This is a genomic window from Propionispora vibrioides, from assembly GCF_900110485.1.
Lineage (GTDB): Bacteria > Bacillota > Negativicutes > Propionisporales > Propionisporaceae > Propionispora > Propionispora vibrioides.
This window is the reverse complement of record NZ_FODY01000003.1, coordinates 114,557-172,227: the sequence shown is the minus strand read 5'-3', so window position 1 is coordinate 172,227 and position 57,671 is coordinate 114,557. Positions and strand designations below refer to the sequence as shown.

Here is a 57,671-nt window from a genome sequence, read left to right as displayed (position 1 = left end):
TGGCGGTAGCCATCGGTACGGCCCACGGAGAATATAAGGTCGAGCCTAACCTGCGGTTTGACCGGTTGCAGGAAATTCATGACCAGGTCGCCGTGCCGCTGGTGCTGCATGGCGGTTCCGGCCTGTTAGCCGGCGACTTTAGAAGAGCCATTACTCATGGTGTTTCCAAAGTAAATATTGCCACAGCCTCATTTCAAAGCATCGTAAAACGGATGTATGCGATATTCTCGGATAACCAGGGAGTTACCTACTTCCAGCTTCATGACGCCATACGGCAGGCAACGTACGAAAATGTCAAAGAACATATCTGCATTTTCGGCAGTAACAACCAGTGTAAATAAAGGAGGAACCCGGACATGAATCACATCCAGTTTGATGCCACAAAACCTATGGACATAATCCCCGTAGGCAGAGCAACCATTGACCTTAACCCCAACGAGCTACACCGACCGCTGTACGAAGTAGCCACCTTTTCCATGTACCTGGGCGGATCACCGGCCAATATCGCCGTAGGCATGGCCCGGTTAGGAAAAAAAGTCGGTTTCCTGGGCAAAGTATCGAATGACCAATTTGGCCAATTCATCAAAGGTTATTTCCAAAAAGAAGGCGTCGACACCTCGCAGCTTTCGGCAGCCCAAAATGGCGAGTCTCTCGGATTGACCTTCACGGAAATACTCAGTCCGACCGAAAGCCGCATCCTGATGTACCGCAACCAAGTGGCCGACCTGCAGCTATCGACGGAGGACGTGTCCGAAGAATACATTAAAAACTCAAAAATCCTGTTAATCTCAGGTACAGCCTTGGCAACCAGCCCGTCCCGGGAAGCCTGCTTCCTAGCCATGAAATATGCCAAAAAACACGGAACTATCGTTATCTTTGATATTGACTACCGCAGTTATACCTGGAAATCCAAAGAAGAAATCTCTGTCTACTACTCGCTGGCCGGTAAAATGAGCGATATTATTATCGGCTCCCGCGAAGAATTTGACCTGATGGAAATTCTGGAGGCAGAAAATACCGTCAAAGGCCATCAACTGGCGGAACAATATTTAGGCTATGGCAATAAAATTGCGATCATCAAATACGGGAAAAAAGGCTCGATTGCCTATTGCAACGACCGGCGGGCGTATAAAGTCGATTCCTTCTCCATTAAGCTGTTAAAATCATTCGGCGGCGGCGATGCCTACGCGTCTGCCTTTATCTACGGACTTTTGGAGAATTGGGATGTCCCCAAGGCGTTGGAATTTGCCACGGCTTCCGCATCGATGGTGGTAGCCAGCCATAGTTGTTCGGCGGCGATGCCTAAAGCGGCGGATATTCAAAAATTTATTGCCGAACGGACTGAGAAGGTCATTACAGAAATTAGATGGAGAGATGATGTAGAGTGATTGGTTATTTGAACGGTGTTAAGCATGGGTATAATACGATAACGGAAGCGGCCAATAGACAGCATAACATGCTGATGGATATTGGCTTATGTTCCTGGAAGGCAGAGGATACGGAGGTGTTTTTAGACAGTGAGCAGGAGACGGCATTTTTGCTGTTATCCGGCAAACTGGCTATTAGCTGGGAAGGCAAAGAACAAATTATAGAAAGACATTCTTTGTTCGACGAAAGCCCCTGGTGCCTTCATATTCCCCGGAATACGGAAGTGGAAATCCTGGCAATCAGCGATTGCGAGATGATTGTGCAGAAAACCAAGAATGAAACCGCCTTTGACAGCAAGCTGTATAGACCGGAAGACTGCCGCTGTGATCAATTTGGCAAGGGTGTATGGAACGAAACGGCGCTTAGGATTGTCCGGACGGTGTTTGATTATTCCAACGCGCCTTACTCTAATTTAGTCGTCGGTGAGGTTATTAACTATCCGGGGCGATGGTCCAGCTATATACCGCATCACCATCCGCAGCCGGAAGTATACTTTTACCGCTTCGATAAACCGCAGGGCTTTGGTTTCTCAATGATCGGCGAAGATGTGTTCAAGATTAAGCATAACAGTTTTTCCCTAATAACGGGTGGACTGGTCCATCCGCAGGTAACCGCACCGGGCTATGCCATGTATTATTGTTGGATGATCCGTCATTTGCCCGGTAATCCCTGGACCGACCGGATTAACGATGAAGCGCATACCTGGTTACTGAAGCCGGATGCTGCCATTTGGTCTCCTGAGTAAGCAAGCTGAAGTTTTAACTAAAGACGATCGAATAGTTTACAAAATGGTTGCTTTCTTAACAGTTGGAAAACTACTGACGAATGAGTTCTGTATACGGCCGGTGCCTGACGCCGGACTAATATGATAGGGGGAGAAAGTAAATGAAATTGTGTTTTAACCAGGCGACAACGATGAAAAAGTCATCCTTGGTGACCGATTTGGAGCTGTGTGAAAAAAACGGGTACGATTATATTGAAATCCGGACGATGGATAAATTGAAGGATTATTTACAAACCCATAGCCTGGATGATCTGGCCGGCTATTTTGCCAAAAGCCATATCAAACCGTTTGCCTTTAATGCCCTGGTGTTTTTTAATAACCGGGATGAGGCCGGGTATAAGGAAATAAAAGAAGAATTGCAGTACCTGTGTGAAGCGGGGCAGAAAATTGGCTGCAAGAACATCGTGGTTGTGCCGCTGGTAGGTCCGGAAAAGTTTACGAAAACGCAAATAAAGGAAAGTTCCGTAACCGTATTACGGGAATTGGCCGCTATTGCAAAACCCTATGGCATCCGTTTGGCCGTTGAATTTGTCGGACATCCGCAGTGTACCATTAATACATTCGGCCAGGCTTATGACATCGTAAAGACGGTAGACCGGGATAATGTGGGCTTGGTGCTGGATTGCTTCCATTTCCATGCCATGGGTTCAAGAATAGAAGATCTGCGGCAAGCCGAGGGGTCTAAAATTTTTATCCTGCACATTGACGATACCGAGGACTTTCCCATTGGCAGCCTGACGGACGAGGACAGGTTATGGCCAGGCCAGGGAGCCATTGACCTGGATGCTATTTTACAAACCTTAAAAGATATCGGTTATTCTGATATGGTATCGGTTGAATTATTCCGTCCGGAATATTATGAGCTTGCTATTGAGGATGCCATCAAAATCGGCAAGAACACCACCCAAGCCGTGGTTGGGCGGTATTTTACCTTAGGATAATCTTGTAGCCAGCAACCCGTGCTATAGAAAGAACTGATGAATTGGGGAGGAAACAATATGTTCAATCGGGAGAAGGTTAAGCTGGGCATTGCGCCAATTGCCTGGACCAATGACGATATGCCGGAGCTTGGGAAGGAAAATACCTTTGAGCAGTGTATCAGTGAGATGGCTTTAGCCGGTTTTACCGGGACGGAAGTGGGCGGTAAATATCCCAAGGATGTCGAGGCTTTGCACAAAGCGCTTTCTCTGCGCGGCTTGCAGATTGCCAGCGCCTGGTTTAGTTCTTATTTGACCACCCAGCCTTATGAAGAAACCGAAAAGGCTTTTATTGCCCACCGAGATTTTCTGCACGCTATGGGAGCCGGTGTAGTTGTCGTATCGGAACAGGGCTATAGCATTCAGGGAAAAGATATACCCATATTTGAGGGAAAACATTACTTGAGCGATGCGGCCTGGTCGTCGTTCGCCGAAGGGCTGAACCGCTTAGGTGCCTTAGCCAAAGCGAAGGGCATGAAGCTGGTGTATCACCATCACATGGGAACGGTGGTGCAGACTACGGAAGAAATAGACCGGTTGATGAAGTTGACCGATGACAATTTAGTGTATCTTTTGTTTGATACCGGCCATTTAGTCTATTCCGGTGAAAACCCGATCGCTATTTTGGAAAAATACGTAAAGCGCATCAAACACGTGCATCTTAAGGATATACGGCCTGAAATAAGAAATAAGGTCAAACAGGAAAAGCTTAGCTTTCTCCAGGGCGTTCGGGCCGGAGCTTTTACCGTACCGGGCGATGGCTGCATTGATTTTGTGCCGCTATGCAAGCTGTTGGCGCAAAATGATTACGAAGGCTGGCTGCTGGTTGAGGCCGAACAGGACCCTGCGCTGGCCAATCCCTTTGAGTACGCCGTGAAAGCCCGGAAATATCTAAAGGAAAAGATAGGAATCTGATAAAGAAAGCGCTTATTAGAGACAGTCAACAGCATACGGATTATTTTAACCGGTAAAAATGTAGCCGCGTCCTTCTTTTATAAAGGACCGGAGCGAGGAGGAACTTTATGAAAATTGCTTTTGATGTTGACGTGCTGGCTAAGCAGATGAGCATCCGTGACATGGTTCATCAGGTTGCCGATTGGGGTTATAAGTATATTGAGCAATCACCGCATCCGCGGATTAATCCGTTCTATAAGCATCCGTTATTCTCCAGAGAGTGTGAGGCGGAATACCGCAAAGCACTGGCTGAAACCGGGGTTGAGATATCTTCCTTTATTGTGGTTTACCGCTGGTCCGGGCCTACGGAAGAGCAGCGCAAAATGGCGGTGGCTAACTGGAAAAAAATAGTAGAAATTGCCGTAAATATGGGCGTTCAGGTTATCAATACCGAACTGTCCGGTGATCCCAGTCAGCAGGAAATTTGCAACGGCATGTGGTTCCGCTCGGTGGATGAGCTGCTGCCGCTCTTTGAAAAAGAAGGAATCCGGGTGGAAATACAGTCTCACCCTTATGATTTTTGCGAACTTAATAATGAAACCTGCGATCTTGTGAAATCCTACCGGTCTGATCATTTGAAGTATGTATATTCAGCCCCGCACGGTTTCTTTTATGATCAAGGCAAAGGTGACGTGCGGTCCATGCTGACTTATGCCGGGGATGATTTGTCGCATGTCCTGTTTGCCGATACCATGAACCAGACGATGGATTGCCGTTATATTGTAAATCCGCCGGGGATACACGCTACTATTCATCAGCATTTGGGGTTAGGTGAAGGGGAAGTTGATTTTGACGGCATCTTTAGCACCCTGCGGGAAATGAAATTTGCCAATAAAACCTTTAAAGTCGGCGGCGAATCCATTGCCTGCGTATCCTTGTTCGGCTATCCGGAAAAAATGGCCAAACAGGCACCGGAAGCCCGGGAACGGATTGAAAGAGAACTGCTTGGCAAGTAATAGGGTATCACTGTGCTGACCTCTTAGGCTATTTGTGACTTTCTTTTTGTCTTCTTTGCTAACGGAATGGTTGGTGTGGAGCCCGGTGCAAGTATGTACCGGAGACCAAAGAACGTATGCGGGAAAAATAGGAAGCTGATTTGCCTAAATGGGAAAAACCTAATCGGGCTGTACAGGCACAGCGAATTCTAAATAGGCTGGTAAACGTGGACTGGGCAGGCGGCGTGGTCATGCTGCCTGCCGGTCTATAGGCTGACAGGCCTGCCGGTAAAATCAGGAGGAAAACCGATGAGCTATGAATCAACTTGTTTTCATTGCACCAAGGACCAGCGGCTGCAGGATTTAATGATTGAAATTGCCGAGCTGCCCCAGTCAACCTTATATCTGTTTAAAGAACAAACCTATCGCGGTAGGTGCCTGTTATCCTTTAAGGGGCATAAAGGCGGGTTAACCGAGCTGGAACCTAAGGAATTCACACAATATATGCAAGATCTTGCCCAAGCTGCTAAGGCTGTGCAGAAAGTGTTTAATCCCCAGAAGATTAACTACGGAGCCTATTCCGATACCCTGGCGCATCTTCACTTTCACATCGTGCCGAAATATGAGAATGGCTACTCCTGGGGCAGTACCTTTGAAATGATGCCGGAAAATAAAATGTGGCTTAGCGAGACGCAGTATTCGCAACTGGTTGAGTCGATTAGAGCAAATCTATAAGGCATCAGTATGAGAGGAATTATATGGAAGGTATACTGATTTTTATAAGTTTGCTTTTGCTTATGTTCTTTGCTTACCGCGGGTATTCCATTGTTGTCATAGCTCCCGTCTTTGCCATTCTGGCCGCCTTGGGAAGCAATTACGGAGCGATGCCGGTATACAGTGAAATTTATATGACCAAGGCGGCAGAATATATCAAAACCTATTACCCGGTCTTTTTATTAGGTGCCGTGTTTGCCAAAATCATGGAGGAAGGCGGTATGGCGGCCGCTGTGGCCGGCAAAATTGTTTCCTCCCTGGGAAAAGAACGTGCTGTTTTGGCTGTGCTGATCGGTTGCGGGGTGTTAACATACGGTGGGTTAAGCGTCTTTGTTGTTGCTTTTGTTATGTACCCCTTTGCCGCCGTTTTGTTTAAGGAAGCTGACATTCCCAAACGGCTGATGCCGGCAACCTTATGGATGGGCATCTTTACCTATGCCATGATTGCCCTGCCGGGGACGCCACAAATTCAAAATGTCATTCCCACCGCCTTTTTCGGCACCACTACCTGGGCCGGAATAGGAACCGGCCTGTTGGGCTCCGTTTGCTACTTTGTTCTTGGCTGGAGCTGGATTAGCTATCGTCATAAAAAACTGGCGGCTAAAGGCGAGGGCTACGGTACGCAGCATAAAAATGAACCGGCCGCGGTAACGGAGAACCTGCCCCATTGGCTGGTTTCCCTTGTTCCCTTGCTCTTGGTGGTGGTCATCAATCTAATGATGAGCAATCCTTTTTACTGGAACTGGGCTTATCACTGGAATCCTGACAGCTTGGAGCCGCTTAAAATATTAAAGCTTTCCCTGTTAAGTCCGGCGGTTGACCGGGTACAGTCTATTTGGTCGATTAACGTTGCGTTGGTGGTCGGCATCCTGTCGGCCATGCTGATTGGCCGCCCCAAAATCCGGCTGCGCGGCGGGATGATCCGGCCGGTCAATGCAGGAGCCATGTCTTCGGTCATGGCGATCATCAATGTAGCGTCAGGCTACGCTTATGGCAGTGTGATTGCAAGCCTGGCCGGTTTTCAGGTTATAAAAAACGCCTTGCTTACGGTGCAATTAGGGTCAGGACCGTTACTGTCAGCCGTTATAACGACCAATATTATGACAGGCATTACCGGATCAGCTTCCGGCGGGTTAACCATTGCGCTGGGGATGCTGGGCAAGGAATGGCTGGCCTGGGCCAATTCGATCGGAATGTCGCCGGATATATTGCACCGGATTGTCTGCCTGGCTTCGGAGGGGATTGATACCGTACCCCATGCCGGTGCGTTGGTTACGTTGTTTGCTGTATGCGGGTTAACGCATAAGGAGTCATATTATGATGTAGGCGTGCTCACTTTGTTAAAACCGGTGATCGGGTTACTCTGTCTGGCCTTTTACAGTGTGACAGGGCTGGCTTAAGGTTTGAAGGAGGAGCGGCTGGACAATTAGCCGTTTAGGTGTTCGCGGTATACTGTTGGGACGACTGTAAGCAGGTGGAGCGGTCATGCCGAGGCTTTTCCTGAAAAAGACAGATCGCCGCAGTTGTATAGTATATACATGATTATGGAGGGAATAACATGGCAGTAAAACGATTGAAGTATGGAGTGAACGGAGAATGGAAGGAATCGGCGACAAAAAAATATATGCCGATAACCGATTCAAATACCGGGAAAGTGATTGCTGAAGCACCGTGCTGCACGGCTGAAGAAGTGAATGAAGCCGTGGCAGCCGCCAGGGCGGCTTATGCCGGCTGGTCAACGACGCCGGTCAGCGTGCGGGTGCAGATTATGTTTCGTTATAAGGCCATTTTGGATGCTCATCTGGAAGAACTGACTCTGTTGGTGGCTACCGAACTGGGAAAAAATTTGAATGAAGCCCGCGGCGATGTGCTTAAAGCTATTGAAGTAGTGGAGCTGGCCTGCTCTACACCTACGCTGATGCAGGGTGATTCACTGATGAACGTATCCCATGGCCATGATACGGTTATGTACCGGGAGCCGGTCGGGGTATTTGCCGGCATTGTTCCCTATAATTTCCCGGCCATGATTCCCTTTGGCTGGATGATCCCGCTTTGCATCACCACAGGGAATACCTTTGTGCTTAAAGCAGCCAGCATGGTGCCGCAAACGGCGATACGGATGCTGGAATTGTTAATTGAGGCCGGGCTGCCCAAAGGGGTAGTAAATCTGGTTACCTGCAGCAGAAATGAAGCGGAACTGCTTTTGAAGCATCCCGATGTGGTAGGGATTTGCTATGTAGGCTCTACTTCGGTAGGTTTGCATATCTATTCCACAGCAGCAGCGCACGGTAAGCGGGTACAAGCCCTTTGCGAAGCGAAAAACCATGGGTTGGTACTGAAGGACGCCCAGCTCAAATCGGCTGCGGCCCGGATTATTAATTCCGGCTTTGGCTGCGCCGGTCAGCGTTGTATGGCTCTGCCGGTAATTTGCGTGGAAGAACAGGTGGCAGATGCTTTTATTGAGCACTTACTGGAAGCGGCCCGTCAAATTAAGGTGGGTCCGGCTTATGATCCGGCAACTGCTTTAGGACCGGTTGTGTCCGCGGAACATAAGGCCAGGGTAATGGAGTGGATTGACAAGGGTGTTGCCGAAGGCGCCAAGCTGTTGCTGGACGGACGCAATATTACAGTGGAAGGCCATGAAGAAGGCTTTTATATTGGACCTACGATTTTTGACCATGTAACCGATGAAATGAGTATCGGTACCAGTGAAATCTTCGGGCCTGTAGTATGCATCAAACGGGTGAAAAATTTTGAACACGGCCTGGCGGTTATGAATGCCAATCCGTTTGCCAACGGATCCTGCATATTCACGCAAAGTGGCTATTACGCCCGGGAATTTGCCGCGAGAACCCATGGTGGCATGGTGGGAATCAATGTGGGCATACCTGTTCCTATTTCGGTATTTCCGTTCTCGGGACATAAGAAATCCTTTTTTGGCGATTTGCATTGCATGGGCAAAGACGGCGTAGCTTTCTTTACCGAAGCAAAATGCGTAACTACCCGTTGGTTTACCGAAGCCGATAGCAGTACCAAGGTCGATACCTGGGAAGGTACGATAACTCGATAATTTTTAAATATTATTAAAGGAAAGAGATATTCGCTGTAAAACAGTCGAATATCTCTTTTTTCTTCCTGTACCTAGGGTTTCATATTCATAGCTTCCTGGATGGTGGGCCGGACCTTGGGGTCCTGTGCAACGGCTTTCAGGGTATCTTTCATGGCCGGATCAGCCATCATGTCCACCACAACCGGCCGCATGTCCGGATTGCTCATTACCTGAACCAGGTTTTGACGCATGGCAGGATCTTTGAACATGTCGACCATCATAGGCTGCATGTCACTGGAGCTCATCACTTTGGTCATCGAGAGCCGGGCATCGGTGGAGTTCATAAGCTGCCGCATCATAGTCGGGTTGTTGGCCATCATGGAGATCATGCCTTGATCGACCTGAGGTTGTGCTGTTTGAGCTTGCGGAGTTGTTTGCGGCGTAGTCGATTGCTCCATCGGTTTTTGCTGCGGCGCTTGGGAGCAGCCGGCAAAGACTAACAGGGCTATGAGCAGGAAAATGAAGCAGGGAACCGGATAGCGTTTCATTAAATTACCTCCTGGATATAAAATACCTGAGGAACCACTGATTTATTTGCACTGCACGTTCTGACAGAGTTTTTTTTCCTGCCTGGGTTGGCAAAATCTTGAGATAGTCCAACTTTTCTTCGGATTTTACTGCCAGGTGGTAAAATTTCTTGTCAGACCGGCAGGCTCATAAATCGGTGATTCCTTAAAGCTTTTTAGAAACTAGGCTTAGCCAAGAGCCCGTACGCCGGCGATACTCCAGCTGCTATCGCCACTTCTATCGAGCGATACAGAATACCGGTCGCCAGTGTCATGTTTGGTTACCTGTACTACGGCAGTACCGCGTGACCGGGAAAGAAGGGAAAAGGTATCACGGCTGCTGTCAAAACCATATTCAGAAGCATGTGCTTTGACAAACTCAATAGGATTTATGCGGGTATAGGCATAATGGCTTCCATAGTTGTCGCTGCGGTAATAAACGCGCCCATCTTTATAGAGGCCCTGGTTTTCATCCGAACCGGGCCAGCTGTGTCTGTGACGGTGCCAGCCGCCGCCGTATTCGCTCCAGACGCTTTTGTCGTGATCCCGGGTTGAATAATGGGTTCTGTCATTGTCGCGGGTGGAATAGGTGGCTGAGTTGGAATCATAATCACTGGCCCGGTAGACGGCTTTATCCCCGCGGTATTGATAATCACTGGCCCGATACTTGGTGCTGTCGGAACTTCTGCTGTTATGATCCGCTGTGGAGTAGAAGGTCTTATCATGGTCTCTGGTGGAGTAGGTGCTTTTATCCGTGCTGCTGGAACTGGCCGAAGCTGCTGGAATTGGTTTTGGACTGGCAAAAGCATGGGCGGCAGGCAATCCCGGCAGAGCGGCACCTGTCAATACGGCCGCGCCGGCTACTGCGGCTGCATATTTCCCGTATTTGCGACCCAGGATGCGTTTCTTGGAGTTTCTTTCCATGAAATTCTCCCCTTTCAGAATTTTATTAGGGAACCGCTGATTATCAGCCTGTCGGCATGACTAGCAATTATTTCGTCTGGCCACTTCGAGACTTTGCTGGAAGCCGCCAGACTGAAAAAAGCCGTCAAAACCGCAGTGCAAATAAATCAGTGTTTCCTTAGTGTTTCAGGTGAAGAAATTCTTAATGCCAGGAAAATAAATCTGTAACGAAATACTGATTGCCTACATAGTAGGATGCGCAAAAATAAAAAAACGATTCCTGTATTCTGAAGATAAAAGAGCTTCAGACAGAAATCGTTTTTTTTAGTTGGTTGGAAAACGGCGTGCGATTGATTAAAATTTGCCTTTTTGGTTATTGTTGGCAAACCAGTCGATCAAACGCCGGCCGATGCTGACGCTGGGGGGGATGGCCGGTAGTTGGTCGGCCGAAAACCAGGCGGCCTCGATGATTTCATTGTTATCGATGCGGATGCTATCCGATACCGCCTTAGCAGTAAAGCCGATCATCAGTGAATCGGGGAAGGGCCAGGGTTGACTGCCAAAATAAGTGATGTCGGTGACCTTGACGCCGACTTCTTCCATCAGTTCCCGTTGGACGCAGTCCTCCAGTGTTTCGCCAGGCTCAACAAAGCCGGCGATAACGCTGTAAAGTTCGGGGCGCATACGATTGCGGGCCAGTAAAAGCTTGTCGCCTCGCGTTACAGCTACGATAATCGCCGGGGAAAGCCGGGGATAAATCATGTTGCCACAGTTGGCGCATTTCATGGCCAGTTCATGGTTGTCCAAACTCAGCGGGCTGCCGCAGCGGCCGCAAAACTGGGTGGATTTCAGCCAGTTGGTGATGTGATAGGCCCGGAAAGCCTGCCAGAACCATTCATTGTGGATTTGGCCATACAGCCGGCGCAAAACAAAGAACGAAAAGCCGTCGGGAGCCTGGTCTTTCGTGACGGTTGCCGCATAATAGGCCCGTCCGTCCAGCTGGCCCAGGGAGGGAGTGGCGGCTTTTTGCAGCGACAGGTCCGCCAGGTCGCTGGCAAGCGGGACGCATAAGCCGCTGCCGGTGTGTTTCATCAGAATCTCATCTTTACAAAAGGCAAAGCAATACGGATCGGCCGGTACGCAGTTGGCGTAGGTCGCGTTTATTTCCTGACTCATAGTGGATACCGCCTATCTGTTTGGAATATAGTAGGATGTGTCAACGCGCTCTAGGGAACCGCTGATTAAATGAACCTGTCGGCCTGGCGAGAGATTTTTTCGTCTGGCAAGGAAGTAAAACCGCAGGAATAGCGAACCCTATTTCAAGGTTTTGCTGACGCAGCCAGGCGGAAAAAGATCCGTCAGGACGCGCAGCATGAATTAATCAGCGGTTCCCTAGGGTACTTATTCATCATACCACAAAAAGCAGAGAAAGGGATAATCAAGGATGGTTATTTATCGTCAGGTTTGGTAGAATAGAACAGGTGATTGGAACTGAACAAAGAGGAGCCATAGAATATGTTGGATATGTCGAAAGCACAGATGGCGCAGCTTGTTGTACACCGGGTCGGCAACAAACAGCGGGAGGAAGGCATTGTCATTGCTCCCGGCCTGTACGATATGACCGATGGTCAGGTTGAACAACTGCTGTTGAAATATTTCTTTTCTTCCTTTAAGGAAAAAGTATTATATAAATTTTTCCACGAGGCCGATATTCATTTGCATGAGCTGTATATGTATGTAAGCCGGATATTTATTAATCCCGCGGTGTTTTATGAACAGTCTGTTCATATTTTGAAGCATTTGTATGAAAAGTCAGGTCATCCCCAGATTAAGGGCGGTGAATTTTATGTGGCTTATTTTTCCGATTGTCTGGTGGAAGGAAAGACGGTTGATGCGGTGGGCCTGTTTAAGACGGAAAATAAGGAGAACTATCTCAAAGTCAGCCAACGGTCTCAGGGCATGTCGTTGCTGGCTGACCGGGGCATTAATGTTAAAAAGCTGGACAAAGGGGCGCTCATTTTTAATATCGAATCGGTTGACGGTTACCGTGTGGCCATTGTCGATACGGTGAACCGCGAGAATAGTGAGGCTGCCTATTGGAAGGATGAGTTTCTGCGTCTGACCGATGTGCAAAATGATTATTTCCATACGCAGAATCATTTGAATCTATGCCGGGATTTTGCTGAATCGGTCTATGGCTCTCTGTACCAGGCTGATAAGAAGGACCAGGTAATGTTTGTCAATGAGGCGGTGGCGTATTTTGACCAAAACCAGTCCTTTGACTTGGACGACTTTACTCAGGCGGTGGTAAAAGAGCCGGAACTGATCGAACGGTTTAAGGAGCACAAGGTAATGTATGAGCTAAATCAGGGGCTGGCGACAGTTGCCTCCTTTGCCATATCCGATCAGGCGGTTAAGACCACCAAACGAAAGCTCAAGAATCTGATCAAGCTGGATACCGATATTGAGATCAAGATCAAGCCGGCCGCTGCCGAACAGGATGCGGGCGGTTACATCGAAAGGGGCTATGACGAAGCAAAAGGTATGCACTTTTATAAGGTCTATTTCAACGAGGAAGAATAATGATTATTTTTTTTAAACGGTTATTCTTACTATTGCTTTCTGGTTTTAAGTATGGTATATTATAAACAAGCACCATCCTTATAAAGACTTAGGTTAAACTGGTATTGCAAGCATGAGTTTTCCGCTTTGTGTACGGAGTTACGAGTCAATTGGGTAGTGTTTTTTGTTTTACGATTTTGGTTTCCGGAAAGTATGAATGAGTCAGGTAAGTAAGTTTGTGTTCGGATGTAAGACTGATGCCACATAGGTTTGTTTTCGGTTGTAAGAAAGTAACGAGTTTGTAAGTAAGTAAAGGAGCATTTTGTATTGTTTCAGGTCGGAACTTTATAAGGATGGTCGCTTTGATAAAAGAGAAGGGTAAAACCTTCTCTTTTTATTTTGTCAGGATGTTCGTATGTACTAGTGTAGTGGCACATTCACATTTCGCTGAATTACTTGTCTAATTTCCATCTGCGTCGTTGTCGTCAATCGGCGTAGGAACCACTATGCCTCACTCCTCCGCCTTGCAGATGAAAATTTATCCTGCGTCCTTTAGCTAAACTGTGAACATGTCACTACACTGGATAAAAAAGTTTGTCTAAAGACAGTGGAAGGTTATTGACAGAATGGCTAAAAAATGCAATAATTTATCCCAAAGCCGTTTCAATTACATAGAGCCTGTTAAAGGTGATGATTGGGAACAAAGGTAGTAGGAAAGCCGCCCCAGAGAGCCGGAGAAGCTGCGAACCGGCGCGGACATATTGCCGATTAAATCCCCCATGAACTCTTCTGACGAAAATTACGGTGTTGCCGTAAGGATTAGACAGAGGCGCCGCCCGGGCGTTAGCCGGGAGTCGGTTGATGGACCGATCGTTAGAGTGTAAAAATTAGGGTGGTACCGCGCCAAAATGCGCCCCTGTTCAATGCTATATTGAACAGGGGCGTTTTGTATGTCTGACAGACTAAAACAGGGGGAGAAGGTTTTATGACAAACAAAGCAAAACCAATGAAAACCATGGACGGAAATACGGCGGCGGCCTACATCTCGTATGCGTTTACTGATGTAGCGGCCATTTATCCCATTACTCCATCCTCCAATATGGCGGAGCATGTGGATGAATGGGCAGCCAACGGCAAAAAGAATCTCTTCGGCCAGACGGTTAAGGTGCTGGAAATGCAGTCCGAGGGTGGAGCCGCCGGTGCCGTGCACGGCTCTTTGCAGGCAGGGGCGCTGACGGCGACCTATACGGCGTCACAGGGGCTGCTGTTAATGATCCCCAATATGTATAAAATTGCCGGTGAGTTGTTGCCGGGCGTCTTTCATGTCAGCTCCCGCGTGGTGGGAGCCAATGCGATCAGTATTTTTGGGGATCACTCCGATGTTATGGCCACCCGGCAGACAGGTTTTGCTTTGTTAGCCGAAAGCAGTGTGCAGCAGGTTATGGATTTGGCGGCGGTAGCGCATCTGGCGGCCATCAAGGGGAAGGTACCATTCCTTAATTTCTTTGACGGTTTTCGGACTTCCCATGAGGTACAGAAAATAGAAGTGCTGGATTATGAGGACCTGGCGAAGTTGCTCGACCGGGAGGCATTGCAGGATTTTAGGCGGTGTGCCCTGCATCCTGATCATCCGGTATTAAAAGGAACGGTGCAGAATTCGGACATTCATTTTCAGCAGCGCGAGGTATCCAATCACTTCTATCAGGAATTGCCGGCCATAGTGGAAGAATATATGGAAGAAATCAATAAGCTGACCGGCCGGGAGTATCATCTTTTCAACTATTATGGCGTCGCCGATGCCGACCGGATGATTATTGCCATGGGGTCGATGTGCGAGGTCATTGAAGAAATGGTGGATTACCTGAATGACAGGGGCGAGAAGGTTGGGTTGCTGACAGTTCACCTATACCGGCCATTTTCCCTGGAGCATTTCTTTAAATACATCCCTGCCACGGTACAGCGGATTGCCGTGCTGGATCGGACGAAAGAAATGGGCGCCTTGGCTGAACCGCTCTATTTGGATGTTAAGTCGGCCTTTTACGGCAGGGAGCAACAGCCGCTCATTGTGGGCGGACGCTGTGGTGTGGGCGGCAAGGATGTGCTTCCTTCTCATATCCAGGCCGTCTTTGAGAATCTGAAACAGGATCAGCCGAAGGACCGTTTCACTGTGGGCATTGTGGACGATGTGACCAATACCTCTCTGCCGGAAGGAGCGGATATCGACACCAGTACACCTGGCACCAAGGCCTGCAAGTTTTGGGGGCTTGGCTCCGACGGTACGGTGGGTGCCAACAAAAGCGCCATTTCCATCATCGGTGACCGCACTGACATGTACGCTCAGGCCTATTTTGCCTATGATTCGAAAAAATCCGGCGGGGTTACCATATCGCATCTGCGGTTTGGCAAAAAGCCGATAAAATCTTCCTATCTCATTCATAAAGCTGACTTTATCGCCTGCCACAATCAGTCTTACGTCGATAAGTATAGTTTGCTGGAGGGTTTGAAGCAGGGGGGAAGCTTCCTCTTGAATTGCACCTGGACGGCGGAAGAACTGGAGATGCAGTTGCCGGCGGCCATGAAACGCTATTTGTTTGAGAAAAACATCCGCTTTTATGTGATTGATGCCGTTGGTATTGCCAGGGCACTGGGCCTGGGCGGGCGGATCAACATGATCATGCAGGCTGCTTTCTTTAAGCTTGCCGCGATTATTCCGGTGGAGGAGGCGGTCCGTTACCTGAAGGAAGCGGTTATTGACTCCTACGGGCACAAAGGCGACAAGGTAGTACAGATGAACCATGCCGCCATTGACCAGGGGGTTCAGGCCCTGCGCCAGGTCGCTGTCCCCACTCACTGGCAGTGGGCCGAAGACCGGCAAGAGGAAGCTGGTTCGCTGCCCGCCTTTATTAAGGATATCCTGATTCCTATGAACCGGCAGGAGGGCGACAAATTGCCGGTCAGTGCCTTCCAAGGGCTGGAGGACGGTGCTTTCCCCATGGGTTCGGCGGCCTATGAGAAACGGGGCATTGCTATTGATGTGCCGGTCTGGCTGCCGGAGGCGTGCATTCAGTGTAATCAATGCGCTTACGTGTGCCCCCATGCTGCCATCCGTCCCGTATTGCTGACCGAAGCGGAACAACAGGCGGCGCCCGCAGCTTTTGCTGCACTGCCGATGACGGGCCGCAAGGACCTGTACTTCTCCATGGTGGTTTCCCAGTACGATTGCACCGGCTGTGGCAATTGCGCCCAGGTATGTCCGGCTAAACAGAAAGCGCTGACTATGCAGCCGCTGGATACCCAAAGCGACAAACAGGCGCTTTGGGACTATGCCGGAAGCCTTTCGGTAAAACCTAACCCGCTTAACACGCTTACCGTGAAGGGCAGTCAGTTCGAGCAACCGCTGCTGGAATTCTCCGGTGCTTGCGCCGGCTGCGGGGAAACGCCGTACGCCAAGCTAGTAACCCAGTTGTTCGGCGACCGGATGATGGTGGCCAATGCTACCGGCTGTTCTTCCGTCTGGGCGGGCAGCGCACCCTCTGTTCCCTATACGGTCAACCACCGGGGACACGGGCCGGCCTGGGGAAATTCCCTGTTTGAAGATAATGCCGAATTTGGTCTGGGCATGTTGACAGGCGTGAAGCAAATGCGCGACCAACTGGCGCAGCTTGTCCGGACGGCCGGTAAACTGGAGCTGGGCGAGGAATGGCGGGCAGCCTGTGCCACCTGGCTGGAGCACCGGGAAAAAGGCGAAGGATCAAGAGAAAGGGCCGACCGCCTGCTGGCCTGCCTGCAGGCGGTGCGGGGAACCGAGCCGCTGCTTGATCAAATTGAGCAAAACCGTGATTATCTGATAAAACGTTCCCAGTGGCTGTTCGGCGGTGACGGCTGGGCTTATGATATCGGTTTTGGCGGACTGGACCATGTGCTGGCTTCCGGCGAAGATATTAATGTGTTGGTTTTTGACACCGAGGTCTATTCCAATACGGGCGGCCAGTCGTCCAAGGCGACGCCGGCCGCCGCCATTGCCAAGTTTGCCGCCGGCGGCAAACAGACCAAAAAGAAGGACTTGGGCATGATCGCCATGAGCTATGGTTACGTTTATGTGGCGCAAATTGCCATGGGGGCCGATAAGAATCAGACTTTAAAGGCCATTGCCGAGGCTGAGGCCTACCCCGGTCCATCGCTGATCATTGCCTATGCTCCCTGCATCAGCCATGGGCTGAAAGCCGGCATGGGCTGCAGCCAGCTCGAAGCCAAGCGGGCTGTGGACAGCGGCTACTGGGCGCTGTACCGTTTCGATCCGCGGCGCAAAACAGTGGGAGAAAATCCGTTCCGGTTGGACTCCAAGACGCCGAGCCTGAATTTTAGGGAGTTCCTGCTGGGTGAAGTCCGTTATTCGGCCTTGCAAAAACAATTCCCGTCAGCGGCAGAGCTGCTGTTTGCCAAGACCGAGGCGGATGCCATGGAACGGCTGGACACCTACCGGCGTTTGGCCGGGCTGCAGGAAGAGCTACCGACGGTCAGTTTAGCAACTTGTCAGTCCTAATCCAGTAAATACTGACGGTCTATTTTCCACAATCCTTCGTTGTCGTCAGTCGGCATACGTTCGGTATGTCTCCTTCCTCCGCCTTGGTTTGCGAAAAATAGCCTCGTCATTATCCGCCTGTTTTAAAGCTGAAAAGCTGCTCGCAATTTCGGCTCAGCCATAAATTTCCTCTGTAGGCTTATTGCATAGGAAGGCCCATAATCCGGACATAATATTACCAGATTTTGTCCGGAGCATAGGGGGCGAACATGTGAAAACAGGGTTGGAAATCGTACGGCTACACAGGGAGTACGAAGAAAAGATACATGAAATTACCAATGCCTTGTCCAAGCTTGATGAATATACGTATACCAAGACCATTCTGCAGGAGCAGCATGACCGGCTCCGTGATGAATTGAAGCGGCTAGAGGATACCCGCTTTCAGCCCATGGACCCCATTGTTATTCATACGTCGCTGCTCGGCGGCAAATCCCCGGGATAATCTGCCGGGGAAAACAGAGTCGTAAGAGGGACAGCTCCCTGGAGCTGCCTGACACAATAAAGAGTCTCCCGTCTAAAAAAGGCGGGAGACTCTTTATTGTGTTATTTTTCATACGGAAACAAAGTTTAATAAATATTCTTAATATTAAAAAAACAAATAACTTCCCAATAAAAGCGGGATGTATTATAATGAAAATGTATAATTTTACCAATTCATATCTCTGCCGATCAAGAGAGTGTTCAGGCAAGGTGCTTGTTTATAGGATAAAATCATTGTTTCCCCCGGACAATCGGATATTCGGCTGGCTGATGGTGAGTTGTGCTTGCCAAGTAATTTGACAAGGAGGGAGCAGGTTCATGTAAGATCAGGCAATAGCAACTTTCAGTCAGAAAGTGGGCTGAGCCATCTTTAGAGGAGGATAGAGTTTATGTTTAAAAAGAGACATTTACCCTTGCAGTTAGTGGCTGTCTGTGTAGCAATCTTTTTCTGTATTAGCTTTATCGCAGGCTACTCGCCAACAACTGCACGATCCGACAATGAGACTGCTTATGAAATATCCAGCATTGCTAAGACGAACGCAGATCCGACAGGCGTGAACCCCAAATATATTTTCTTATTTATCGGCGACGGCATGAGTTTCCCCCAGGCTACGGCATTGGGCCATTATAATGGAACGATTGATCATAATTTTGTTGGAACCTTAGCCAAGCCTACGCGGGAAAATATTCCACAGGCAGAAATGCCTTCCTTTGTTAGTTTTCCTGTGGTTGGTGCCGCCACAACCTATGATGCTTCCAAGTTTATTACCGATTCGGCCTCAGCAGCGACAGCCATTGCCTGCAGTGTAAAGACCTTAGATGGCGCCCTTGGCGTTGATCCTTATAATAATCGTGTAGCGTCGATTGCCGAACAGTTAAAGTCACAAGCAGGCTATAAGATTGGCATTGTGACAAGTGTTTCGCTTGATCATGCAACACCGGCCGGTTTTTATGCGCATCTGCCTAACCGGAACAGTTTCTATGAAATTGGACTGGATTTGATAACAAGCAACTTTGATTTTTTTGGCGGCGGCAGCTTTAAACAGCCTACTGGCAAAACAAACAATCAAACCCATTTGATCGATTTGGCAAAACAAGCCGGCTATCATGTAGCCAATACCTATGAGGATATTAAGGCGCTGAATTCCCGGTCAGGCAAAACAATTGCCATTAATCCTGTTTTGGATAATCCCGGTGATGTGGCTATCAATTATAATATTGACCGTAATTACGGCGATTTGGCGCTTGCCGATTATGTACAAAAAGCCATTGATGTTCTAGGTGAAAAGAATAATTTCTTTATTATGGCCGAAGGCGGCAAAATTGACTGGTCATGCCATGCCAACGACGCTTATACGACCATTCAGGAAGTGAAAGACCTGGAGCGGGCCGTTAATGTGGCTGTAGAGTTTGCCCGGCAGCACCCTAAAGAAACGCTGATCTTGGTGACTGGTGATCATGAAACGGGCGGTTTCACCATGGGCTATAACGGGACGCAATATGATACGTATCTCTATTTACTGCAAAATCAGAAGCTCTCGTTTAAAAAGTTCGCCGATGAATATGTAGAACAATACCGCAACAACCAAGTCCCCTTTGAAACAGCCATGGACGATGTAAAAAGCCTGTTTGGCTTAGTGCTGCCTACCGATCCTGAGGCCGCCGGCCTGAAGGATCAATCGTTGGTTTTGACTGCTAGGGAAGTTACGCAGTTGCGTGACGCGTATGCCGTAAGCATGATTCCTTATGAACAGCGCCATCGCGATAAGGAATACAAAACCACTTACAGCATGTATGAACATGAGCCCTTCCAGATTGTTATCACCCGTATCTTGAATAGCCGGTCAGGACTTGGCTGGACCTCAACGGCTCATACTGGGCTTCCGGTTGCCGTATACGCCTTGGGGACAGGGCAGGATATCTTCAATGGATTCTATGATAACACCGATATCAGCAAAAGGATTAAAGCTCTTGTAGGCTTGCAATAATTAAAAAGTGCGCCTGCCGCCTTTCGGCTTGAAAGAAGGCAGGCGCAGCTTTATATACTGCTATTGCGAGGTTAATAATTATGATAAAACAATATTACAACAAATGTGTTGCTTCCAAATCATTTATACCGACAGCCGTGGTTTTGCTGGCTGTGCTTGTGTTGATTGTGCTGCCCGACCGGTTTGTAAATCCCGTGTATAGTCAGTTTGAAACCTCGAAAGCCCGCGTGATATCCGTAAACAACAACGGCATCCAGCGAGCCGGAATTGTTGCCTATGGCGAACAACGATGTGTAGTTGAACTGCTGGATGGCCGTTATAAAGGAACGGTTGCCGAGGCCATGAATATGCTTTCCGGGTCGTTAGGGACCGACAAGCAGTATCGGGCGGGGGATATTGCGCTGGTTACGGTGGGCGGTGTACAGGGCCAGGGGGTCTATAAAATATCCATGGTAGACCATTACCGGCTTAATTATCAGCTGTTTCTGGCCGGGGCGTTTATGCTGCTGCTGATTGTGCTGGCCGGCTGGATTGGTGTGCGGGCTATTTTGGCTTTTCTGTTTACCGTGCTTTGCATTTGGAAAATGTTGATCCCCTTCTTGCTGGCAGGATACCAGCCCATTTTGTGCGGTCTTTTGATTACGGCCATACTGACAACGGTCATTATCATATTGGTATATGGTTTTGACCGGCGGTTTATTGCTGCCACGCTGGGGTCGCTGTTAGGAACCGGACTGACGGCTCTGTTGGCTATTATTTTTGTTAGCATGTCGAAAATTCATGGTGCGGTCATGGACTATTCCGAAAGTCTTTTATATACCGGCTTTCAGCTTAATCTGACGGAAATATTTATTGCCAGCATTTTCATTGCTTCATCAGGAGCGGTCATGGACATTGCGGTGGATATCACCTCGGCAGTGTATGAAGTGATTGAGGCCAATCCGGCCATTAGTAAGGCGGCAGCTATGAAAGCGGGGCTAAATGTCGGACGCACTGTGCTGGGAACGATGAGTACTACGTTGCTGCTGGCCTATTCCGGCGGCTACATTGGCTTGTTAATGGTGTTTGTGGCGCAAGGAACACCGGTGCTGAATATATTGAACTTAAATTATATTGCAGCCGAAATATTAAATACGATGATTGGCAGTTTCGGCTTAATTACCGTGGCGCCTTTCACGGCTGTTACCAGCGCTACGCTGCTTGCCGGGAGTAAGAACAGGGCCGCAGAAGCATTTTTACAAGGCTGAAACTGGAAAAAACGGATAAAGCTGATGTTTTTTAGCTTTCGGCAAAAAGCTGGCGGCTCTGTTCATCGTAAGCAAACAGCTCGGCATATCTGCTCCAGGCAATCAGGATGTCCAGCAATAGGGGGATTTCGGCGGCAGGCAGGGAACGGGCCAATACGTCCTCGAAAAATTCAATGTTCATCCGTTTATTGGATTTGGATTGCAGGATAGCCAAAATCTTACCGGCTAGCGGGACATACTGTACAAGCTGGGCCCGGAACAGCTCCTTCCGTTCGAGGACCGAAGCCTGGGCAAACCGGATACCCTCGGGGGTCAGTTCAATATCACCGTCCACGACTTTGGCGAAGCCCAGTAACGTAGCTCCGTCGATGATCGGGAAAAAGTCCTCGCTGTCCATCATAAACCGGTCTGCTAATTTGTACAGATCGGTTTTTTCATTCAGGTCCTCCAGGAGTTCAAGAAACCCGGTTAGTGCGCCGGCGGAGACACGGGGCAGCAGGGTGATTTCTTTGTTTTCAATGGTGACGGTGTTGCGCGGGGCGGTGTCGCTGCGTTTCATCATTAAAGAGTATAAAGTATCGACCAGGCTGATAAAGGCTGGAGCATTCTTATCGCGCCAGTGAGGCAGCGTGATGGGCATATCGGTGTGAATGCCGGCCGGGCTGCCGGACACAACCAGAATGCGGTCAGCCATATAAACGGCTTCCTCAATGCCATGCGTTACCATAATGATTGATTTTGTCGGGATCTTATTTTCCCGCCACAGCTCCAGAATGTCGCGACGCAGGTTTTCCGCCGTCAGGACGTCCAGGGCGGAAAAAGGCTCATCCATCAGCAGCACATCGGGGTCACTGACCAGGGCGCGCCCCAGTCCTACCCGCTGCTGCATACCGCCGGACAGTTCCTTGGGGTAAGCATTCTCAAAGCCATCCAGGCCAACCATATCAATGACTGCCAGAGCTTTTTCTTTCTTTACGTTGGCCGGCAAGTCCTTGGAATCCAGGCCGACCAGCACGTTTTCTAAGATGGTCAGCCAGGGAAACAGGGCGAAGGACTGGAACACCATGGCGGCGCCGGGATTTACGCCCTGGTATTCCAGTCCGAGATAAGTGATTTTGCCGGAACTTGCCGGAGTGAGTCCGGCGATAATGCGCAGCAGGGTGGATTTGCCAGAGCCTGACGGTCCCAAGATAGCGAGAAACTCCCCGGCATAAATGGACAGATTGATATTGGATAATACCGGGACGCCGGCATTGCTGCTGCCGCCATCCCATTTCTTTTGAACCTGATTTAATTCAATTAATACCTTTTTATTCATGGCAAATCCCCCCTTAATTTAAGTGATATTTGGTTTCGGAAAGCTGGAACAGGCGTCTCCACAGCAGACGGTTCATGAGAATGACAAAGACGCACATAACCACAATACCGCCGATGATGGCCGGCCAGTCGCCGCTGGCGGTGGCTTGGCTGATATAGCTGCCGATACCGGTGGCGACCAACTGGTTTTCTTTCCAGGTAAGCAGTTCGGAGATAATGCTGGCGTTCCAGGCCCCGCCGGTAGCAGTAATGCAGCCGGTGATCAGGCTGGGGAAAATAGCCGGAAGAATAAGCTTTTTCCAGCGCTGACGGCTGGACAGTTTAAAGAGAACGGCCGCTTCCTTCAGGTCGTTGGGAATGGTGGTGGCACCGGCAATGACATTAAACAGGATATACCACTGGGTGCCGAGAGCCATGAGGGCAATAGACCCATATTCGAAATTTACCTCATGGCGCAGGTAAAATACGGCAATGAAGGGATAGAGCATATTGGCAGGAAAGGAGGCGGCGATTTGCACAAGAGGCTGAAACAGTTTGGTCAGGCGGGGATTGGTCCCAATCCAGACACCGACAGGCACGGTCCAGAGCAATCCGAAAAGCGTGGCGATAATAATCCGGCCTAGTGTGTAAAGACCGAAAACAAAGAGATTCCCTAATTCTTCGGTGCCGAGTGAGGCCAGCATTTGGTAACCGGCATAGGCTTCCTGCACTACATAATAAACGGCTCCCAAGGCCAGGGCGTAGGCGAAAGCTGAGCGCAGCACGGAAAATAGTTTGAATCGCCCGGCTTGCCGGACCGTGTGTCCGCCAAAGGCGACAAAGCGGCTCCCATAGCTATATATCACACTGCAAAGCGGGGTCAACAGGTACTTGCGCAGCCAGGCTATGAAAATGGCGCGTTGCAGCAGATCGTAAACGAAAGAGGAAGGTACCTCTTTAGCGGCGGTGCGTTCCATTTTGAATTTTTGGGACCATACGACGATGGGCCGCCAGAAAAGCTGGTCCACAGCCACAATCATCAGTACCATGGTTACCATAGCATATACCAAAGCTGTCATATCGCCGTTGGTTATGGCGGCGGCCATGAAGGAGCCGATGCCGGGAAGCTGGATGCTGGAATTGAGCACCGTGATGGTTTCGCTGGCGGCCAGAAAGAACCAGCCGCCGCCAAAGGACATCATGCTGTTCCAGACCAGACCGATCATCGAAAAGGGAACCTCCAGGCGAATGAAGCGCTGCCAGGGGTTGAGACGGAGCATGGTAGCTGCTTCCTTAAGGTCCTTGGGTAAGGTGGTAAGGGAATGGTAGAAACTGAAGGTCATATTCCAGCACTGGCCGGTAAAGATGGCAAAGATGGAGGCCAGCTCCACGCCTAAGAGACTGCCGGGAAACATACCGATGAACATGGTAATGGTAACGGACAGAAAACCGAGCACCGGGATGGATTGCAAGATATCCAATAAGGGAATCAAAACTTTTTCAGCCAGCCGGTTTTTTGCGGCCAGGCTGCCATAGAGCAAGGTGAACAGCAGCGAGGCGCCATAGGCTAAAAACATACGCAGCAGAGAACGGCCGGCATAGTACGGCAGATCGGCCGGATTAGACGAAAGATCAAGCTGTGTTTCCGGCGAAAAGGGAACGGCCATGCCGGAACTTAAGCGTACAAGCGAATAGAGCAGGGAAAAGACAAAAATAATAACTGCGAGATCCAGTAAGCCGAAGCGGCGGGTGGGTATGTGGGAAGAAAAAACGGCCATAGTCATCACATCCTAATGTAGTTTTTCGTGCTTTGCCGTGTACCGGTTTTGACGGCAAATAAAATAGTATATGCGCCGGATTAGGGCCATCGTCCATACATACCACCTCCTATACAATAAAAAATGACCTTCCCGTACGGGAAGGTCATGCTGACAGCAAAGAAAGGCGCAGCAAAAGCGGCGCTTGACCTCCCCACTCGTTTGAGCTTTGGCACTGTATAACGTAGAGCAAAATGCGCTGCGCTCAGCCACCTTAAGTAAAACCTTATGCCGGTAATACCTGTTCTACCCATTGGCGTCTTTCGACATTTCCGGGCAGTGGCCTGTGTTCATACAGGAGCCTCACCTAACGAGGAAGTTGTGATTCTTATAATTACATAGAAACTGTAACACCGTACCTGGCCGCTGTCAATTGTTTCTTTTTAAAATGCTGCTATTTTTAACAGGAATTTAAAATTTGACAATAATGAAAAATTCATGCTATTATAATAAGGAGATTATTCACCAGGCTGTTTTACAGCGACATGTAAAAAAGAGTACTAGTGTGAGTTGCCTGTATCTTCTATTTCAGTATATGTTGGTAATAGTCCCAAGGGTAATTGCGGCTGATGACGCTGGCGCAGCGTTATGAATTACCTATTTAAGTTCATGGAGGAAAGGGATTATGGAGCAGAAAACGATTACGCATCTGCTTAGCCGCTTAACTTTTCTTGGGTATCACCGGTTTGAAATCAAGAACATCATTAAAGATGCGATTGGTGTCGAACATGTCGATGGTTTAAATCGTACCCAAGTAGGAAAAGTGATCCGGCATTTGAAGATGTATGAGTTACTTGGTTCTGACTATGTGCAGACCTATAGCAAGTAACTAACCCCAACAACCAACCGGGAGTGGTGACGCTCCCGGTTTTTTATATGTTCTTGAGGACACGCCTGAAAACTGTGCGTCAGGACTGCTGCCAGTCTTTAATTTCTTAACGCTAGGTCGAGAGATCATTAAGCCAGTAGTTTCCTGGACTAATCGGGCCAGACATGGTAAAATCAGATGTTATAAAAACAATAAAGAAAGATGGGTTACATACATGATCAGTACAAACAGGTTAACATTACAATTTGGCAAACGTATCTTATTTAAGGATGTGAATATAAAGTTTACGCCAGGCAATTGCTATGGTTTGATCGGGGCTAACGGCACCGGCAAATCAACCTTTTTAAAGGTGCTGTCCGGCGAGATTGATCCGACCAATGGTGAAGTCAGCATCACTCCCGGTGAACGGCTGGCGGTGCTAAAGCAGAACCATTATGAATTTGACGAATATGAAGTGTTGAAAACAGTCATTATGGGCCATGCCCGGCTGTATGAAATTATGGAAGCCAAAGACGCCTTGTACGCCAAAGCCGACTTTTCCGAGGCGGACGGCATGAAGCTGTCGGAACTGGAATGTGAATTCTCCGAACTCAACGGCTGGGATGCCGACTCGGAAGCCGCCCGCCTGCTTAACGGACTGGGCATTCCCGAAGCGCTCCACTATCAGAAGATGGGCGATTTGAGCGGCAAGGAAAAAGTGCGGGTACTGTTGGCGCAGGCATTGTTCGGCAATCCTGACATCCTGCTGCTGGACGAACCGACCAACCATCTGGACATCCAGTCGGTAACCTGGCTGGAAGACTTTCTCTACGATTTTCCCAATACCGTCATCGTCGTATCTCATGACCGGCATTTTCTGAATAAGGTATGTACTCATATCGCTGATATTGATTTTGAAAACATTCAATTATATGTAGGCAACTATGATTTCTGGCTGGAATCCAGCCAACTGGCGCTGCAACTGGCGAAAGACGCCAATAAGAAAAGGGAAGAAAAGGCGAAGGAACTGCAAAGCTTTATTCAGCGGTTCAGCGCCAACGCTTCCAAATCACGGCAGGCCACTTCCCGGAAAAAACAACTGGAAAAACTGACGCTGGAAGATATCAAGCCTTCGTCCCGCAAGTATCCCTATATTGCCTTTAAGCCGGAACGGGAAGCGGGAGCGCAGCTTTTACAGGTGGAAGGTTTGTCGAAAACGATTGACGCGGAAACCGTGCTGAACGATGTCAGCTTTCTGGTAACCAAGGGCGATAAAATCGCCTTTGTCGGACCGGACGGTTTAGCTAAAACGACGTTGTTTAAAATTCTGATGGGTGAATTGGAAGCCGATGCCGGGGAATTCAAATGGGGGGTTACCACCTCACAGGCCTATTTCCCTAAGGATAATTCCAGCTATTTTGACGGCGTCGAGCTGTCGCTGGTCGACTGGCTGCGCCAATTTTCCCAGGATCAGGAAGAATCCTTCATCCGGGGCTTTTTAGGCCGGATGCTGTTTTCCGGTGAGGAAAGCCTGAAAGCCGCCAATGTTCTTTCCGGTGGCGAAAAGGTGCGCTGCATGCTGGCAAAAATGATGCTCAGCGGGGCCAATGTGCTGCTCTTAGATGAGCCGACCAACCACTTGGACTTAGAATCCATCACATCATTAAATAACGGCCTGATCAGTTTTGATGGAACCATGCTGTTTGTGTCCCATGACCACCAGTTTATTCAGACCATTGCCAACCGGATTATTGAAATCACGCCGAACGGTATCATTGACCGGCGGATGACCTATGAAGAATACCTGGAAGACGGGGAAGTAAAGAAGCAACGGGCTCAATTATACGGCGAGTAATAGAATAAAGCTCAGAAGCCTTACAGACGGTGTAGCTGTAAGGCTTTTTGGACATGCTGTCTAGGGAACCGCTGATTTAATGATCCTGCCAGCCTGGCGAGAGATTTCTTCGGCTGGCAAGGAAGCGCGCAGGAATAGCGGTTCCTATTTCAAGGTTTTGCTGATGCAGCCGGCGGAAAAAGACCGCCAGACTGCGTGGTGTGAATAAATCAGTGGTTTCCTACGAGCAGCAGCGGATAAAAGGGAGAGAAGCTATATGAGCAAAATACTGGTATTGGCGGAGAAACCTTCGGTGGGCAGGGACATTGCCAAGGTGCTTGCCTGCCATAAACAGGGAAAAGGTTATTGGGAGGGTGAGCGGCATGTGATTACCTGGGCTCTGGGGCATCTGGTGACACTGGCCGATCCCGAAGAATATGATGAGAAATACAAGTCCTGGCGTCTGGAGGATTTGCCGATGCTGCCGGCGACAGCCAAACTGGTGGTTATCCGGCAAAGCAGCCGCCAATTTCGTATTGTCAAAGAACAATTACTGCGCAAGGATGTTGGCGAAGTGGTAATTGCCACCGATGCCGGACGGGAAGGAGAACTGGTGGCCCGTTGGATTCTGGAAAAGACCGGCAGCCGCAAGCCGGTAAAACGCCTGTGGATTTCTTCGGTAACTGACAAAGCTATCCGGAACGGTTTTGGCAGTTTGAAACCAGGCAAGGCCTATGAGAGCCTGTACGCCGCGGCAGCCGCCCGGGCTGAGGCTGACTGGCTTGTCGGAATAAACGCTACCAGAGCGCTGACCTGCAAATATAATGCCCAACTGTCCTGCGGACGGGTCCAAACGCCGACGCTGGCGATGATCGCTACCAGAGAGGTGGAGATTGCCCGCTTTAAGTCCCGGCCTTATTACGGGCTGGCGGCCGTGGCCGGTGGCGTCCGGCTGATCTGGCGCGACGGCAAAACCAACGAGCCCCGAACCTTTCAAAAAGAAGTCAGAGACAACCTGTTGGCCGGCCTTGCAAATAAAACCATGAAAATCATTGAGGTGGTTAAGCAAGCTAAAAAGGCCTATGCACCGGGCTTGTACGATTTGACGGAATTGCAGCAGGACGCCAATAAGGCCTTTGGCTATTCCGCCAAAGAAACGCTGTCTATTGCCCAAAGGCTGTATGAAAGTCATAAGGTGCTGACCTATCCCCGGACCGATTCGCGTTATATTTCCTCCGATATTGTGGAGACGCTCAAGGAACGACTGGAAGCCTGCGGTGTCGGTCCTTATACCAAGGCGACTTTTGCTGTGCTGAAACGGCCTATCCGGGCGAACAGCCACTTTGTTGATGACGGCAAGGTGTCTGATCACCATGCGATTATTCCCACCGAGCAATTTGTCTCACTCCAGGATTTTAGTGAGCAGGAGCGTAAAATTTACGATCTGGTGATCAAACGTTTTTTGGCTGTGCTCTATCCGCCGTTTGAATATGAACAGATTGCGGTAAAGGCATCACTTAACGGTGAGACCTTTACTGCAAGGGGGAAGGTGATCCAGGCTGCCGGTTGGAAGGAGCTATATGGCGGTCAATTGGAAGGCGAAGAAGATGCGGACGACGAGCAGGAACAAGTGCTGCCTCAGCTTGCGGCAGGTGCTGTCTTACCGGTTGGCCGACTGATCCCGACCGAAGGGGAAACCAAACCGCCAGCTCGCTTTACCGAAGCAACCCTGCTTTCGGCGATGGAAAATCCGGTAGCTTATATGAATCAGGAAAGCGACAGTCTGAAAAAGACGATCGGTGAAACCGGCGGGCTGGGGACGGTGGCGACCCGGGCTGACATTATCGAAAAGCTGTTTAATAGTTTTCTGATGGAAAAAAGAGGAAAGGATATTTTCCTGACATCCAAGGGAAAACAATTGCTGGAACTGGTACCGGACGATTTGAAGTCACCGGCTCTGACGGCCCAATGGGAACAAAAGCTGGGCGCCATCGCCAAGGGGGCGTTGAGCAAAACAGACTTTGTACAGGAAATGAAACGGTATGCCGGGCTGATTGTCGGCCGGATTAAAGACAGTCAGGAAAGCTTTACCCATGATAATATGACCCGTTCCAAATGTCCGGAATGCGGCAAATATCTGCTGGCGGTCAACGGAAAAAGAGGGAAAATGCTGGTTTGCCAGGACCGGGACTGCGGTTATCGCAAGGGCCTTTCCCAAACGACCAATGCCCGCTGCCCCAACTGTCATAAAAAGCTGGAGCTACGTGGCGAAAAGGAAAACCGGTTGTTTGTTTGTACCTGTGGTTACCGGGAAAAATTAACCGCTTTTCAGGAACGGAAGAATAAAGAGCAGGATAAAAGTTCAAAACGGGAGGTAGCGGTCTATCTGAAAGAGCAGAAGAAAACCACTCAGGAGCCGCTTAATACGGCCCTGGCTGATGCCCTGGCCAAACTCCGGCTGAACGATTAGGTAACTACTGCCTGTCGGCAGGCTGAGGGAAACTGCTCAGCAACAAGGTTCCTTAACGGAAAACCCTGCAGCGAGAAGCATATCACATCGTTTCTGCTGCAGGGTTTTTGCATTGGCAATTGCGGACGGGGCGAAGCGGTTGTCAGTTATGGCAGAACGTGATATGATTTAATTGATTGATAAATATTGTAAATATCCAGCTTGTTGTTTGATAGGATAATCCGTTATATTTTTGCAGTATCAGACATGTTGTGATGCTAATCACAGTCAAAGTAGGGAAGATCGATTATCATAATCATATACCGAAGGTTGTAAAAGCAGATTAGTTCAATCTAACTATATTGCACCTTTGTCCAGTATGGCGATGCAAATACTGTATACAGTATGAATTAATCAGTATTCTTTCAAAAAACATGTTCAATTCCTGCTGGCAAAGTATTGAATTATAAAATGAAACATGGTACCATCTACTTAGTCATTTTTACGCTCTCTTTATTTTTTTATGGTATAAGTGAAATTTTGAACAATTGACCGGAGGGATGGTAACTAAGTAAGTGAAAAAGTGAACATTTGTCTAGACGCTGCTGTATGAATGGGCCTGTCGACAGAGCGAGAGAATTTTTCGCATGGCAAAAGATTCGTCAGGATGCATAGTGTGAACCAACCGGTGGTTTTCGAGGGCCAACCTGTGGGGTCGCTGACTAGCTTTGCAGATATGTGTCATACTAACCCAAGATAGTGTTGTTTAAGCTAAAATGATTGAATTTTTGCTCAATAACGAAAGGGAGGATGGTTATGTTACAGGATTATACTTTAATTGGCGTACTCATCCTGATTGCGCTGGTCGTTCCCATTGGCGGCCTGGTTGCTTCGGCCATGGTACAGACCCGTAAACCTGGCCTGGAAAAGTCGCTGCCCTATGAATGCGGCATCGATCCCATCGGCAAATCGTGGATTCAGTTTAAAGCAAGCTATTATTTATATGCCTTGGTGTTTGTCGTTTTTGATGTGGAAACGATGTTTTTATATCCCTGGGCCGTCCAGTTCCAGCAGCTTGGTTTGTTTGCCTTTGTAGAAATGATTATCTTTGTGGCCATTTTAACGCTTGGATTATGGTATGCCTGGAAAAAGGGGGCTTTGGAGTGGAAATAAAAGATGCGGTGGCAAAACCTGATTCTTTATTGGAACGAAATATTATCGTCACTTCGATTGAACAGGTGCTGAATTGGGCCCGCAGCAACTCGCTGTGGCCGCTTACCTCCGGTTTGGCCTGCTGTGCCATCGAGATGATGTCGGCGGCAGCGGCCAGATTTGACCTGGCCCGATTTGGCTACGAGGTGTTTCGTCCGTCGCCCCGGCAGGCTGATCTCTTGATTGTGGCCGGTACGCTGACCTGGAAGATGGCGGGGCCGTTAAAGCGGCTGTATGAGCAAATGCCGGAACCAAAGTACGTTATTGCCATGGGCAACTGTGCCAATGCCGGCGGGCCGTTTGTCGATTCGTCCTATACCGTTGTGCCCGGCGTGGATAAGATTATCCCGGTGGACGTATATATTCCCGGCTGTCCGCCGCGGCCGGAGGCTCTTATTCAGGGCCTGCTGGAACTGAAAAAGAAGATTCGTCATCCTGAAGTGGCAAGGCGGGATCAACATGACTAAACAAATGATGACCAAGGATGAACTGACAGAGCTGGCCGCCCGCTTTGCCCCGGCGACTGAGGTGAACGGTGAGGGAGTAAGCGGCGCCTTGGTGATTGCTAAGGACAGGCTGCTGGAGCTGCTGCGCTGGTTGAAAGAGGACGCGGACTATCAGTTCACCCTGCTGAGCAATGAGACGGCTGTGGACTACCCCGAGTATTTTGAACTGGTCTGTCATCTTTATTCCTGTCACCGCCGCCAGATGCTTACCGTTAAGGCGCGCTGCAGCAAGGAGGAAGCGGCTTTTCCATCCCTGATGCCGCTTTGGCCGGGCGCCAATTTCCAGGAACGGGAGATTTACGATTTGCTGGGGCTTACCTTTACCGGCCATCCCCAGCTCAAGCGTATTTTATTGCCGGCGGAATTTACCGGGCATCCGCTGCGTAAAGATTTTAAAGCAGCCGGCCAAGAAGTGTGAGGTGAAGGATATGCCAAGAACAGAAGTATACACACTCAATATGGGACCGGTCCATCCCAGTACCCACGGTGTTTTGCAGGTGATCTTGGATCTGGACGGCGAACAGGTGGTGCGGGCTACCCCGGAAATGGGCTATTTGCACCGCGGTATTGAAAAGCTGGCCGAGGGCCGGACCTATCCCCAGTTTTTGCCTTACACCGACCGGCTGGATTATGTATCGGCCATGGGTAACAATCTGGGGTATTGCCAGACGGTGGAGAAGCTGCTGGGCGTGGAAGTACCGGAACGGGCCGAATATATCCGGGTAATTATGGCTGAACTTAACCGTATTGCCAGTCACTTGATCTTCTTCGGCACCATTGCCATTGATTTTGGTTCGGCTACCGGTATGATTTATGGGTTCCGGGACCGCGAAAAGATACTGGACTTATTTAATATGGTCTGCGGCGCCCGCATGACATTTCATTATATCCGCATCGGCGGGGTGGCGGAAGACTTGCCGGTCGAATTTGTGCCGGCGGCACGGGCTTTTCTGGATGAATTTCCCTCGTTGCTGGAAGAATATCACGGCCTGATCAGCGGTAATGAAATTTTTATGCACCGTCTGAAAGGCTACGCCAAAATCAGCGCGCCCCGGGCCTTGGAGCTGGGCATGACCGGACCGTCGCTCCGGGCCTCCGGTGTGGATTACGATATTCGCAAGGTTGATCCTTACGGGATCTACGACCGTTTTGACTTTGCCGTTCCCCTGGGCACGCAGGGCGACAACTGGGACCGTTACATGGTCCGGATGCAGGAAATGGAACAAAGCGCCCGGATTATCCGGCAGGCGCTGGACGGTTTACCGGAAGGGCCGGTGAAGGCCAAAATGGCTCGGGTAATCAAGCCACCGGCGGGGGATGTGTACCACCGGATTGAAAATCCCCGGGGTGAGTTGGGCTATTATATTGTCAGTGACGGCAGCACCAAGCCGTACCGTGTACATATCCGCCGCCCGTCCTTCATCAACCTGCACGCCCTGGATGAACTATGCCGCGGACTCTTAATCGGCGATGTGGTGGCCATTTTGTCTACGCTGGACCCGCTGATGGGTGAGGTAGACTGTTGAATACAGGTTCGTAGTAGGGGAGGAGACTTTTATGACTGAGTTACTGGGACTTGCCAGACTCTCGGCAATGATCCGGGAGGTGTTGACGCTGTTCCTGCCTTATCCTGATGTTGTGGATTTTATTATTGGTCTGGTGGGTATTGCCGGTATTTTCGGTGTTATTTTTACTGCCGCCCTGGTGTTGGTTTATGCCGAACGTAAGATCAGCGCCTTCATGCAGGTCCGCCTTGGCCCGAACCGGGTAGGGCCGGCCGGTATGCTGCAGAGCTTTGCCGATATGCTTAAGCTGTTAAGCAAGGAGGACATTATTCCCTGCGGTGTTGACCGCTGGATGTGGATGCTGGCACCGGTGGTGCTGTTTTTGCCGGCGGCAACCGTGTATGCTGTATTTCCTTTTGATGACGGAGCTGTGCTGGCCGATTTGAATATTGGTATTTTATTTGTTATGGCTATTTCCGCTCAGTCGACTTTGCCCTTTCTCATGGCCGGCTGGTCTTCCAACAGTAAATACGCCGTGATTGGCGGCATGCGGACGGTGGCTCAGATGTTAAGCTACGAAATTCCGCTGGTCTTTTCCGTACTGGGTATTGTCATGCTGGTTGGGTCCATGCGGTTAAGTGATATTGTGGCCGCCCAGCAGAATATATGGTTTATTGTGCTGCAACCGGTGGCCTTTGTCATTTATGTCATTGCCGCCACGGCCGAGACCAACCGGGCGCCCTTTGACCTTGTGGAAGGGGAGTCGGAGATTATTGCCGGCCCGTTTACCGAGTATTCAGGCATGCGTTGGGCTTTTTTCTTTCTGGCGGAATACGCCAACCTGTTGGCCGCCTCGGCCATTGCCGCCACCTTGTTTCTTGGCGGCTGGCACGGGCCGTTCCTGCCGGGCTGGCTATGGTTTTTTATCAAAGTAGGTCTGATGATTTTCTTATTCATGTGGTTTCGCTGGACCTTTCCCCGTTTCCGGATTGACCAGATGATGAGTTTTGGCTGGAAAATACTTTTGCCGCTGGCCTTGGCCAATATGGTTGTAACAGGAATCGGAATTTTTGTTTACAGGTTGTGGAGTTAGTGCTTCACTAACTTACACTCTTTAAAATTGGCGGAGCACTAGGAGGGATATGCCATGCAGGGCAAAGGCTTGCTCAAGGGGATGGGGATTACCCTGAAACGTTTTGTCGGTAAAAAAGTCACCGTTCAATATCCGGAGGAAAAACTGCCCCTGTCGCCGCGCTTTCGCGGTGGCGTGCTGGATTTGTCGGTAGAAAAGTGCATTGCCTGCGGGCTGTGCGCCATGAGCTGCCCGAATCGGGCCATTGATCTGGGCACTGCCGTGGGGGAGGATAAAAAGAAACACCTGACGAAATACCACTATTTGTCAGGACGGTGTTTATATTGCGATTTGTGCATTGAAGCCTGTCCCACGAAAGCGATTGTTTGGGATAAGAATTATGAGAATTCCACGTACTGGCGGGATGACCTGGAGCATGACTGTATGGCGGCCGCTGCCGCTAAACGGGGGACCGCCGGCGAGCCGGACGCTACGGCGCCGGACGGGGAAAAGGGGGAGGACTGATCATGCAGGACTTGACCTATACGGCGGCCTTTTATCTATTATCACTGCTTACGCTGGGAGCCGGGCTGGGTGTTGTCGTCAAGCGCAATCTGGTGCACAGCGCGCTGCTATTGGCTCTTTCTTTTATCGGTGTGGCGGGGTTATATATCCTGCTGCAGGCAGAATATCTGGCTGCCGTGCAGATTTTGGTCTATAGCGGCGCCGTGGCAATCATGGTGGTTATCGGTATTATGCTGACCGTGCGCGGCGACATGCAGGACAGCAACCCGCCGGGCCGGCTGCGCTGGAGCGCCGCCGTGGTCAGCGTACTGTTTACCGGTATGCTGCTGGTGCTGGTGACGGCTACGCCCTGGAAGCACAGTGCCGCTGCCGCTGCCCTAAACGCGGTGCCCCTCTTGGCCACACTGATGCTGGGCGACTACATGCTGGCCTTTGAGGCGGCGGCCGTCTTGCTCCTGGCCGCCATGCTGGGGGCCATTATCCTGGCTAAAGGAGCGGATGAGCGATGATTGGACTGGAACATTTTCTGGCTGTCGGCGCGCTGCTGTTCGGCATCGGTCTGTACGGCTTATTGAGCAAGCGAAATGTAATTGCCTTATTGATGAGTATTGAACTGATGCTGAACGCCGTCAATATCAACCTGATTGCCTTTGCGCGGTTTGTGGCTCCCGATCGTCCCGACGGACAGGTGTTTGCTATTTTCAATATAGCCCTGGCGGCAGCGGAAGTAGCTGTCGGGCTGGCGCTGGTATTTCGCATTTACCGGGACCGTGCCGGTATTGACGCAACTAAATTAAACGGGATGAAGTGGTAGAGAGGGGTGTTGGATGATGAGTAGCTATGCGTTGGCCCATGCCTGGCTGATACCGCTGTTGCCGGCCATTGCTTTCCTGCTTGGCGGGACCTTGCTGCGCCGTATCCCCTATGCTGCCGCTTGGACTGCCATTATTGCCAGTACCGGCAGTCTGCTGCTGGCGCTGGGGGTGGCCGGCGGGATGGCCGATGGCCGGATTACTATGGCGCAGCCGCTTATCTATAAGGCTTCGTGGTTTTCGGTGCCTGGCTTGTCGGCCGATATGGGGGTATATCTGGACCCGCTGACGGCCATGATGCTCTGTGTGGTGACATTGGTGTCGCTGCTGGTGCAGATCTATTCACTAGGCTATATGGCCGGTGATCCCGGCTTTGCCCGGTTTTATTCTTTCCTGTCTTTATTTGCCGCCTCCATGCTGGGGCTGGTGATTGCCGCTAATTTTATCCAGATGTATGTCTTCTGGGAACTGGTGGGCTTATGCTCTTACCTCTTGATTGGCTATTATTTTCATAAGGTTTCCGCCCGGGAGGCGGCCAAGAAGGCCTTTATGACCACGCGAATCGGCGATTTCGGTCTGTTGCTCGGCATATTGCTACTGCAGCTTATCTTCGGGACGCTGGACTTTGCCAAACTGGGGCTGGCCATTCCCGCTTATGTGGCGCAGGAAGGGAGCGCACTGTTAACGGTGGTGGCCCTCCTGATCTTTATCGGGCCTGTCGGCAAATCCGGTCAGTTTCCGCTCCATGTCTGGCTGCCTGATGCCATGGAAGGGCCGACGCCTGTGTCCGCTCTCATTCATGCGGCCACTATGGTGGTGGCCGGGGTGTATCTGATTGCCCGTGCCTATGTGCTGTTTCACACCTTGCCGGCGGCGCTGACAGTGATTGCCTGGGTCGGTGCGTTTACCGCCCTGTTTGCCGCCGTCATTGCCGTGACACAGCGGGAAATGAAGCGAATACTGGCTTATTCGACCATCAGTCAGCTCGGCTATATGATGCTGGCCCTTGGGGTAGGCAGTCTGACGGCCTCCATGTTTCATCTGATGACCCATGCTTTTTTCAAAGCACTGATGTTTCTGGCGGCCGGTTCGGTGCTGCATGCGCTGCACGATACGGCGGATATTTTCAAAATGGGAGGCCTGCGGCGTCAGATGCCGTTCACCTTTGCCGCAATGGCTGTCGGGGTGATCGCTATTGCCGGTATTCCGCCTTTTGCCGGCTTTTATTCCAAGGATGAAATTTTGGCGGCCGCCTATGCTGTCAGTACACCGCTTTACTTGATTGCGGTGGTGACCGCTTTCCTGACCGCCTTCTACATGGCCCGGCTGTTATTTGTCGCCTTTTTCGGCGAACCAAAACCGGAAAATCATGCACATGAGTCGGGGCCGGCCATGTTGCTGCCCTTGCTGGTGCTTGGTACTTTGTCTGTCATAGGTGGTTATCTGGGACATGCGGCCGGCTTTGGCCACTGGATTTATTTCGGCGAAGCCCATACGGCGCCGGTCAATTGGCTGGTAGCCGGCACATCGATGCTGGTGGCTGTGGTTGCCATCGCGCTGGCCTGGAGCATCTACGGGGCTGGTGTGATCAAACCCTATCAGGTGCGGGACCGGCTGGAACTGTTATATCAGTTGAGTTATCATAAATTTTATATCGACGAAGCCTATGCCTGGCTGAACCGGCACATTGTTAACGGTTTTGGCCGGTTGCTGGCCTGGGTCGACATTCATCTGGTCGACGGACTGGTCAATCTGCTTGCCTCGACCGTCCGGGCGAGTGGCGCCGTGCTGCGGCGTACCGAAACCGGTCAATTGCAGCACTACGCCCTGGTCTTTTTTGGCGCTGCCCTGGTTATCCTGTTATGGATTACTTACGCGGGCCACTCGCTGGCTATGGCCTGGATTGGAGGGGGAGTACGATGAATGAGTTTCCCATACTGACAACGATTTTACTGCTGCCCATCCTTGGCGCTTTGCTGCTGTCCTGCCTGCCGCCGTTGGCGGAAAAAGCCATTAAAGTGGTTGCTGCGGTGATTATGGGGGCTGTGGCCGTATTGGCTGTCTATGCCTATGGGGCGTATGATTTTGCTGTTGGCGGCATGCAATTTACCCAAAACATTCCCTGGATTGCCGATCTCGGTGTCAACTATGCCGTAGGTGTGGATGGTATGTCGCTGCCGTTTTTGCTGCTGACCGCCCTGATCGGGTTTTCCGCCGTTTTTGCCTCCTGGAATCTGGAACAGCGGCCTAAGGAATTTTTTGTTCTGCTGCTGATTTTGCTGGCCGGTGTAACCGGTACGTTCATTGTCCGGGATTTATTCATCTTTCTCCTGTTTTATGAACTGGTGGTCATTCCGATCTACATTATGGTCATTATCTGGGGCTCCACCAAGCGGGTCAGCAAAGAATACGCCGGGATGAAGCTGACGATTTACCTGTTGATTGGCTCGGCGTTCATGCTGGTCGGAGTGGTGGCTCTCTATCTAAACGCCTTTCCGGCCGGGGCGCGCACCTTTAGCATGGAGCTATTAGCCCAGGCCCACCAACTGGGGCATTTGTCGGAGGAGTTTCAGATTTTTACCTTTTTCCTGTTGCTCCTGGGTTTTGGTTCGCTGCTCTCCATGTGGCCCTTCCACAGTTGGTCGCCTGACGGCTATGCCGGGGCGCCAACGGCAGTGTCGATGATTCACGCCGGCGTGTTGAAAAAGATCGGCGGCTATGGCTTAATCCGCATCGGCCTCCTGGTACTGCCGCTGGGCTTGAAGTTCTGGGCGCCGCTGATTGCCGGTCTGGCGGTGGTCAATGTTCTCTATGCCGCCTTTATCGCTCTGGCGCAGAAGGATTTGAAATATGTTGTCGGCTATTCTTCGGTATCCCATATGGGCTATGTCTTAATCGGCATTGCGGCGTTAAACGGCACCGGTATTAGCGGCGCCATCGCCAACATGTTTGCCCATGGTATCATGAGTGCCCTGTTTTTTGCCATGATCGGCTATGTCTATGAGAAGACCCATATTCGGGAAATGGATGGTCTGGGCGGTTTGGCCCATCAGATGCCTCGGGTGGCTACCGGCTTTATGCTGGCTGGCATGGCCTCGTTGGGCTTGCCCGGTCTGATTGGCTTTGTGCCGGAGTTTACCATTTTTGTCGGAAGTTTCGGCCGATATCCGGTATGTGCCGTACTGGCTATTGCAGGTATTGTCTTTACCGCGCTTTATGTGCTCAGGCTGTTGGCCAATGTACTGTTTGGTCCGCGGCGGCCCGAATTTGACCGGTACCGGGACGCCCGCGGCGCGGAATTGGTGCCGCTCTTCGTCCTGGGGGCCGTGTTGGTAGCCTTTGGCCTCTTCCCGAACCTGTTGATGCAAAAAATAAGCAGTGAAGTTTCGACGATGCTGCCACTCTTGGCAAGCCTTCAAGATGCGCCTGCACTATGGGGAGTGATCTGGCGATGAATTTTTCTCTAATCGTACCTGAGCTATTAACGGCTTGTCTGGCGATGTTTCTGGTGGTGCTTGATTTGTTGCTGCCGGGGAAGGAAACCCGTCGCAGTCTTGGCTATTTGGCTGTATTTGGATTGCTTGGCATTCTGGCGGTTTTGCTGGGTCAGCAGGAAGCAAGCGGCGCCTTTTACGTCAATTTGTATACCGTCGACGGTTATGCCGTATTTCTAAAGGCGCTATTCTTACTTGCCGTGGCTTTGACGCTGCTCTTTTCCTTTGACCTGATCGAGCGTCTGCCTCGCTATAGCGGTGAATTTTACGCCCTGATCGTGTTCAGCGTATTGGGAATGATGCTGATGGCTTCGGCCAATGACCTGATTACCCTGATTGTCGGGATGGGAGTCATGAATATCAGCTTTTACATTCTGGTGGGTTACCATTTCCGGGATATGCGCTCCAGTGAAGCGGGCGCCAAGTATCTGATCTTAAGCGCCGCTTCGACGGCGGTGCTCTTATACGGCGCCAGTCTGGTCTATGGCTATACCGGCAGTGTCCAGTTTGTCAAAATCTTTCAGGCTGTAGACCCGTCACCGGCCATGCTGGGCGGTATGGCCATGCTGGTTATCGGTCTGGGCTTTAAAATCGCCGCCGTGCCTTTTCATATGTGGTCGCCGGATATTTACGAAGGGGCGCCGCTGCCGGTGACGGCACTCTTGGCCATGTGCTCCAAAGTGGCTGCCTTTGCCGTCTTGCTGCGTCTGCTCATCCAGGCATTACCGGCGCTGGCTGACGGCTGGGTGGCGATTGCTGCTCTGTTGGCCGTACTGAGTATGATTGCCGGCAATGTGATCGCCATGAACCAACACAATATCAAACGGCTGCTGGCCTATTCCTCCATTGCCCAGGCCGGCTATCTGCTGTGTGGCCTGGTGGCAGCCGATCAGGCCGGCGTCAAGGGAATACTCTTTTATAGCCTGCTCTACGTGTTTGCCAATGTGGGCGCCTTTGCCGTCATTACGGTAGTTAAGCTCCATTCGGGTTCGGAGGATATGGCGGCTTTTGCCGGGCTAAGTCAGAAATCGCCGTTTCTGGCGGTGGTAATGACCGTTTCGTTGCTGTCGATGGCCGGCATTCCGCCGATGGCGGGGTTTGCCGGAAAGCTATACCTGTTTCTGGCTGTCGTCGAACGGGGCTATCTGTGGCTGGCCTTGCTGGGCTTTGTTATGTCGATGATCTCGGTATATTACTATCTACTGGTTGCCAAGGTTATGTACTGGGGAGAGCCCGCTGACGGGAGACGTCTGGAGGTTGGTTCTTCACTTAAATGGGCGGCGGCCCTCAGTCTGATTGCAACCCTGCTGCTCGGTGTGTACCCCGGCCCATTAGCCGACGCGGCAGCTTGGGCGGCGGCCAGTTTGTTTTAGATTTGTTAACCTGTTAGAAGCGAACCTTTCCTCCTTAGTAGGTGGGAAGGCTCGCTTTTTTATGTTGTGTCGCTCAAAGCGCGAAAAACGGTATTTTCGGGCAAAGCAGGGAAGGCAGTGAATACGTGGAAATAGTAAAAATGGGCCTTCGGGGTTCTTCCATTACAAAACGTAGGAGAGATTGCAATGAATGTCAATTTATGCACTAAGAAAATGGAAACTATTATTGGCAGTATACAGACCCAGAATGAAATAGAAAAACTGCAGTCCTACGGGGCGATTGTTTCCATTATGGAGTTGTTTGACGATTTGGCCGAGGTATTGGCCGTATCGGAGGATATTTACCACCAGTACAAAACAAGCCTGCTCTGGCATTGCCAGGTGCTCTGCGGTCTGGAGGAAGCGGCAGGACTGGATGAAGCAAGCCATGTCGAGGCTGCCTGTGAAGAGATTAGAAAGTTGAAATCGGTCCATTGTTTTAATTGCAATTAAATTAGTGGACCGTCTACTCTGAAATCACAATTACTTCACGGATCTTTCCGTAATGCTTTGTTGTCTTCAGCTTACATATATCCGATATGCGCGCCTCCTCCGCCTTGCCTTACGAAAAAATCCCCGCGAATTCATTTGCGTTTCCAAAGTAGGCGGTCCACTAAGAGTAGAATAATAAAGGCTGTTTTTTTCATGAATTATCTGAGAATAACCGGTCAAGGATATTGACAGACTTAAAGATAGGGCTTATGATAACAGTAGAAAGATGAACAAACGACACAATACCCGCGCATATGTTCAAAGAGGAGACTGATATATGGACAGTAGTATGGAAAAGTCTTTGCTAACCAGAATTGCCTGGATGTATTATGTGCAGGATATGACGCAGGGAGAAATTGCGGCAAAGCTGAACTTCTCCCGAACCAAGATCACTCGTTGCCTGGCCAAGGCAAAGAATACGGGCATTGTTGAAATCCATATTGCCTCGGAGTATCGTGCCTGTCTGGACACTGAACAAGCCTTGAAAGACCGGTTCCCCTTTTTGGAAACGGTGGTTGTCCCGGCCGGCAATAGTGATGCCGTCACCAAGGAAGGCGCTGGTAAAGCCTGTGCCGGTTACCTGGAAAATATCCTGACAGATGGTGATGTTGTAGGTATTGCCTGGGGGTCTTCCCTGTATGAAGTGGGGAAATTCCTGGGGCTGAAAAAGCCGCTTAATATTACCGTTGTACAACTCATGGGTGGACTCAACAGCAGTGAAATCATCAATCCGGAGGAGATTGTCAAGCAAATAGCCCGCCGGCTGCATGCCAGCGGGGTATGGCTGAACACACCGGCCATGATGGATACGCCGGAAATCAAAAAAGCTCTGCTAAGTGATGAAGGTGTCAAACGGGTTTTGACCAAGGCCACCAGTTGCACCAAAGCGTTGTTTGGTGTTGGCGATGTTAGTGATGACGGTTCGCTGGTTATCAGTAATGCGCTGACCGTAACCGAGATGGCAAAATTGCGGGATATGGGTGCGGCCGGCAATCTGCTGGGCTGGTTTTATGATGTCAACGGCAATCCGATCCATTCCTTTGTCAGTGACAGGGTGATATCCGTACCGTTTGAGGATATTAAACGGATTCCCCACAAAATCTGTCTGGCTACAGGCTGTAATAAGGCTGTGGCAATTTTGGGAGCCATTCGCGGCGGCTGCATGAATACGCTGGTCACCGATGAAGTGACGGCCCAGGAAGTATTGCGGCTGGCTCGGCAGTAATATGTTTTTTGTCTGAATGGTGTAGGTAATTTTTTTTGAATAAAAATGAACAAATGTGCAATTGATGATGCATATGTGCTCTGGCGAATGTGCTATGCCGAAAGGGGTGGCCTGCCAAGAGCATATATGCATGACTTGGAACCAAAACATTTATAGGAGGGAACAGGAATGAAAGTAGAGAAAGAGACTTTGTTAAAATGGTACAAAAAAATGCTGCATACGCGTTTTTTTGAATCCCAGGTAGACGCGTTTTTTGCCAAAGGCATGATTCATGGTACGACGCACTTGTCTATCGGCCAGGAGGCCTTTGCCATCGGTTCCACCGGGGCGTTGCGCGAGGATGATTTGATTACCAGCACCCACCGTGGTCATGGTGAGTGTATCGGGAAAGATGCTGATGTGAATTTAATGATGGCTGAGCTGATGGGTAAATCCAACGGTTACTGCAAGGGTAAAGGCGGCTCCATGCATATTGCCGACCTGGAAAAAGGCAATCTGGGGGCTAATGGTGTCGTTGGCGGCGGTTTTGCTATTGCAGCCGGCGCGGCGATGACTCAGCAAATGAAAAAGACCGGCAAGGTAGTGCTTTGTTACTTCGGTGATGGCGCCAGCAACGAGGGTTCCTTTCATGAAGCACTGAACCTGGCTTCCATCTGGAAGCTGCCGGTTGTCTTTATGTGCACTAATAATAAATATGGCATGTCTATGTCCACTGAACGAAGCATGAATGTGGAAACCGTAGCCAGCCGGGCCGCTGCCTATGGTATGCCGGGTGTCACCGTACCGGGCAATGATGTATTGAAAGTATATGAAGCCACTTTGGAAGCGGTGGAACGGGCCAGAAGAGGCGAAGGACCGTCGATTGTGGAAGGTCTTACCTATCGTTGGCTGGGCCATTCCAAGAGTGATGCCAACCGGTATCGCACGAAAGAAGAGATTGAAGAATGGAAAACCAAGTGCCCCATCAAGGCTTTTGAAAAATACTTAATGGAAAACAAAGTGGCTACCAGAGAAGAACTGGATGTTATAACCGCCGCGGCAAAAGAAGACATTGCTCAGGCTGTAGCATTTGCTCAGGCCGGTTCCTATCCCGGTATTGAAACGTTAGAAGAAGACGTATACGCGTAAAGGAGTGTATAGATAATGGCAGTAATCACATATAAAGAGGCTGTAAGACAGGCCATGCAGGAAGAAATGCGCCGTGACGAGACGGTCTTTCTGATGGGCGAGGACGTGGGCATTTATGGCGGCGCCTTCGGTGTGTCGCTGGGTATGCTGGATGAATTTGGCGAGGAGCGTGTGCGGGATACGCCGATTTCGGAAGCGGCTATTTCCGGTGCGGCTGCCGGCGCTGCCGTCACAGGCATGCGGCCGATTGCCGAAATCATGTTCAGTGATTTTATTACGATTGCGATGGATTCCTTGGTTAACCAGGCGGCCAAAATGAGATATATGTTTGGCGGCAAGGCCAAAGTTCCCATGGTGCTTCGTCTGCCGGGCGGTTCGGGAACCGGTGCGGCAGCACAGCATTCGCAGAGCCTGGAAAACTGGCTGGTTCATGTGCCGGGCTTAAAGGTGGTCATGGCCACGACTCCTTATGATGTAAAAGGCTTGCTCAAAACCGCTGTCCGCGACGACAATCCGGTCGTATTCATTGAAACCAAAACCTGTTATAACCGCAAAGGCGAGGTGCCGGAAGGCGAATATACCATTCCCTTCGGTGTAGCCGACGTAAAACGGCAGGGCAAGGATGTAACCATTCTGGCCACCGGCATTATGGTGCACCGTTCGCTGGAAGCGGCCGAGCTGCTGGCTAAAGAAGGCATTGACGTAGAGGTCATTGATCCGCGCACCCTGGTGCCGTTCGATAAAGAAACATTGGTTAAATCGGTGATTAAAACAGGCAAACTGATCATTGTTCATGAAGCTTGCAAACGCGGCGGTTTCGGCGGGGAAGTAGCCGCTGAAATTATGGACAGCGAAGCTTTTGATTATCTGGATGCACCGATCAAACGGGTAGCCGGTAAAAACGTGCCTATTCCGTACTGCATGGAGCTGGAAAAAAGCGCGGTACCGCAGGTCGACGATATTGTAAAAGCCGTCCGGGAAATTGTATAAACAGGAGGAGTTAGCATGGCAGCAGAGTTGTTGATGCCCAAACTGGGCATGACCATGGAAGAGGGAACCATTGTGAAATGGTCTAAACAGGTGGGAGACAAAGTCGCTGAAGGCGAAGTCCTGCTGGAAATCATGACGGACAAAGTCAATATGGAAGTGGAAGCGCCGGCTACCGGCGAAGTGTTGGCCATATTGGCGGCTGAGGGCGATATTGTCGCGGTAAATACGCCGATTGCCTATATCGGGCAGCCCGGTGAAAAAGTCGGTACGGCAGCGGCACCGGCAGCTCCGGCGCCAGCTCAAACTTCGGTGGCAGCGGCAGCACCGGCTGCGCCGGTAACTACGGCTGCGGTTGGTGTGGAAGGCAAGATAAAAGCCAGCCCGGCAGCCAAACGGGTTGCCCGGGAAGAACATATTGATCTGCGCCAGGTGCCGCCGACCGGACCGGGCGGCAGAATCATTGAAAAAGATGTAAAAAACTTTAAAGCCAGCCCGCTGGCGCAGAAGATCGCCCAGGACAAGGGCGTTGATCTGGCAGCCGTTACCGGCACAGGCATTGGCGGCAAGATTATGAAAGCCGATGTGGAAGCCGCTGTCACTACGCCGGCTGCTGCGCAAAAACCGGCAGCAAAAGCCAATCGTAAACCGCTGGCTGGTCTGCGCAAGGCGATTGCCAAAAATATGGCTGAGGCCTGGGAAGCTCCGCATGTCACTCTAAACACTGAAGCCGATATGAGCGGCATGGTAGCTCTTAGAAAGCAGATTATTCCCGGCATTGAAAAACGGACCGGTCTCAAGCCGTCCTATAACGATCTTATTATCAAAGTAGTAGCCAAGGCACTGCGGGAAAACCCGACGATCAACTCCCGTTTCTACCCCGATGGCGTGGAAGCTTGCGAAGAGGTTAATGTAGGTATGGCTGTTGCTATCCCGAACGGATTGGTTGTTCCGGTCATCAAGAATGCCGATACATTAACTGTCGAACAAATTGCCCAGGCGACCAAAGGTTTGGCCGCACGGGCCAGAGACGGAAAACTGGCGCCTGATGAAATGTCCGGCGGCACTTTTACCGTGTCCAATTTAGGGATGTTTGGTATTGATACCTTTACCCCGATCATCAATAAACCGGAAATTGCCATTCTGGGTGTAGGCCGCATGCTGGATAAACCGGCTGTGAAAGATGGTGAGATTGTTATTCAGCCACGGATTTCCCTGTCGCTGTCCTTTGACCACCGGGTGGTAGACGGCGCGGAAGCCGCTAAATTCCTGGGACGCATCAGAGAACTGCTGGAAGATTATCTCCAACTTATCTAACAATGGAGGAATGGCAATGGCAACAGAATTGTTAATGCCCAAGCTGGGCATGACCATGGAAGAAGGGACCATTGTAAAATGGTTCAAGCAGGTCGGCGAACAGGTAAAGGAAGGCGAAATCCTGCTGGAAATCATGACCGACAAGGTCAATATGGAAGTGGAAGCTCCGGCTACCGGCCAGGTGCTGGCTCTATTGGCGCCGGAGGGGGCTGTGATTGAAGTGAATAAACCGATTGCCTATATCGGCCAGGCCGGCGAACAGGTTGGCGCGGCGCCGCAGACAGCACCACAAGCCGCTCCGGCGGCCCCGGCAGCGCCTGCCGCTGCCGGCAAGACCGACTATCAGGTGGTTGTTTTGGGCGGCGGACCGGGCGGCTATGTGGCTGCTATCCGGGCGGCACAGTGCGGTCTGAAGACGGCCTTGATCGAGAAGGATTCCCTTGGCGGGACCTGCCTCAACCGGGGCTGCATTCCGACTAAAGCTCTGCTGCGGAGTGCCGAAGTCTATGAAACAATCAAAAAGGCTGGCGAGTTTGGCATTGCCGCCTCCAACGTTACCAGTGATATGAAAGCCGTATTTGCCCGCAAGGACCGCATCGTAAAAGGATTGGTCGGCGGCATCAAGGGCTTGCTGCAAGCCAATAAGGTGGATGTATTTAACGGGGAAGGCAAAGCCCTTACTCCTAACCAACTGGAGATCACCCAAAAAGACGGTGTGAAAAAGATTTCGACCGAAAAACTGATTATCGCTACCGGTTCGACTCCCTTTCTGCCGCCTATTCCCGGTGCGGACAATCCGGGGGTCATCACCAGCAATGAAGCGCTGGAACTGGGCAAGGTACCGCAGTCGCTGGTCATTATCGGCGGCGGTGTTATTGGCTTGGAATTTGCCTATATGATGCAGACCTTCGGCGCCAAGGTAACTATTATCGAAATGCTGCCCCGTATTCTGCCGATGGCTGACAAAGAAGTGGTGGACGTATTGGTGGCTTCCCTGAAAAAACAGGGTGTAACTATCTTCACCAACGCTAAGGTCAACAAGATCAGCAAAACGGCCAGTGCACTGGCCGTGGAATATGAGTTTGAAGGTGCGCTTCATACAGCAGAGGGTGAGAATGTACTGGTGTCTACCGGCCGGGCGGCTAACTTTACCGGTATCGAAGGCTTGGGCATTCATGAGAAAAAAGGCATTCCGGTCAATGAAAAAATGGAAACCAAGCTTCCCGGCGTGTATGCTATCGGCGATATTGCCAGCAAGATCCAATTGGCTCATGTGGCTTCGGCCCAGGGCATTGTGGCCGCCGAAAACGCCGCCGGCATGAACTCCCACTACTCGGATAAAATCATTCCTTCCTGCATCTACACCAGTCCGGAAGTAGCCTGGGTCGGGATCAGCGAAGCCGAAGCCAAGGAAAAATATCAGGCTATTAAAGTAGGTAAATTCCCCTTTAAGGCCAGCGGTAAAGCGATGGCTTACGGCGATACCGAAGGCTTTGTCAAAGTAGTATGCGATGCCAAGTATGGCGAAATCCTGGGTGTCCATATTGTCGGACCCCATGCTACCGATCTGGTATCGGAAGGCGTACTGGCGCAGTCGCTGGAAGCTACGCTGGAAGAACTGGGCCACGCCATTCACCCCCATCCGACGCTTTCCGAAGCCTTGATGGAAGCGGCTCATGTAGCGATGGGACAGGGGATTCACTGGAAATAAGCGGCCTGAATAGGAGGGTAAACCATGCTTGTACTGAACTGGGGTCTGACTCCTTATCAGCATGCCTGGCAGTTCCAGGAGAGCTATACCAAAGCGCGGCGGCAGGGCAAAGCCGATGAGGATGTGCTGGTGCTGCTGGAGCATCCACCGGTCATTACAGTCGGGCGGAGCGGTGTGGACGGACACATTCTGGTGGATAGTCTGACGCTCAAGGAAAAACAGTGTGAAGTATATCATGTGGACCGGGGCGGCGATGTTACCTATCACGGACCGGGTCAGTTGGTAGGCTATCCACTGCTTGATCTGAAGCGTTACGGTAAGGATGTCCATGCCTATGTTCACAACCTGGAGGAAGTGATCATTCGCACGCTGGCCGATTTCGGCATCATCGCCGGACGGGATGAGAAATATACCGGTGTGTGGGTTGGTGAGGACAAAATTTGCGCCATCGGGATCGGGGCGCGCAACTGGCTCAGTTTTCATGGGTTTGCCTTGAATATAGACGCCGATTTATCGTACTTTTCTTTTATTACTCCCTGCGGTATTCAAGGCAGGGGCGTAACCAGTATGGAAAAACTGCTGGGAACAGCCCCGGCTATGCAGGAAGTGCGCAGCCGTCTGATCGCTCATTTCCAAGCGGTTTTTCAGATTGCTGCCGTGACAGAAACCGATGGACGCTGGCTGGGCGATACCCGGCCACCGTCCTGGCTTAAGGGAAGGGTTGCCAGTAACCAGAATGCCAGCGAGGTTCACGGTATGCTGGATGAGCTATCGTTAAACACCGTTTGTTCCGGCGCTCACTGCCCCAATATGGGGGAGTGTTATGCCAGCCGTACGGCTACCTTTATGATTCTGGGCAGCCAGTGTACGCGGCAGTGCCGTTTCTGTGCCGTGCAGAAAGGGCCGGTACAGCCGGTGGATGCGGGAGAACCGGAACGGGTAGCCCACATGGTGAAGCGCCTGGGACTGCAGTATACGGTCATTACTTCGGTAACCCGTGATGATCTGCCGGACGGCGGCGCCGGGCATTTTGCCCGTACGATTGAGGCTATCCGGCGAATTGCGCCCGGTACGCTGATTGAAGTATTAATTCCCGACCTGCAAGGTAACGAAGCGTCGCTGGATACGGTCATCGCGGCCCGGCCGGAAGTCATTAACCATAATGTGGAGACCGTGCCTGCCCTCTATAGCGAGGTTCGCCCGCAGGCTAACTATCAACGGTCTCTGGCCGTATTGGACTATGTGAAACGCCAAGCCCCTCACATTAAGACCAAATCGGGCATTATGGTTGGGCTGGGGGAAACCCCGGCTCAAGTGGCTGCTGTTCTGGCCGATCTTCGATCTATTGGCTGTGACTTCCTGACCGTAGGGCAATATCTGGCACCGTCAGCTCAGCATATTGCCATCAAAGAATACGTCGCACCCGAGCAGTTTGTGCACTACCGGGAGCTGGCGGAAAGCTTCGGCTTCCTCCACGCCGCCAGCGGCCCCCTGGTGCGCTCCTCCTACCGGGCGGCGGACGGTTTCTTCCAGAAGGAAAGACTTTCGTCATAAAATAGTAAAATAAGGATAAGCCCCTGTTTGCAACATTTCGCCTTAAAATTGCAGACAGGGGCTTATTTGTTATTTTTATAGACTTTAGTCAGTTTTAGTAAGCGAAATAAGCCACATAATATCATAGGTAAAATCTTGTTTGTCATTTTCTGCAGAAAAATGTAAAAAAAGGATAATAAAATGAAGTTAAATACAATGAAGGAATATAATGGAACATGTAGAAATTTTGTAATGGGGATATTTTCAAATGAATTTCAAAGAATTCCATGATATGGAAGCGAAGAACGGTAGACTGTATCTGGACATTTGGTCTGCCCGGAGCTGGTAGTGTAACCGCCCATTTTTTGGAGGGGGCGGTTATTTTTTATATAAAATAATATTTTAATGAAAGCCATTATGGACAGTATGGGGGATGTATGTTTTTGGATTTTGTAGGAAAAAGGTTGTCCAAGGCCATAGAAGCTTACAGTAATCGTGATTATGAACAAGCAGAGCGGATATTAAAACAAGACTTGTGATACGCCACTATAAATACAATTTGATGAAACTGGAAAAATCCATTGTTCCGACAAATTCATAGTTGCACTCCTTTCAATATTAATTTGGTTGACTCGGTCTAACCGTGGGTGCAAAAACAAGGGCAGGCATTTTGTTCTTTATTTAAATAACAAAATGCCTGCCCCTGCTTTTTTACTTGTTTACTCCTAATTGTAAATGAATGTTACAGAAGCATCATTTTTATTAATTCTTACAGGTACATATGCATCTACTTCAACCCCACAACCAAGAACTTTATAAATACCTCCATAATTCCGCTTTTCTCTTATCAATAAGTGTGGAGTAGTCCTATACAAAAATGCAAGAGAAAGCGTATCGCCAAACACTTCGTGAAGAACGTTTTGCAATACGCTTTCTCTTTTAACGGTCATATTTCATTAAACTTTCCAGAACCTTTTTTTCCAATTCTATTGTTTTTTTAGTGGCTTCGATACTGGCTTTACTCATTGAAGGGCCACCAAGCGCTCTTTGATTGTTGTCAATGGACTTGCGATATAGCTCCTGCAAAGAGGACATAGAAGAAACTGAAGAGGAAAGATAGGACTGGGCTTCTTCATAGTTGAGATAGTCTCCAGATTTATTTTCTGACATAGCAAAGTGAATAGGGATTTTAGCCTGGAAGCGCTCTTCCTCGCTCAGCGATTTCATGGTTTCCACCCAAGCTTTTTTTACACTCCCTGGAGCGTTATCCGGTGGGTAGTAAATCGTTTTGCCAGTATCAGGCCAAGTACAAATACCGCAATACTTTTCTTTATCTTCCGGGCTGATCACATAATCATCATCTGTTCCTGAAACGGCAGGCGTTGTTGTCTGGACCGAGGCCGCTTGCAAATAACTGTCGAAACTGGTTGCGTAGCTGGTTTTACTTTTTCCATTACTTACGGTAGAATTTTTGTTCAGCAAATTCAGCTGATTATTACTAATGGTTTGGAGCATAAAGTTCCCCCCCTGAAAATTTATAATTCAATTATTTATCGGCAATTTGAACTATTTTCTTAAATATTTGTTTATATATGGAAGTTAAAACAAGAAAAGCAAGCGATAAGGGAACACAGGCAGAAGGACCGTGGCATTGTCTTATTTCGTTCTTTCACTAACTCCATTCTTGATCATTTCCGATTTTCTATAATCTTAAAGACAAACACCTCACCATCTATGAAAAGCGCAGCATGTGTAACCTGCCAGGCCTAACTCGGAGCGCTTAGTCCTACCTTTTCGAGTATATTTTAAATTAAAACTTTTATTATATCACTTAATTGTTTAAATTTAATTTGAAAATAACTTGAATTTATCTTAAATTAATTATATTATAATGTTAAATATGGAAAATATTTACAAAATGAGTGGTTAGTAATGCGAAAGTTATTTCTATTAATAGTAATGCTTTTTATGGTGGTTGCCGTAGCACCTGCGGCAACTGCAGCGCCTGCAGCGCCCCTATCTAAAACAATTATTGAAGCAGTTGGAATGGATTCTGGCGGAAATTGGATAGAACGCCAAGGCACTAGCCCAGCTATCCTGAACCAAAACAATCCTATTGTAGGCAATACTATTTACCTGCAGGTACATTATGTGGGTATTCTAGGCTCAGAAGTGATTTACCAAAGCGGGAAAGCGATCCCAAAACAGTATTATAAAATAACCAATACAAAATATATTAATGGACCTGGTGGTATCATGGCAGGCGAAATAGTAATTTACGCTATTCAGAAAAATGGATTACCAGGGCCTAAAACCGGCAATATTGGTCAAATCTATGTAGATGCAAAAGGAATTAATAGTGGTAGTGCCTATGACTTTGTGAATAATCTCTATTTAAAATAACACATTGTAAGGGAGTTATTAGCCGGTTTCTTAAGGCAATAGCTCCCTTTTTTAGGAGAGGAACAACTGATGAAACGTTTTTTTATTTTAGCTACTCTGCTTTTTAGCATGTTTATCCAAATACCTGCTACCTATGCGGTCCCTGTACCGGCCGTATCAAAAGCCACCATTGTAAAAGTAGGTCCGGACCAAGCGTACGAATGGATTGATATTGTCAACCACTCGCCTGTCGGCAAAAATACTATCACTGGCAATAGTTTATATCTGTATGTTAAATATACAGGCTATCCCCAGCTGGGTTCAGAGGTTTTTTATCAAAACAGGAATGTTCTTCCTCGCAAGCAGATTAAAATATATAAGAATGTCCCGCTTGCGAACAGCAACGGTGTAGTGACCGGCAGTATGACTACCTATCAGATCCCCTTTTCCCTCCTTTCCGGTCCCATCGGGCAAATCTCATTTGAAACCAAAGGAAAAAACGGCGGCATGGCCGGTGATTATGTAGTCAACCTTTACAAAAATAGAGGGCAATAGCCTGATAAAAATGGCATTGTGCAAAGAAGGCGTATCGCAAAACTGTTAATGAAAAACATTTTACGATACGCTTTTTCTTTTAACTACCATATTTCATTAAACTGTCCAGAACTCTTTGCTCCAGCTCTATTTGCCTTTTCTGGGCTTCTATACTTGTCTTTACGCTAAGTACGTTGCGATAAAGTTCCTGCAACGAATCCATGGAAGAAACAAACTGAGAAAGGTAGGACTGCACTTCTTCAAGCTTGAGTAAATCCCCCGATTTATGGTCTGATATAGCAAACATAATCATCATCTGTCCCAAAAACGGCAGGCGTTGTTGTCTGGGCTGAGGCCGCTTGCAAATAACTGTCGAAACTGGTTGCGTAGCTGGTTTTACTTTTTCCATTACTTACGGTCGAATTTTTATTCAGCAAATTCAACTGATTATTACTAATGGTTTGGAGCATAAAAATCCCCCCTTTGAAAATTTATAACTCAATTATTTATCAGCAGTTTGAACTATTTTCCTAAATATTTGTTCATATATGGAAGTTAAAACAAGAAAAGTATGGAAATTTAAGTAAAAGTATGTAAAAATAGTAATATGATTTCGGATGAAAATTAACTACTTATCAGGGAGTTTACGACAATGAAAATACATACCAAAAAACCTGTTTGTCTAATAATCATTTTATTGATCGCTTTTGGTACTGCTGCCGTGTCCAGAGCTGCAGAGATCAGTCCTCCGTTTTTCCGGAAGCCGTTAATATCAAACCTTACCCCGGATAAACAGACACAGGATCAACAGGAAAAAGAAAATACGGACAAGCAGGATATAGAAGAATCATCTGCCACCAGCAAGGATACTGTACATGCCGGTGCGGATACTTTCGATTTTAGTAGTGTGACGGTAGCAAAGACTTTTGCCAATGATATTTCGGTCATCAATGATAAAATCAATGTGAGTGTCATTAATTATCCTGTTCATGATTTACTGAATACCGCCTTTAAGTTGTTGGGACAAAAAATTTTAATTAGCAGTCGGATTAGGGAGCAGGTGTCTATACAGTTAACTCAGGTTACGCCCGAAGAATTGTTGGATTATATTGCAACAGTGGTAAACGTGAATTGGAGCAAAAAAAATGATGTTTTTTTCGTCTCCACAGAAGATAAACTGACTAGCGCATCCTTTTTTTCGGTAAAAAACATGAATTTAACCGACTTAAAAAACACACTTAATACGTTTGGCCTTAATAATAGGGTCGTATTCAATCCTTATCCCAGGGGAATTATTGTGAATGCCGATCCGGCGACAATAAAAAAGATTGGTGATGTTATCGCGGCGCTGGATCAACCGATACCTAGCATTAGAGTGGAATTTCAAGTTTTGGAAATTAATAAGGATGAAGAAGAAAAGTTGGGAATCGCCTGGCAAGATGTTATTGGAACCTATCAATATTCCCGGCAATATGGTTCTGCTAACGCCACGGACGTACTAGGCAAGGCTACGGGCATTAGCAAAGGCATCACAACGGGGATCGTAGGTACAGCGCAGAAAATGAAAAGCATTGGCAAAATATTAGCCAAGCCTTATGTCATTACGACCAATAACCTGGAAGCCTATTTATCAACCGGTGATGAGATTCCGATTTTTAGTAAGGACTATAATGGCAATCCTACTGTCGAATATAAAAAAGTAGGTATTGAGTTATACGCTACGCCGTCAGTTCTGGATGGCGACATCCTTAACATTAAGGCAAAGACCATTGTTAATGTCGTGAGCGGACAAGAAACGCAACAGGGGCTTACAGTTCCCAAAATCAGTTCGCGAGAAGCACAAACAACCATGAATATTAAAAGCGGCGAAACCATCGTCATTGGTGGATTGCTAAAGGAAGAGGATATTCACAATGAGACAGTTGTCCCTATCCTCAATAAATTACCACTGGTGGGCAGGTTATTTAAAACGAGTACCCGGAGCAAAGGAATGACAGAAATCGTTGTCTTTATTACCCCGACATTACTATCTAAGGAGGAAACTCCGGCCATTGAGGCGGAAAAACCATGGTAACACAGTAACTATCTAAGCATGGTTATACACCAGTTCACCGGTAAGCAGGCAGCACTTAATACAAAATTAATACAAAATGGGACGTCAGATTGTGCGAAAACAACAGTATAGTAGGAAAAGCTCACCTCAGGATACGAGGACTTTTGTTGTATAATAGCAGAAATTAGCCAAAGTAAATCAACGTATTCAAGAGCTCACTGAACTCAAGGCGCGAGTGGATAAAACGGGCGAGGTTTCTTTGACGGACCAGGAATCTCGTCTTATGAGCGTTAACAATATGGGGTTTGAAGTAGCCTATAATATGCAAACGGCTGTTGATGCAAAAAATCACCTGATTGTTGCCGTTGATGTGATCAATAATCCGGCAGATCAAGGGCAACTTTATCCTATGGCTGAGCAAGCTAAACAAGAACTTGAAACGACGGAAATTATCGTGTTGGCCGATAAAGGATACTATACCGGAGAATGCCTGAAGAACTGTGAAGAGAATGAAATCATAGCTATCGTATCCAAACAAAATCCGCCCTCAACAACAGAGGGACAAATAGGGACGGCCCTTTTTTGACATATATATTATTACCAAATAAGATTTTAATGTAACAGGCAGGATAAATTAAACTGCAGAAGAAAGTTGATGTAGAATACTAAAGTATATTGCATGGTGCAATAACAAAAAAGTTGTCAAATAAGGAACGTCCCCTGGCGTCCCTATGAAACCGTTCCCAAAGTTTAAGTCCCGGAGGATTGTAGTAATGGCAAAAGTGATGGATTCGCGAATAGAAGAGATCAGACTTGGTTTTAAACCTGATATAGTGAGAGTTTTGTTAGTTGGGGAATCCGCGCCAGTAGCCGGCACATTTTTTTATACCGGTGATTCACTTTGCAAGTACACCCAAACTGCTTTTGCCAATGTATTTCCGGCGATGCGGGCGAAAAGATGGCAAGAATTTCTCAGCTTCTTTCAGCAAAGCGGATTCTATCTTGATGACTTGTGTCTAATACCTGTAAACGGAATGGATAAAGCGAGCAGACAGCAGAATTTAATAAATAGTATTCCTTCTCTTGCGTTACGGATAGAGAAATACGCGCCTTCCCATATTATTATTCTGCTTAAAGGAATTGAAAAATACGTATTACAGGCAGTCAACTTATCTGGTGTTAGGGCCCACCTATATACCGTTCCGTTTGGCGGCATGGGTCATCAAAATAAATATATTGATGAGATGTCTACGATAATAAGTGCCTTAATCAAGCCCTAAGGCAATGTTTGAGTGGAGGCTGGCATGAATAGAAAAAACATAAACCCAATACCTAGTTTAATCCGCGAGATTTACTCTCTTACAGGTAAATGGATAGTTAGAGGACGTCAGACTGTGCGAAAACAAATTCCCATAATTCTCATTTGCCATTTAGATATTAAAATAGGCACTAATATTGAATTGAGAGACAAAAAAAACAGCAGAATGTCGCTGAGCAAGTGCTTCTGTACCCAGGTATGCCCTACAAATGCCAATAAGGATAAAAGGAGGTATATTGATGAATATAATAAAGGCAGAACAACAAGACTTGCAAGAAATACTTAACTTACAGTACCTTGCGTATCAAAGCGAAGCGAAACTGTTTAGTAATCCAAATATCCCGCCGCTTACGCAAACATTGCAACAATTGCAGCAAGAATATGAGAAGGGTATTATTCTCAAAGCAGTAGATGCAGATAACGTGATTGTTGGATCGGTTCGTGCATATTTCCAAAATGATACACTGTATATTGGTAAGCTGATGGTTCGCCCCGATTTACAGGGACAAGGGGTGGGAACGAGGCTGCTTTCAGAACTAGAATGTAAATATCCCTCCAAGCGATATGAATTATTTACAAGTTCTAAAAGCGAACGAAATATTAAACTGTATAAGCGGCTCGGATATGTGGTTTTCAATCATAAAGATATATCAGATGGATTGACGTTTGTTTATTTACAAAAAGAAGCATACTTACCGAATCATTTTCGGGAATGAGTATTTCGACATCGAGGGGGCAGGTTCTTAGGAACCTGCCTTTCGGATTTCCTGCCTACAAGAAACTGTCTTAATTTCTTATTGAGGCCCCCTTTTACAAAGAAAAACCAAGGTCAGCTTCGTTGGTGACCTTGGTTTAGGGAGAGGGTTATTGTGTATTTGGCTATATGTAGGTGGACAGTCATAGTATTACCCTAAAGATACAGAATATACACAGTATAATATAAATTTTAGCGCCAATTGCATAAGCTTATGCTTTGGCAGGAGGAACGGCAGGCTGGTTCTGGTTGTTATTTTCCCGGGCGGACTTTTGATTGGCGTAGTGCTTGGGATCGCCTGAAGTTACTTTAGAAGAATTTCCTTTGATAGTTTCCTTGATGATGGTCAATAAGATCACCTCCCGGTATTATTTTATCCAACCAGGAAAAGAAAAAACGGCCAGCCGGAGGCTGACCGCAATATAATAGTAATTTAATTAGAGATATTGTTTACTTTGTTTGAACAGGTGGAAGATTTCTTGTCATTGTCCTGTTTTTTAGGCGGCGATGGTTTTTTATCTTCTAATTTGCATTTGTCGGAATGTTTATGATGTTTTTTGCAATTCGGGTCGTTGGAATGATTCGGATTGGGACATTGCTGTTCCTGAGCCGGTAGATTGGTGGCAGGAAGCTCTGTTTGCGGAGAAGCATACACCGACATGGCACCGACGCCGTATACCATTGCTAAACCTAATACCAAAGACATGACCTTTTTATTTTTATTCAACAAACGAAAAACCCCTTTCTTATGTACCGGTTAGTTTTGGAAACTGTTGATGTGCTTGTTACATCGCTGTTCCTGTGGCACATATATAGCTTACTGAATTAGTTTTAATTTTTCTTTAATTTGGTTATGGTAAATTCCGGCGTAATCAACGGAAGATAAGAAGATACTAGGCCCAGGGAATGTTTTCAAACTATCCGAGACGCCCCTGACAGCGCTTTTTGTACCATACTTTGTTAACGTGTTTTGAAATAGGGGCTGCCTGCGGGTAAAATGTGGCTTTGTCTGGCGCAAAAATCACTCGCTATGAACATTTTATTGGTTTGAAAATACGTCTTAGCATTGACAAGGGTGCAGTTTTCTTGTAGAGTAAGAGTGTAATCACAAATGATATTTATTGATCACAAATGTGAAAAGATAATTAGGGGGATGACAACATGAGAGCAGCCGTATATTATGGTCCGAAGGATATCCGTATTGAAGAGCGAGCCATACCGGAGATTGGCAAGGGTGATATATTGGTCCGGGTAAAATACTGTGCGATTTGCGGTACCGATGTGAGAATTTATAATTTTGGCCAGGCCAATGTGACGCCGCCACGGATTACCGGTCATGAGCTGACAGGCGTTATTGAAAAAATGGGCGATGAAGTGGAAAATTACCAGATTGGCGACAAGATCTGTCTGGTTCCGATTATGCCTTGCGGGACCTGTGAATACTGCCTGAAAGGCAAGAGCAACCTCTGCGACAATATCGCCACCTTTGGCTACAATCTGGACGGAGGGTTTGCCGAGTATATCAAAATTCCCGAACGGGCAGTGAAAAGCGGCAATGTAATTAAATTGGCGGAAGATGCCGACCTGTTGGGCACTAGCATTACCGAACCGTTATCCTGCGTCATCAACGGCCAGGAATACTTGAATATCGGGCTTGGTGATACGGTGCTGGTTATTGGCGCGGGAACGATCGGGGCCATGCATGTGTCGCTGGCTAGGGCACGGGGAGCAGCTAAAGTTATTCTGGCCGATATTGGGCAGGCCCGTTTGGAACTGGCCGGCAAGTGCGGCGCCGATCATTTGATTAATTCCAAAGAGTGTGATCTAATAGAAGAAGTGAAAAAACTTACCAACGGCAAGGGCGTTGATGTTGCTATTACGGCCTGCTCCGTGCCGGTGGCACAGGCACAGGCGCTGCAGGCTGTCCGGAAGGCCGGGAAGGTCAGCTTCTTTGCGGGACTGCCGAAAGATGCGGCGATCAATGCGCTGGACATGAATATTATCCACTATAAAGAAGTTTCGGTATTTGGCGCTTACGGTTCAAGCATCGCCCAGAATATCAAGGGATATCAACTGCTAGCTAATAAAATTGTCGATGCCGACAAGATTATAACCAACGTGCTGCCGTTGGAACAGCTGATCGACGGCTTTGAAATGGTTAAAAAAGGTGAAGGCTTAAAAATAGCCATCAAATTATAAGGAGTGACATGGGATGCTAGTCAATACCAGACAAATGCTCAACATGGCCAAAAAGAATAAATATGCG

General features: G+C 48.9%; 52 protein-coding genes and 2 riboswitches (2 of these 54 running past the window's edge). Of the genes, 43 read left to right on the top strand and 9 right to left on the bottom strand.

Annotated features, from left to right (window positions below; genetic code table 11):
* The 9 genes from BMW43_RS04135 to BMW43_RS04095 form a co-directional block, all read left to right on the top strand.
* Nucleotides 1–341 carry the final stretch of a class II fructose-bisphosphate aldolase gene (locus tag BMW43_RS04135; protein WP_091744142.1) on the top strand. The gene continues 508 nt to the left of window position 1, outside the view, so the window shows 341 of its 849 coding nt (coding positions 509–849); its start codon lies off the left edge, out of view; it ends in the stop codon at nucleotides 339–341.
* Nucleotides 342–356: 15 nt separating this feature from the next.
* The gene (gene iolC / locus BMW43_RS04130) at nucleotides 357–1,388 is read left to right on the top strand and encodes a 5-dehydro-2-deoxygluconokinase (protein WP_091744141.1); all 1,032 of its coding nucleotides are present in this window, start codon (nucleotides 357–359) and stop codon (nucleotides 1,386–1,388) included.
* Nucleotides 1,385–2,173, top strand: coding sequence for a 5-deoxy-glucuronate isomerase (locus BMW43_RS04125; protein ID WP_091744140.1), 789 nt, complete (start codon nucleotides 1,385–1,387; stop codon nucleotides 2,171–2,173). The genes iolC and BMW43_RS04125 overlap by 4 nt, the downstream gene beginning before the upstream one ends.
* Before the next feature lie 140 nt (nucleotides 2,174–2,313).
* Nucleotides 2,314–3,153: a sugar phosphate isomerase/epimerase family protein gene (locus BMW43_RS04120; RefSeq protein WP_091744139.1), complete on the top strand. Its 840-nt coding sequence runs from the start codon at nucleotides 2,314–2,316 to the stop codon at nucleotides 3,151–3,153.
* A 57-nt stretch (nucleotides 3,154–3,210) separates the two neighbouring features.
* Nucleotides 3,211–4,104 carry a myo-inosose-2 dehydratase gene (gene iolE, locus BMW43_RS04115; RefSeq protein WP_091744138.1) on the top strand — a complete coding sequence of 298 codons (894 nt, stop codon included), beginning with the start codon at nucleotides 3,211–3,213 and terminating at the stop codon, nucleotides 4,102–4,104.
* 107 nt (nucleotides 4,105–4,211) lie between these two features.
* Entirely contained in the window at nucleotides 4,212–5,099 is an 888-nt protein-coding gene (locus tag BMW43_RS04110; protein WP_091744137.1) for a sugar phosphate isomerase/epimerase family protein, read from the top strand.
* 288 nt (nucleotides 5,100–5,387) lie between these two features.
* On the top strand, nucleotides 5,388–5,813 hold the full coding sequence (locus BMW43_RS04105) for an HIT family protein (protein WP_091744136.1): 426 nt from the start codon (nucleotides 5,388–5,390) through the stop codon (nucleotides 5,811–5,813).
* A 23-nt stretch (nucleotides 5,814–5,836) separates the two neighbouring features.
* Nucleotides 5,837–7,252 (top strand): GntP family permease, encoded by a 1,416-nt coding sequence (locus tag BMW43_RS04100; RefSeq protein WP_091744135.1) that lies wholly within the window; start codon nucleotides 5,837–5,839, stop codon nucleotides 7,250–7,252.
* A gap of 158 nt (nucleotides 7,253–7,410) precedes the next feature.
* Complete coding sequence (locus BMW43_RS04095; RefSeq protein WP_091744134.1) at nucleotides 7,411–8,922, top strand: CoA-acylating methylmalonate-semialdehyde dehydrogenase; 1,512 nt, start codon at nucleotides 7,411–7,413, stop codon at nucleotides 8,920–8,922.
* A gap of 71 nt (nucleotides 8,923–8,993) precedes the next feature.
* On the opposite strand, the gene BMW43_RS04090 is transcribed toward BMW43_RS04095, so the two are convergent.
* The 3 genes from BMW43_RS04090 to nudC form a co-directional block, all read right to left on the bottom strand.
* Nucleotides 8,994–9,449 (bottom strand): hypothetical protein, encoded by a 456-nt coding sequence (locus BMW43_RS04090; protein WP_091744133.1) that lies wholly within the window; start codon nucleotides 9,447–9,449, stop codon nucleotides 8,994–8,996.
* A 207-nt stretch (nucleotides 9,450–9,656) separates the two neighbouring features.
* Nucleotides 9,657–10,391, bottom strand: coding sequence for a hypothetical protein (locus tag BMW43_RS04085; protein ID WP_091744132.1), 735 nt, complete (start codon nucleotides 10,389–10,391; stop codon nucleotides 9,657–9,659).
* A gap of 333 nt (nucleotides 10,392–10,724) precedes the next feature.
* On the bottom strand, nucleotides 10,725–11,546 hold the full coding sequence (gene nudC / locus BMW43_RS04080) for an NAD(+) diphosphatase (RefSeq protein WP_091744131.1): 822 nt from the start codon (nucleotides 11,544–11,546) through the stop codon (nucleotides 10,725–10,727).
* Nucleotides 11,547–11,885: 339 nt separating this feature from the next.
* Here nudC and BMW43_RS04075 point away from each other — a divergent pair, with 339 nt between their 5' ends.
* The 5 genes from BMW43_RS04075 to BMW43_RS04055 all read left to right on the top strand — a co-directional run bounded on the left by BMW43_RS04075 (nucleotide 11,886) and on the right by BMW43_RS04055 (nucleotide 21,229).
* The gene (locus tag BMW43_RS04075) at nucleotides 11,886–12,953 is read left to right on the top strand and encodes a nucleoid-associated protein (protein WP_091744130.1); all 1,068 of its coding nucleotides are present in this window, start codon (nucleotides 11,886–11,888) and stop codon (nucleotides 12,951–12,953) included.
* A 964-nt stretch (nucleotides 12,954–13,917) separates the two neighbouring features.
* Nucleotides 13,918–17,475, top strand: coding sequence for a pyruvate:ferredoxin (flavodoxin) oxidoreductase (nifJ, locus tag BMW43_RS04070; RefSeq protein ID WP_091744129.1), 3,558 nt, complete (start codon nucleotides 13,918–13,920; stop codon nucleotides 17,473–17,475).
* A 250-nt stretch (nucleotides 17,476–17,725) separates the two neighbouring features.
* Nucleotides 17,726–17,956: a hypothetical protein gene (locus BMW43_RS04065; RefSeq protein WP_091744128.1), complete on the top strand. Its 231-nt coding sequence runs from the start codon at nucleotides 17,726–17,728 to the stop codon at nucleotides 17,954–17,956.
* Between the two features lie 427 nt (nucleotides 17,957–18,383).
* The gene (locus BMW43_RS04060) at nucleotides 18,384–19,982 is read left to right on the top strand and encodes an alkaline phosphatase (protein ID WP_091744127.1); all 1,599 of its coding nucleotides are present in this window, start codon (nucleotides 18,384–18,386) and stop codon (nucleotides 19,980–19,982) included.
* 80 nt (nucleotides 19,983–20,062) lie between these two features.
* Entirely contained in the window at nucleotides 20,063–21,229 is a 1,167-nt protein-coding gene (locus BMW43_RS04055; protein ID WP_091744126.1) for a YibE/F family protein, read from the top strand.
* 31 nt (nucleotides 21,230–21,260) lie between these two features.
* Here the strand turns inward: BMW43_RS04055 and BMW43_RS04050 are convergent, their stop codons facing one another.
* Together BMW43_RS04050 and BMW43_RS04045 are read right to left on the bottom strand one after the other, a co-directional pair.
* On the bottom strand, nucleotides 21,261–22,547 hold the full coding sequence (locus tag BMW43_RS04050) for an ABC transporter ATP-binding protein (RefSeq protein WP_091744125.1): 1,287 nt from the start codon (nucleotides 22,545–22,547) through the stop codon (nucleotides 21,261–21,263).
* A 13-nt stretch (nucleotides 22,548–22,560) separates the two neighbouring features.
* A complete protein-coding gene (locus BMW43_RS04045; protein ID WP_091744124.1) occupies nucleotides 22,561–24,303 on the bottom strand; it encodes an ABC transporter permease in 1,743 nt (580 codons plus the stop codon).
* A 185-nt stretch (nucleotides 24,304–24,488) separates the two neighbouring features.
* A riboswitch (M-box (ykoK) riboswitch) is annotated at nucleotides 24,489–24,664 on the bottom strand.
* Nucleotides 24,665–24,967: 303 nt separating this feature from the next.
* Between BMW43_RS04045 and BMW43_RS04040 the strand changes: the two genes are divergently transcribed.
* The 21 genes from BMW43_RS04040 to lipA all read left to right on the top strand — a co-directional run bounded on the left by BMW43_RS04040 (nucleotide 24,968) and on the right by lipA (nucleotide 48,385).
* The gene (locus BMW43_RS04040; RefSeq protein WP_091744123.1) at nucleotides 24,968–25,171 is read left to right on the top strand and encodes a hypothetical protein; all 204 of its coding nucleotides are present in this window, start codon (nucleotides 24,968–24,970) and stop codon (nucleotides 25,169–25,171) included.
* A gap of 214 nt (nucleotides 25,172–25,385) precedes the next feature.
* Complete coding sequence (locus tag BMW43_RS04035; protein WP_091744122.1) at nucleotides 25,386–27,005, top strand: ABC-F family ATP-binding cassette domain-containing protein; 1,620 nt, start codon at nucleotides 25,386–25,388, stop codon at nucleotides 27,003–27,005.
* 256 nt (nucleotides 27,006–27,261) lie between these two features.
* Nucleotides 27,262–29,454, top strand: coding sequence for a DNA topoisomerase III (locus BMW43_RS04030; RefSeq protein WP_091744121.1), 2,193 nt, complete (start codon nucleotides 27,262–27,264; stop codon nucleotides 29,452–29,454).
* A 795-nt stretch (nucleotides 29,455–30,249) separates the two neighbouring features.
* Nucleotides 30,250–30,606, top strand: coding sequence for an NADH-quinone oxidoreductase subunit A (locus tag BMW43_RS04025; protein WP_091744120.1), 357 nt, complete (start codon nucleotides 30,250–30,252; stop codon nucleotides 30,604–30,606).
* Nucleotides 30,597–31,112, top strand: a complete 516-nt coding sequence (locus BMW43_RS04020) for an NADH-quinone oxidoreductase subunit B (protein ID WP_091744119.1) — start codon at nucleotides 30,597–30,599, stop codon at nucleotides 31,110–31,112. The genes BMW43_RS04025 and BMW43_RS04020 overlap by 10 nt, the downstream gene beginning before the upstream one ends.
* Entirely contained in the window at nucleotides 31,105–31,569 is a 465-nt protein-coding gene (locus BMW43_RS04015; RefSeq protein WP_091744118.1) for an NADH-quinone oxidoreductase subunit C, read from the top strand. Before BMW43_RS04020 ends, BMW43_RS04015 begins: the two co-directional genes overlap by 8 nt.
* A 10-nt stretch (nucleotides 31,570–31,579) precedes the next feature.
* The gene (locus BMW43_RS04010) at nucleotides 31,580–32,677 is read left to right on the top strand and encodes an NADH-quinone oxidoreductase subunit D (RefSeq protein ID WP_091744240.1); all 1,098 of its coding nucleotides are present in this window, start codon (nucleotides 31,580–31,582) and stop codon (nucleotides 32,675–32,677) included.
* 31 nt (nucleotides 32,678–32,708) lie between these two features.
* Entirely contained in the window at nucleotides 32,709–33,749 is a 1,041-nt protein-coding gene (gene nuoH, locus BMW43_RS04005; RefSeq protein ID WP_091744117.1) for an NADH-quinone oxidoreductase subunit NuoH, read from the top strand.
* A 54-nt stretch (nucleotides 33,750–33,803) separates the two neighbouring features.
* Entirely contained in the window at nucleotides 33,804–34,253 is a 450-nt protein-coding gene (locus BMW43_RS04000) for a NuoI/complex I 23 kDa subunit family protein (protein WP_091744116.1), read from the top strand.
* Nucleotides 34,254–34,255: 2 nt separating this feature from the next.
* Entirely contained in the window at nucleotides 34,256–34,762 is a 507-nt protein-coding gene (locus tag BMW43_RS03995; RefSeq protein ID WP_091744115.1) for an NADH-quinone oxidoreductase subunit J family protein, read from the top strand.
* Nucleotides 34,759–35,067: an NADH-quinone oxidoreductase subunit NuoK gene (nuoK, locus tag BMW43_RS03990; RefSeq protein WP_091744114.1), complete on the top strand. Its 309-nt coding sequence runs from the start codon at nucleotides 34,759–34,761 to the stop codon at nucleotides 35,065–35,067. The genes BMW43_RS03995 and nuoK overlap by 4 nt, the downstream gene beginning before the upstream one ends.
* A gap of 13 nt (nucleotides 35,068–35,080) precedes the next feature.
* Nucleotides 35,081–36,988 (top strand): NADH-quinone oxidoreductase subunit L, encoded by a 1,908-nt coding sequence (nuoL, locus tag BMW43_RS03985; protein WP_091744113.1) that lies wholly within the window; start codon nucleotides 35,081–35,083, stop codon nucleotides 36,986–36,988.
* Nucleotides 36,985–38,520 (top strand): complex I subunit 4 family protein, encoded by a 1,536-nt coding sequence (locus tag BMW43_RS03980; protein WP_091744112.1) that lies wholly within the window; start codon nucleotides 36,985–36,987, stop codon nucleotides 38,518–38,520. The genes nuoL and BMW43_RS03980 overlap by 4 nt, the downstream gene beginning before the upstream one ends.
* Complete coding sequence (locus tag BMW43_RS03975) at nucleotides 38,517–39,932, top strand: NADH-quinone oxidoreductase subunit N (protein WP_091744111.1); 1,416 nt, start codon at nucleotides 38,517–38,519, stop codon at nucleotides 39,930–39,932. Before BMW43_RS03980 ends, BMW43_RS03975 begins: the two co-directional genes overlap by 4 nt.
* 186 nt (nucleotides 39,933–40,118) lie before the next feature.
* Complete coding sequence (locus BMW43_RS03970; RefSeq protein WP_091744110.1) at nucleotides 40,119–40,424, top strand: hypothetical protein; 306 nt, start codon at nucleotides 40,119–40,121, stop codon at nucleotides 40,422–40,424.
* Between the two features lie 316 nt (nucleotides 40,425–40,740).
* Nucleotides 40,741–41,688 carry a sugar-binding transcriptional regulator gene (locus tag BMW43_RS03965; protein WP_091744109.1) on the top strand — a complete coding sequence of 316 codons (948 nt, stop codon included), beginning with the start codon at nucleotides 40,741–40,743 and terminating at the stop codon, nucleotides 41,686–41,688.
* A 168-nt stretch (nucleotides 41,689–41,856) separates the two neighbouring features.
* Nucleotides 41,857–42,816 carry a thiamine pyrophosphate-dependent dehydrogenase E1 component subunit alpha gene (locus tag BMW43_RS03960; protein WP_091744108.1) on the top strand — a complete coding sequence of 320 codons (960 nt, stop codon included), beginning with the start codon at nucleotides 41,857–41,859 and terminating at the stop codon, nucleotides 42,814–42,816.
* A gap of 15 nt (nucleotides 42,817–42,831) precedes the next feature.
* A complete protein-coding gene (locus BMW43_RS03955; RefSeq protein ID WP_091744107.1) occupies nucleotides 42,832–43,806 on the top strand; it encodes an alpha-ketoacid dehydrogenase subunit beta in 975 nt (324 codons plus the stop codon).
* A 15-nt stretch (nucleotides 43,807–43,821) separates the two neighbouring features.
* Nucleotides 43,822–45,120, top strand: a complete 1,299-nt coding sequence (locus BMW43_RS03950; protein ID WP_091744106.1) for a dihydrolipoamide acetyltransferase family protein — start codon at nucleotides 43,822–43,824, stop codon at nucleotides 45,118–45,120.
* A 16-nt stretch (nucleotides 45,121–45,136) separates the two neighbouring features.
* Nucleotides 45,137–46,831: a dihydrolipoyl dehydrogenase gene (gene lpdA, locus BMW43_RS03945; protein ID WP_245732215.1), complete on the top strand. Its 1,695-nt coding sequence runs from the start codon at nucleotides 45,137–45,139 to the stop codon at nucleotides 46,829–46,831.
* A gap of 24 nt (nucleotides 46,832–46,855) precedes the next feature.
* Nucleotides 46,856–48,385: a lipoyl synthase gene (lipA, locus tag BMW43_RS03940; RefSeq protein ID WP_091744105.1), complete on the top strand. Its 1,530-nt coding sequence runs from the start codon at nucleotides 46,856–46,858 to the stop codon at nucleotides 48,383–48,385.
* A 264-nt stretch (nucleotides 48,386–48,649) separates the two neighbouring features.
* Nucleotides 48,650–48,733: riboswitch (cyclic di-GMP riboswitch) on the top strand.
* A gap of 570 nt (nucleotides 48,734–49,303) precedes the next feature.
* Here the strand turns inward: lipA and BMW43_RS03935 are convergent.
* The gene (locus tag BMW43_RS03935) at nucleotides 49,304–49,879 is read right to left on the bottom strand and encodes a hypothetical protein (RefSeq protein WP_091744104.1); all 576 of its coding nucleotides are present in this window, start codon (nucleotides 49,877–49,879) and stop codon (nucleotides 49,304–49,306) included.
* A 417-nt stretch (nucleotides 49,880–50,296) separates the two neighbouring features.
* Between BMW43_RS03935 and BMW43_RS03930 the strand changes: the two genes are divergently transcribed.
* Together BMW43_RS03930 and BMW43_RS03925 are read left to right on the top strand one after the other, a co-directional pair.
* Nucleotides 50,297–50,767, top strand: a complete 471-nt coding sequence (locus BMW43_RS03930; RefSeq protein ID WP_091744103.1) for a DUF4879 domain-containing protein — start codon at nucleotides 50,297–50,299, stop codon at nucleotides 50,765–50,767.
* A 69-nt stretch (nucleotides 50,768–50,836) separates the two neighbouring features.
* A complete protein-coding gene (locus BMW43_RS03925) occupies nucleotides 50,837–51,301 on the top strand; it encodes a DUF4879 domain-containing protein (RefSeq protein ID WP_091744102.1) in 465 nt (154 codons plus the stop codon).
* Nucleotides 51,302–51,564: 263 nt separating this feature from the next.
* On the opposite strand, the gene BMW43_RS21010 is transcribed toward BMW43_RS03925, so the two are convergent.
* A complete protein-coding gene (locus tag BMW43_RS21010) occupies nucleotides 51,565–51,750 on the bottom strand; it encodes a hypothetical protein (RefSeq protein ID WP_091744101.1) in 186 nt (61 codons plus the stop codon).
* A gap of 182 nt (nucleotides 51,751–51,932) precedes the next feature.
* Here BMW43_RS21010 and BMW43_RS03915 point away from each other — a divergent pair, with 182 nt between their 5' ends.
* From BMW43_RS03915 to BMW43_RS03900, 4 genes are all read left to right on the top strand, one after another.
* Entirely contained in the window at nucleotides 51,933–53,354 is a 1,422-nt protein-coding gene (locus BMW43_RS03915) for a type II secretion system protein GspD (RefSeq protein ID WP_091744100.1), read from the top strand.
* 262 nt (nucleotides 53,355–53,616) lie between these two features.
* A complete protein-coding gene (locus tag BMW43_RS03910; protein WP_091744099.1) occupies nucleotides 53,617–53,919 on the top strand; it encodes a transposase in 303 nt (100 codons plus the stop codon).
* Nucleotides 53,920–54,106: 187 nt separating this feature from the next.
* Entirely contained in the window at nucleotides 54,107–54,613 is a 507-nt protein-coding gene (locus BMW43_RS03905) for a hypothetical protein (protein ID WP_091744098.1), read from the top strand.
* A gap of 277 nt (nucleotides 54,614–54,890) precedes the next feature.
* Nucleotides 54,891–55,367, top strand: a complete 477-nt coding sequence (locus BMW43_RS03900) for a GNAT family N-acetyltransferase (RefSeq protein WP_091744097.1) — start codon at nucleotides 54,891–54,893, stop codon at nucleotides 55,365–55,367.
* A gap of 250 nt (nucleotides 55,368–55,617) precedes the next feature.
* On the opposite strand, the gene BMW43_RS21005 is transcribed toward BMW43_RS03900, so the two are convergent.
* Both BMW43_RS21005 and BMW43_RS03895 read right to left on the bottom strand, forming a co-directional pair.
* Nucleotides 55,618–55,755 carry a hypothetical protein gene (locus tag BMW43_RS21005; RefSeq protein WP_177173455.1) on the bottom strand — a complete coding sequence of 46 codons (138 nt, stop codon included), beginning with the start codon at nucleotides 55,753–55,755 and terminating at the stop codon, nucleotides 55,618–55,620.
* An 83-nt stretch (nucleotides 55,756–55,838) separates the two neighbouring features.
* Nucleotides 55,839–56,135, bottom strand: a complete 297-nt coding sequence (locus BMW43_RS03895; protein ID WP_091744096.1) for a hypothetical protein — start codon at nucleotides 56,133–56,135, stop codon at nucleotides 55,839–55,841.
* 431 nt (nucleotides 56,136–56,566) lie between these two features.
* On the opposite strand from BMW43_RS03895, the gene BMW43_RS03890 reads away from it, so the two are divergent.
* Nucleotides 56,567–57,604, top strand: coding sequence for a zinc-dependent dehydrogenase (locus BMW43_RS03890; RefSeq protein WP_091744095.1), 1,038 nt, complete (start codon nucleotides 56,567–56,569; stop codon nucleotides 57,602–57,604).
* 13 nt (nucleotides 57,605–57,617) lie between these two features.
* Nucleotides 57,618–57,671, top strand: the start of a protein-coding gene (locus BMW43_RS03885; protein ID WP_091744094.1) for a class II fructose-bisphosphate aldolase. Its footprint extends 852 nt past the window's final position; only the first 54 of its 906 coding nucleotides appear in the window; the start codon lies at nucleotides 57,618–57,620; its stop codon lies beyond the right edge, outside the window.

Coding starts and splice junctions, on each gene's coding strand:
- nifJ (WP_091744129.1), top strand. CDS start 13,918: ATGACAAACAAAGCAAAACCAATGAAAACCATGGACGGAAATACGGCG.
- BMW43_RS03935 (WP_091744104.1), bottom strand. CDS start 49,879: ATGCTCCAAACCATTAGTAATAATCAGCTGAATTTGCTGAACAAAAAT.
- BMW43_RS03995 (WP_091744115.1), top strand. CDS start 34,256: ATGCAGGACTTGACCTATACGGCGGCCTTTTATCTATTATCACTGCTT.
- BMW43_RS04110 (WP_091744137.1), top strand. CDS start 4,212: ATGAAAATTGCTTTTGATGTTGACGTGCTGGCTAAGCAGATGAGCATC.
- nudC (WP_091744131.1), bottom strand. CDS start 11,546: ATGAGTCAGGAAATAAACGCGACCTACGCCAACTGCGTACCGGCCGAT.
- BMW43_RS03960 (WP_091744108.1), top strand. CDS start 41,857: ATGAAAGTAGAGAAAGAGACTTTGTTAAAATGGTACAAAAAAATGCTG.
- BMW43_RS04045 (WP_091744124.1), bottom strand. CDS start 24,303: ATGGCCGTTTTTTCTTCCCACATACCCACCCGCCGCTTCGGCTTACTG.
- BMW43_RS04095 (WP_091744134.1), top strand. CDS start 7,411: ATGGCAGTAAAACGATTGAAGTATGGAGTGAACGGAGAATGGAAGGAA.
- lipA (WP_091744105.1), top strand. CDS start 46,856: ATGCTTGTACTGAACTGGGGTCTGACTCCTTATCAGCATGCCTGGCAG.
- BMW43_RS04085 (WP_091744132.1), bottom strand. CDS start 10,391: ATGGAAAGAAACTCCAAGAAACGCATCCTGGGTCGCAAATACGGGAAA.
- BMW43_RS03925 (WP_091744102.1), top strand. CDS start 50,837: ATGAAACGTTTTTTTATTTTAGCTACTCTGCTTTTTAGCATGTTTATC.
- BMW43_RS04000 (WP_091744116.1), top strand. CDS start 33,804: ATGCAGGGCAAAGGCTTGCTCAAGGGGATGGGGATTACCCTGAAACGT.
- BMW43_RS03930 (WP_091744103.1), top strand. CDS start 50,297: ATGCGAAAGTTATTTCTATTAATAGTAATGCTTTTTATGGTGGTTGCC.
- iolE (WP_091744138.1), top strand. CDS start 3,211: ATGTTCAATCGGGAGAAGGTTAAGCTGGGCATTGCGCCAATTGCCTGG.
- BMW43_RS04035 (WP_091744122.1), top strand. CDS start 25,386: ATGATCAGTACAAACAGGTTAACATTACAATTTGGCAAACGTATCTTA.
- BMW43_RS21010 (WP_091744101.1), bottom strand. CDS start 51,750: ATGCTCCAAACCATTAGTAATAATCAGTTGAATTTGCTGAATAAAAAT.
- BMW43_RS03915 (WP_091744100.1), top strand. CDS start 51,933: ATGAAAATACATACCAAAAAACCTGTTTGTCTAATAATCATTTTATTG.
- nuoH (WP_091744117.1), top strand. CDS start 32,709: ATGACTGAGTTACTGGGACTTGCCAGACTCTCGGCAATGATCCGGGAG.
- BMW43_RS04075 (WP_091744130.1), top strand. CDS start 11,886: ATGTTGGATATGTCGAAAGCACAGATGGCGCAGCTTGTTGTACACCGG.
- BMW43_RS04050 (WP_091744125.1), bottom strand. CDS start 22,547: ATGAATAAAAAGGTATTAATTGAATTAAATCAGGTTCAAAAGAAATGG.
- BMW43_RS03975 (WP_091744111.1), top strand. CDS start 38,517: ATGAATTTTTCTCTAATCGTACCTGAGCTATTAACGGCTTGTCTGGCG.
- nuoL (WP_091744113.1), top strand. CDS start 35,081: ATGATGAGTAGCTATGCGTTGGCCCATGCCTGGCTGATACCGCTGTTG.
- BMW43_RS03970 (WP_091744110.1), top strand. CDS start 40,119: ATGAATGTCAATTTATGCACTAAGAAAATGGAAACTATTATTGGCAGT.
- BMW43_RS04105 (WP_091744136.1), top strand. CDS start 5,388: ATGAGCTATGAATCAACTTGTTTTCATTGCACCAAGGACCAGCGGCTG.
- BMW43_RS03980 (WP_091744112.1), top strand. CDS start 36,985: ATGAATGAGTTTCCCATACTGACAACGATTTTACTGCTGCCCATCCTT.
- BMW43_RS03900 (WP_091744097.1), top strand. CDS start 54,891: ATGAATATAATAAAGGCAGAACAACAAGACTTGCAAGAAATACTTAAC.
- iolC (WP_091744141.1), top strand. CDS start 357: ATGAATCACATCCAGTTTGATGCCACAAAACCTATGGACATAATCCCC.
- BMW43_RS04060 (WP_091744127.1), top strand. CDS start 18,384: ATGTTTAAAAAGAGACATTTACCCTTGCAGTTAGTGGCTGTCTGTGTA.
- nuoK (WP_091744114.1), top strand. CDS start 34,759: ATGATTGGACTGGAACATTTTCTGGCTGTCGGCGCGCTGCTGTTCGGC.
- BMW43_RS04025 (WP_091744120.1), top strand. CDS start 30,250: ATGTTACAGGATTATACTTTAATTGGCGTACTCATCCTGATTGCGCTG.
- BMW43_RS04030 (WP_091744121.1), top strand. CDS start 27,262: ATGAGCAAAATACTGGTATTGGCGGAGAAACCTTCGGTGGGCAGGGAC.
- BMW43_RS03955 (WP_091744107.1), top strand. CDS start 42,832: ATGGCAGTAATCACATATAAAGAGGCTGTAAGACAGGCCATGCAGGAA.
- BMW43_RS03950 (WP_091744106.1), top strand. CDS start 43,822: ATGGCAGCAGAGTTGTTGATGCCCAAACTGGGCATGACCATGGAAGAG.
- BMW43_RS04015 (WP_091744118.1), top strand. CDS start 31,105: ATGACTAAACAAATGATGACCAAGGATGAACTGACAGAGCTGGCCGCC.
- BMW43_RS04040 (WP_091744123.1), top strand. CDS start 24,968: ATGGAGCAGAAAACGATTACGCATCTGCTTAGCCGCTTAACTTTTCTT.
- BMW43_RS04010 (WP_091744240.1), top strand. CDS start 31,580: ATGCCAAGAACAGAAGTATACACACTCAATATGGGACCGGTCCATCCC.
- BMW43_RS03905 (WP_091744098.1), top strand. CDS start 54,107: ATGGCAAAAGTGATGGATTCGCGAATAGAAGAGATCAGACTTGGTTTT.
- BMW43_RS03965 (WP_091744109.1), top strand. CDS start 40,741: ATGGACAGTAGTATGGAAAAGTCTTTGCTAACCAGAATTGCCTGGATG.
- BMW43_RS03910 (WP_091744099.1), top strand. CDS start 53,617: ATGAGCGTTAACAATATGGGGTTTGAAGTAGCCTATAATATGCAAACG.
- BMW43_RS04100 (WP_091744135.1), top strand. CDS start 5,837: ATGGAAGGTATACTGATTTTTATAAGTTTGCTTTTGCTTATGTTCTTT.
- BMW43_RS03890 (WP_091744095.1), top strand. CDS start 56,567: ATGAGAGCAGCCGTATATTATGGTCCGAAGGATATCCGTATTGAAGAG.
- BMW43_RS04090 (WP_091744133.1), bottom strand. CDS start 9,449: ATGAAACGCTATCCGGTTCCCTGCTTCATTTTCCTGCTCATAGCCCTG.
- BMW43_RS04055 (WP_091744126.1), top strand. CDS start 20,063: ATGATAAAACAATATTACAACAAATGTGTTGCTTCCAAATCATTTATA.
- BMW43_RS04120 (WP_091744139.1), top strand. CDS start 2,314: ATGAAATTGTGTTTTAACCAGGCGACAACGATGAAAAAGTCATCCTTG.
- lpdA (WP_245732215.1), top strand. CDS start 45,137: ATGGCAACAGAATTGTTAATGCCCAAGCTGGGCATGACCATGGAAGAA.